Here is a 54,091-nt window from a genome sequence, read left to right as displayed (position 1 = left end):
CCTCGGCGCCGAGTGGATCGCGCCCGAAGCCGCGCTGACGACGCCCGCCGACGTGCTCGTGCCCGCCGGCCTCGGCGGCATCCTCACCGACGAGACGATCGACGCGCTGCCCGTGCGGGCCGTCGTCGGCCCCGCCAACAACCCGCTCGCCGACCGCTCCGGCGCCGAGCGGCTCGCCGCGCGAGGCATCGTCTACGCGCCCGACTTCGTCGTGAACGCCGGCGGCGTCATCCACCTCGAGGGCATGGGGCACGGCATGGAGTGGCCCGCGATCGCCGAGCGCCTCACCGGCATCGGCGACACCGTGCGCGGCGTGCTCGCGAGCGCGCGAGAGCGCGGCATCACGCCGCTCGCCGCGGCCGAGGCGCTCGCCGCCGAGCGCATCGACGCGGCGCGCGCCTCCGCCCACGCCATGCACGTCGGCGTCTGAGACGACGGGACCAGGAGGCGGCGGTGCGCGAGGCGCCCGCCGCCTCTGCCGTGGCGCGCCCGGCCACGGCGCGAGTAGCGTCGGCGCTGCGCGGCACCGTCGCCGGGCAGACAGGAGGCACGCCATGCACGACGACCGGAAGCCGGCCGACCCGCACGAGGAGGCCGTCGTCGACGAGACCGACGGCGAGCAGAGCGCGGAGCGGCACGTCGAGGAGCCCGACCCGTCGATCGGCGAGAGCGCCAAGGAGAACCCTGCCGAGGGCTACGACCCCGAGCAGCCGCACGGCGTCTGAGCGACGAGCGGCAGGGGCCGCCGTGCGTCGCGCACGGCCTCCTGTCGCTACTTCGCTAGTTGACAGATCGACTAGCGTCTGCTCCACTGAGGCCGTGATCCTCTCCCGCATCATCCTCGGGCTGCTCGACCTGGCCCCGATGACCGGCGCTGACCTCAAGCGGCACTTCGACACCACGGTCAACCACTTCTGGTCGGCCGACAAGGCGCAGATCTACCGCACCCTCGGCACGATCGTCGACGACGGGCACGCGACCGTCACCGTGGTGCCGGGCACGAACACCCCTGACCGGCTCGAGCACCACCTCACGCCCGCCGGCCGCGAGGCGCTCCACGACTGGCTGCGCTCCGACCTCGACCGGCAGCCCGAGCGCGAGGCGTTCCTCGCCCGCGTCTTCCTCGCCGACGCGCTCGACGACGACGAGCTGAGCGCCCTCATCGAGCAGCGCCGCGCCCTCGCCCTCGCGCGCCAGGGCGAGTTCGAGGCCATCCGCGACGCCATGCCCGAGCCCGCGACGCGCGCCGAGCACCTCCGCTTCGCCACGCTCGACCACGGCCTCCGGCACGTGCAGGTCGAGCTCGACTGGCTCGACGCCCTCGAGGAGCAGCTGCCGTGACCGCCTTCCCCGAGGTCCATCCGCCCGCCACGCCCAGCGAGCATCCGCCCGTCGTGCTCATCCACGGCGGCAACGTCGCCAACTGGATGTGGGAGCCGCAGCTGCCCGCCGTCGCCGACCGGCTCGCGCTCACGCCCGACCTGCCCGGCTTCGGCGCCCGCGCCGCCGAGGACTGGCCGGGCCTCGCCGGCGCCGCCGACGACGTCGCCGAGCGGATCCGCGCGCTCGCGGGCGAGCGGCGCGTCGACGTGGTCGGCCTGTCGCTCGGCGGTGCCGTCGCGCTGCACCTGGCCGCCCGGCACCCGGAGCTCGTGCGCTCGGTGCTCGTGAGCGGCGCCGCGGCCGTGCCGCTCCCCCGCCAGACCCGCCTCGCCGCGCGCGCGCAGCTCGCGCTGTGGGGCATGCGCTGGAGCTGGCGCGCCCAGGCGGCCGTCTACGGCATGCCGAAGGAGGCGCGCCGCGCGTTCGTCGAGCACGGCGTCACCCTCCGGCAGGACAACGCGCGGGCGATGCTCGACGAGGTCTTCAGCGGCACGCTGCCGCAGGACCTCCGGGACTACTCGGGGCGGATGCTCGCGGTCGTCGGCGAGAAGGATCACGCGGTCATGCGCGCCTCCCTCGACCGCATCCAGATGGCGGTCCCGCACGCGGAGACCCGCACCGCGCCCGGCGTGCACCACGTGTGGAGCATCGAGGACGTCGAGCACTTCAACGCCATGGTCGTCGCCTGGCTGCAGGGCCGGATCGACGGGTGGCTGCGCGAGCCGGAGCTCGTGCACCTCTGAGGCGGTCAGCCTCAGTCAGCGCGCGGGCGTCAGCCAGCCGCCTCCGCGGGCCAGCGCACGGCGCCGTCGACGACGACGGCCGACTCGCTCACCGGGTGCGGGCGCAATGAGCCGTCGTGCATGAGGTGCAGCGGCTCAGCGCCGTGCAGCACCGCCGCGACGTCGGCGACGACGCGCCGGTGGCACCGCCACCACACCGCCTCCGAGCACATGACCGCGACGCGGCGCTCCTCGGCCTCGGCGAGCACGTCGGCGAGGGCCGCCGCGAAGTCGTCGGAGCGCGTCCACGCCGCATAGGCGCGGAACGCGGCGACCCGCCACCACGCATCCGGTGATGCGCCGTCCTCCGCGGCGGTCAGCCGCCGGCGGCCGCCCAGCCGCTCCTCCCAGCGCCAGCCGATGCCGCCCGCGGCGAGCTCGCCCTCGATCGCGTCGCGCGACGCCGCCGGGTTGGCCCGGCTGCCCGGGAAGCGGCGGATGTCGACGACCAGCTCGACCCCGGCGCCGCCCAGCAGGGAGCGGAGCCCGTCGCCGTCGAGCCGGCCGTGGCCGACGGTGAGCAGGGTGGCGGCTATCGCTGCTCCTGGAGCCCCAGCTCGATCAGCTCGGTGATGAGGTCGCCGTAGGCGATGCCCGTCGCCTCCCAGACGACCGGGAACATCGAGATCGACGTGAAGCCGGGCATGGTGTTGATCTCGTTGACGACGATGCCGTGCTCGGGCGAGACGAAGAAGTCGACGCGGGCGAGCCCGGCGCCCTCGATCGCCTCGAACGCCCGGATCGCCGTCGTCTGCAGCGCGGCGAGCGTCTCGTCGTCGACCTCGGCAGGGCAGACGACGCGGGCGCCCTCGCCGCCGCGGTACTTGAGGTCGAAGTCGTAGAAGCGCCCCTCGTCGAGCTCGATCTCGCCCGGCAGCGACGCGCGCGGCATCGCGCCGGCGCGGGCCGCGAGCACGCCCAGCTCGATCTCGCGCCCGGAGACGCCGGCCTCGACGAGCGCGCGCGTGTCCTCGGCGAGCGCCGTCTCCATCGCGCGGTCGAACTCGAGCACCGAGGCGACGCGGCTCACGCCCACCGAGGAGCCCGCGCGGGCCGGCTTGACGAACACCGGCATCGGGAAGTCGCCGAGCCGCGCGCGCACCGCGTCGGGGTCGCGCGCCCAGTCGGCGCGCGAGATCGTCATCCACGGCGCGACGCGGATGCCCGCGTGCTCGAGCACGGTCTTGGTGAAGTGCTTGTCCATGCCGACGGCGCTCGCGAGCACCCCGTTGCCGACGTACGGCAGCCCCGCCAGCTCGAGCGCGCCCTGCACGGTGCCGTCCTCGCCGAACGGGCCATGCAGGATGGGGAAGACGATGTCGACCGGCACGGTGCGGGTGCCGGAGGCGTCCTCGACGGTGAGGGTGCGCTCCCCCGCGACCTGCGGCAGCCGCACGCGGGTGCCGTTGTCGGCGACGACGGGCATGGCCTCGAGCGTCAGCTCGGCCGGGTCGCCGTCCCACAGCGTCCAGGCGCCGTCGGGCGCGATGCCGACGACGATCGGCTCGAACCGCTCGCGGTCGAGGTGGCGCAGCACGCTGCCGGCGGTCGCGCACGAGATGCTGTGCTCGCTCGAGCGGCCGCCGAACAGCAGCGCGACGCGGGTCTTCGTGGGGGTCTCGGGCACCGTCACTCCTCGATCGGCTCGTCGTCGGTCGTCAGGTGGGGGGCGATGTCACGCGGGTCCATGGCGCCGTCGAGCACCAGGCGCACCTGCTCGAGGATCGGCATCCGCACACGCTTGGCGGCCGCGAGCTGCGCGACCGGGTCGACGGAGGCGAGGCCCTCGGCCACCTGCTCCATGCGGGCGATCACGTCGGTGCGCGAATAGCCCATGCCGAGCAGCCGCCCGGCGGTGAAGTTGCGCGACAGCGGCGAGCCGCACGTGGCGATGAGGTCGCCGAGCCCCGCAAGTCCGCTCATCGTCTGCGGCTCGGCGCCGTGCGCCACCGCGAAGTCGGTCACCTCGGCGAGGCCGCGCGTGATGATCGACGCCTTCGTGTTCTCGCCGTAGCCGACGCCGTCGACGATGCCGATCGCGAGCGCCACGAGGTTCTTCAGCACGCCGCCGAACTCGGTGCCGATCACGTCGGTGTTGATGAACGAGTGGAAGTAGTCGTTGCGCGCCCGCTTCGCCACCTCCCGCGCCGTCATCGGGCTCGACGAGGCGACGACCGCGGCGGTGGGGTGCTCCTGCGCGATCTCGAGCGCGAGGTTCGGCCCCGAGACGACCGCGATGCGGCCGGCGTCGATCTGCAGCTCCTCGGCGATGACCTCGCTCATCCGCAGCCGCGTGCCCGCCTCGACGCCCTTCATGAGGCTCACGACGGGCGCGTCGTCGCGGATCGCGCCGCCGTGCTCGCGCAGCAGCTGGCGCAGCTGCTGGCTCGGCACGGCGAGGTAGACCTGGGATGCCTCGGCGAGCGCCTCGCGCACGTCGCTCGTCGCGTGCAGGGACGCCGGCAGCGTGATGCCCGGCAGGTAGCGGGTGTTGCGGCGCGACTCGTCGATCTCGCGCGCCGCCTCGGGGCGCCGCGCCCACAGCACCGTCTCGGCGCCGCCGTCGGCGAGCGCCTTCGCGAACGTCGTGCCCCAGCTGCCGGCGCCGAGGACGGCGGCGTCAACCATCCGTGCGCCGCTCGTCGTCCGTGCCCGGGCGCTCCGGCGCATCCGGCCCCGCCTCGAAGCGCCCGATCTCGGACTGCCCGTACTGCGACGGGTCGTAGCGCACCGCCGGGGGCTGCTCGCCCCGCAGCTCGCCGAGCAGCCCGGCGATCGCGCCCATGACGCGGTCGGTCGCGGCCGTCATCGACGCCTGGTCGGTGCGGCCCTCGAAGTCGCTGAGGTCGACCGGCGGGCCGAAGAGGATGTCGATGTGCTTGCGCGGGAACGGGTGGAGGCGCTTGCCGTAGCGCGGCAGCAGGTGCTGCGTGCCCCAGTGCGCCGCGGGGATGAGCGGCACGCCGGCCTCGAGGGCCATGCGCACCGCCCCCGTCTTGCCGCGCATCGGCCAGAGGTTCGGCTCGCGCGTGAGCGAGCCCTCGGGGTAGATGATGACGCCCTGCTCCTCGCGCACGAGGGTGCGCGCCGCCTGCATCGGCTCGCCGTGCGACGAGCGGCCCGCGCGCTCGACGGGGATCTGCCCGGCCGCCCGCAGGATGCTGCCGATCACCGGGATCTCGAACAGGCTCGCTTTCGCCATGAAGCGCGGCACCCGGCCCGACTTCCACACCGCGACCGCCATGATCACCGGGTCGATCTCGCTGAAGTGGTTGGGCGAGAGCACGAACGCGCCCGTGGCGGGCAGGTGCTCGTGCCCGCGGATGCGCAGCTTCGCCATGCCTGCCACCGCGGGGAGGACGAGCGCGGCGAGCCCGAGGTAGACGGGGCTGCGCTCCGACTTCGGCGGGATGCCGGGCAGCGCCATCAGCCCTCCACGTCGAAGTCCGCGCCGAGGGTCTCCAGCTTCTCGATGAAGCGCTCGTACCCGCGGGCGATGATCCCGACGTTGGAGATGCGGCTCGTGCCCTCGGCGGTCAGCGCCGCCACGAGGTGGCTGAAGCCGCCGCGCAGGTCGGGCACCACGACGTCGGCGCCGTGCAGCTCGACGGGGCCGGCGATCACGGCGGAGTGCTGGTAGTTGCGGGCGCCGAAGCGGCACGCGTGGCTGCCGAGGCAGTCGGTGTGGATCTGGATGCGCGCACCCATCTCGACGAGCGCCTCGGTGAAGCCGAAGCGCTGCTCGTAGACGGTCTCGTGCACGATCGAGATGCCGTTCGCCTTCGTCAGCGCCACGACGAGCGGCTGCTGCCAGTCCGTCATGAAGCCGGGGTGCACATCCGTCTCGACCACGACGGGCTTCAGGTCGCCGCCCGGGTGCCGGAAGCGGATGCCGTCGTCCTCGATCTCGAACGCGCCGCCGGCCTTGCGGAACACGTTGAGGAACGTCGTCATCTCGGGCTGCCGAGCGCCCTCGAGGAAGACGTCGCCGCCGGTCGCGAGCGCCGCGCACGCCCAGGAGGCCGTCTCGTTGCGGTCGAAGAGGGCGGTGTGGCTGTAGCCGACGAGGCGGTCGACGCCCTCGATGCGGATCGTGCGGTCGGTGTCGACCTGGATCTCGGCGCCCATCTTCTGCAGGATCGCGATGAGGTCGAGGATCTCGGGCTCGACGGCCGCGTTCTTGAGCTCGGTGCGGCCGCGGGCGCGCACCGCACCCAGCAGCACCTGCTCGGTCGCGCCGACCGACGGGTAGGGCAGCTCGATCTTGGCGCCGTGCAGCCCGTTCGGGGCGGTCATGCGGATGCCGCTCGGCAGCTTCTCGACGACGGCGCCGAAGGTGCGCAGCACCTCGAGGTGGAAGTCGATCGGCCGGTCGCCGATGTGGCAGCCGCCGAGGTCGGGGATGAACGCCTCGCCCAGCTGGTGCAGGAGCGGCCCGCAGAAGAGGATCGGGATGCGGCTGGAGCCGGCGTGCGCGTTGATCGACGTCTCGTGGGCGGTGCGCACGTTCGCCGGGTCGAGGCGCAGCGTGTCGCCGTCGCGCTCGACGCTGACGCCGTGCAGCTCGAGGAGGCCCTGCACGACGCGCACGTCGCTGATCTCGGGCACGCTGCGCAGCTCGCTCGGCGACTCGCCGAGCAACGCCGCGACCATCGCCTTCGTGACGAGGTTCTTCGCGCCCTTCATCTGGATGCGACCCTGCAGGGGCTTGCCGCCGCGCACCGTGATGCGGTCGACGTTCATCCCGACGGCGGCGCCGGCGCTCTTGCTGAACTCGGTCAGGTTCACTCAGGTTCCTTCGCTCACAGGCTGGGTCGTGGGCATCCACGACGGCCGCTTGGCTTCGAACGCGGAGATCGCGTCCTCGTCTCGGAGGGTCAGGGCGATGTCGTCGAGGCCTTCGAGCAGGCGCCAGCGAGTGTAGTCGTCGATCTGGAAGTCGTGCGCGACGCCGCCGGCAGTCGCGGTGCGCGCCTCCAGGTCGACGTCGACCGTCGCGCCCGGGCTCGCCTTCGCGACGGCCCAGAGGGCCTCCATCGACTCCTCCGAGATCTGCCCGACGAGCAGCCCCTGCTTGCCGGCGTTGCCGCGGAAGATCTCGCCGAAGCGCGGGCCGAGCACGGCCGTGATGCCGAAGTCGCGCAGCGCCCACACCGCGTGCTCGCGGCTCGAGCCGGTGCCGAAGTCGTGGCCGACGACGAGGATGCCGCCGTCGCGGTAGGGCACCTGGTTGAGCACGAACGACGGGTCCTGCCGCCACGAGTGGAAGAGCGCGTCGTCGTAGCCGGTCTTCGTGACCCGCTTCAGGAAGACGGCGGGGATGATCTGGTCGGTGTCGACGTTCGACCGCTCGAGCGGGATGATCGGGCCGGTCAGCGTGCTGATCTTCTCCATCTCAGACCTCCTCCTGCTCGCGCACCAGATCCCACGGGCTCGACAGCGTGCCGCGGATCGCGGTCGCGGCGGCCACGAGCGGCGACACGAGGTGCGTGCGGCCGCCCTTGCCCTGCCGGCCCTCGAAGTTGCGGTTCGAGGTCGAGGCGCAGCGCTCCCCCGGCGCGAGCTGGTCGGGGTTCATGCCGAGGCACATCGAGCAGCCCGCGAAGCGCCACTCGGCGCCGAAGTCGGTGAAGACCTTGTCGAGCCCCGCGGCCTCGGCCTCGAGGCGCACCCGGGCCGAGCCCGGCACGACCATGACGCGCACGCCATCCGCCTTCTTGTGCCCGCGCAGGATGTCGGCGGCGGCCGTCAGGTCCTCCATGCGCGAGTTCGTGCAGGAGCCGATGAAGACGGTGTCGACCGGGATGTCCTTGAGGCGCGTGCCCGGCGCGAGGTCCATGTACTCGAGGGCGCGCTCGGCGGCGGCGCGGTCGGTCGGGTCGGCGAACGACGACGGGTCGGGCACCTCGCCCGAGAGCGAGACGCCCTGGCCGGGGTTCGTGCCCCACGTGACGAAGGGCTCGAGCTCGGATGCGTCGATGGTGATCTCGTTGTCGAAGACGGCGTCGGCGTCGGTCGGGAGGGTGCGCCAGTACTCGAGCGCCGCGTCCCAGTCGGCGCCCTTCGGCGCGTGCGGCTTGTCCTTGACGTACGCGAACGTCGTCTCGTCGGGCGCGACCATGCCCGCGCGCGCGCCGGCCTCGATCGACATGTTGCAGATCGTCATGCGGCCCTCGATCGAGAGGGCCCGGATGGCGCTGCCGCGGTACTCGAAGACGTAGCCGGCGCCGCCGCCGGTGCCGATCTTGGCGATGACCGCGAGGATGATGTCCTTCGCCGTCACGCCCGGGCGCAGCTCGCCCTCGACGTTGATCGCCATGGTCTTGAAGGGCTTGAGCGGCAGCGTCTGCGTGGCCATGACGTGCTCGACCTCGCTCGTGCCGATGCCGAACGCCATCGCGCCGAACGCGCCGTGGGTCGAGGTGTGCGAGTCGCCGCACACGACCGTCACGCCGGGCAGGGTCAGGCCCAGCTGCGGGCCGACGAGGTGCACGATGCCCTGCTCCTTGTCGCCGAGCGAGTGGATGCGCACGCCGAACTCGGCGGCGTTGTGGCGCAGCGTCTCGATCTGCTTGCGGCTCGTCGGATCCTGGATGGGCTTGTCGATGTCGAGCGTCGGGGTGTTGTGGTCCTCGGTCGCGACCGTGAGGTCGGTGCGGCGCAGGCCCCTGCCGGCCTGGCGGAGGCCGTCGAACGCCTGCGGGCTCGTGACCTCGTGCACGAGGTGGAGGTCGATGTAGATGAGGTCGGGCGCGCCGTCCTCACCGCGCACCACGACGTGGTCGTCCCACACCTTCTCTGCGAGCGTCCTGCCCATGTCCTACTCCCCCAGCACCTGCGATCCGCGATCGGCCGTCTGGCAAGTCTACGCGGGGGTGCGAGCCCGCTCCTCTGATGGCGAACAGCGCGCCGACCCGGCACGGCATGGGCTGCGCATATATTGCGAACGTGAGCGCAGCCCCCGAAGGACTCTCCGATGCCCATCGCTGATGCATCCGTATGGCCGGCGGGAGCGCGGGTCGCCGAGGACGTGCCGTTCGACCGCGTGCTGGAGACGGCGGCGGAGCGCGGCGGCTTCGCCTGGATCGACCTGGTCGATCCGACCGCCCAGGAGCTGCGCGCGGTCGCCGTGGAGCTCGACCTGCACCACCTCGTGGTCGAGGACGTCATCGCGCAGGGCCAGCGCCCCAAGGTCGAGTCGTACGGCGACCTCGACTACTGCGTGGTGCACCGCGTCGTCGACGACGGCAACGGGCTCGCGATCCGCGAGGTGCACGCCATCGTCAACGAGCGGTGCATCGTCACGGCGTCCTGGGGCGACGACGAGGGCCTGTCGGGCGTGCGCGGCCGCGTCGACGCGGGCCTCGTCTCCCTGGAGGTCACGCCCCGCGCCGTGCTCTACGCAGTGCTCGACGAGGCGGCCGATGAGCACGAGCGCCTCGCGGCCCGCGTCCACGAGCAGATCGAGGGCATCGAGGACATCTTCTTCGCCGAGGAGCACCCGCCGACGGTCGGGATCTACCGCGCGATGCGCAGGGTGCTCGCGCTGCAGCGCGCCGCCGACCCGATGAGCATCGTCGTGGAGCGGGTCGGGGCCGCGGTCGACGGGCGGCAGCTCGAGCTCCGCCGCCACCTGCGCGACGTCGACGACCACGCGCGCCGCACGGCTGCTCGCCTGACCGGAGACCGCGACCTGCTCGCGAGCATGCTGCACCTGGCATCCGCCAGGGTGGCCGAGCGGCAGAACGACGAGATCCGGGCGATGACCGAGCAGCAGATCGTGCAGAACGACCAGACGAAGAAGGTCACGTCGTGGGCCGCGATCCTCTTCGCGCCCACGCTCATCGCCGGCATCTACGGGATGAACTTCCGGCACCTGCCAGAGCTCGAGTGGCTGCTCGGCTACCCCTTCGCCCTGCTGCTGATGCTCGCGTTCGCGGGCGTGCTCTACGTCGTCTTCAAGGCGCGGCACTGGCTCTAGCCACAGGCCGCGGCGGCCGACACGATTGAGGCATGAGCGCCTCCATCGCCAACCCGCCCGTCACCGTCGCCGTGAGCGGCGGCGCCGGCCAGATCGCCTACCAGCTGCTGTTCCGGATCGCCGCGGGCGACATGCTCGGCCCCGACCAGCCGGTGCGGCTGCGCATCCTCGAGATCCCCGACGCGCTGCCGGCGCTCGAGGGCGTCGTCATGGAGCTCCAGGACGCGGCGTTCCCGCTGCTGGCCTCGGTCGACACGACGGCGGATGCGCCGGTCGCGTTCGAGGGCGCCGACCACGCGCTGCTCGTGGGCGCGAGACCGCGGAGCAAGGGCATGGAGCGCAGCGACCTGCTCGCCGCCAACGGCGCCATCTTCCAGGCGCAGGGACGCGCCATCCAGGACCGCGCGAGCGACCGCATCCGCATCACCGTCACCGGCAACCCTGCCAACACCAACGCGCTGATCGCGGCCGCGGCGGCGCCCGACATCCCGCGCGAGCGCTTCTCGGCGCTCACCCGGCTCGACCACAACCGCGCCGTCGCGCAGCTCGCGGCGAGGACGGGCGCCGCCGTCGGCGACATCCGCCGCATGATCGTCTGGGGCAACCACTCGACCACGCAGGTGCCCGACCTCACCCACGCGCTCGTCGCCGGGAAGCCCGCGACCGAGCTCGTCGAGCGCGAGTGGGTGCGCGACGAGTTCGTGCCGACCGTCGCGAACCGCGGCGCCGCGGTGATCGCGGCGCGCGGCGCCTCGTCGGCGGCCTCGGCCGCATCGGCGACCGTCGACCACGTGCGGTCGTGGGCGCTCGGCACGCCCGACGGCGACTGGACCTCGATGTCGGTCGTCTCGCGCGGCGACTACGGCGTGCCCGAGGGTCTCGTCTCGTCGTTCCCCGTCACGGCGGCCGGCGGCGACTGGTCGATCGTCGAGGGCCTCGAGCTCGACGCGGATGTCGCCGCGCAGCTGCGCGCTTCCGTCGCCGAGCTCGAGGAGGAGCGCGACCAGGTGCGGGCTCTCGGGCTGCTCGGCTGACGCTCGGCTGCCGTCACCGATCGAGGAGCATCCAGGTTCCGGTGACGGCTCGAGGAGCATCCGTCCTCGAGCCGTCGCCGATCCTCATCCCGTGACGGGCGCTGCGCCTCAGCCCAGGATGTCGCCGAGCCAGCCGCGGCTGCCGCGCTGGCGCTGGTCGCCGTAGCGGGGGTCGTAGCGCTGGTCGCCGTAGGGCTGGCGCTGCTGCTGGCCGCCGGTGCGCTGCTGCACCGTGCGGAGCACCTTGTCGGCGATCTTCCCGACGGTGTCGCTCGACCCCTGCTGGCCGTAGCCCTGGCCGTAGCCGGGCTGCTGCTGGCCGTAGGGCTGCTGCTGGGCCTGCGCCGCGTGCGGCTGCTGCTCGGCCGACCGCTCGATGAGCTTGTCGAGCTCGCCGCGGTCGAGCCAGATGCCGCGGCACTCGGGGCAGTAGTCGATCTCGATGCCGCTGCGCTCGCTCATCACCAGGGTCGTCGCGTCATTGGGGCACTGCATGTCGGTCTCCTCTCGTCGACCGGGAGAGCATGGCGGATGCGCCTGTGCGGCACCGATGGACGGCCGTCCGGTGACCGCGCCGCTCGCGTCATCCAGCCAGCCTCCGCGCGGGCCGCCCTTGCGCCAGCACGAGTGCGATCGTGTCGAGCGTGCGCGTCGGCTGGTGCACCACATCGGCGTAGCCGAACCGCAGCCACCGGCCGCCGGCCGCGGTGATCGCCGCGTTGCGCCGGCGGTCCTTCGCCGCCTGCTTCGGCTCGTCGTGCCACTGCGCACCGTCGGCCTCCACGTACAACCAGCCGTCGATCAGCAGGTCGCTGCGACCGCCGCCCGGCGCCGGCACCTGCGACTCGACCGTCCAGCCTCGATCGCGGCACGGCACGCGCAGCAGCGATTCGAGGCCCGACTCGGCCGCGGCATCGAGCCGCCGCCGCCACGGCCCGCAGCGCTGCGGGAGCATCCCGAAGAGGCGATCGAGGTCGCCGTCGTCGATGAGCCCCTGGTGCAGCGCGCTGTCGATCGACGCGATCGCGTGCTCCCGCTCGACGCGCACCGCGTGCTGCGCGAGCGCGTCGACGATGCTGACTCGCCACGGCTGCGCGTCGCGCTCGAATCGCACCCACAGCCGCGTGCCGACAGTCGCGGCCGGCACGCCGGTGGTGGGGGTCGTCGCGATCTGCAGCAGCGGGGCCTCGGTCACCCACACGCCGTAGGTCGCGAGCGCGCTCGCGCCGCCGACAGCGCCTCCGGCGGCGAGTGCCGCGCGGATCGCCGGCATCGCGTCGGGCAGCACGAGCCAGGAGCGCGTCGCCGCGTCGGCGACCCCGGCGTCGACCGCGGCGCGCAGCCCGCGGTGCGAGTGCCCGAGCGCGCGCAGCGCCGTGCGCGTCGTGGCGCCGCCTGCTGCGAGCAGATCGAGTCGGAGGTCGCGCATGGCGGGAGTCTGGCGCGACTGGCTCGCCCTCGTGCGGGCGGTCGGCCGGGTTGTGGAGACGGATGCGGCGTGCGGCCCGGTGGGCGGCGAGCGGCCGGGCGAGCCCGTCACGAGCCGAGGAGGCGGCACGAGATGAGGAGGGTCGATCCTCCGCTGGTGCGCAACTCCGAGATGCTCCTCGATCCGTCGCGCAAGCGGCCGAGGGTTGTCCCGCCGCGGCCGCCGTCGTATGCTCGTGTCAATAATCGAAGCGCGTGTTCAGATATAGAACACGAGGCGAGCAGACGATGATGTCCGTCATCCCCACACAGGAGTGAGGAAGCCCGTGCAGTTCCACCACCACGGCTACGTGTCCACCGACCCGCGCGTGCAGCCGGCCGCAGGCATCGGGCTCGACCGCCCGGCAGACCTGCCGGACGAGATCGACGTGCTGATCGTGGGCTCCGGCCCCGCGGGCATGATCGCCGCCGCGCAGCTCGCGCAGTTCCCCGACGTGAACGTGCGCATCATCGAGCGCCGGCCGGGCCGGCTCGAGATCGGCCAGGCCGACGGCATCCAGGCGCGCAGCGTCGAGACCTTCCAGGCGTTCGGCTTCGCCGAGCGCATCACCGCCGAGGCCTACCGCATCACCGAGATGGCGTTCTGGGGCCCCGACCCCGAGGACCCCTCGCGCATCGTGAAGACCTCCGCGCCCGAGGACGACCCGACCGGCATCAGCGAGTTCCCGCACCTCATCGTCAACCAGGCGCGGGTGCTCGACTACTTCGCCGAGGCGGCGCGCAACGCGCCCGGGCGCGTCACCCCCGACTACGGCTACGAGTTCCGCGGCCTCGAGGTGGCGCAGGACGGCGAGCACCCCGTGCGCGTCACCGTCGCCCGCACGGCCGGCGACCGGACGGGCGAGGAGCGCGTCATCCGCGCCAAGTACGTGATCGGCGCCGACGGCGCGCGCAGCGGCGTGCGCGCCGCGATCGGCTGCACCCTCGCCGGCCAGTCGGCGAACCACGCCTGGGGCGTCATGGACGTGCTGGCCGTGACCGACTTCCCCGACATCCGCACCAAGTGCGCGATCCAGTCGAGCACGGGCGGCAACATCCTGCTCATCCCCCGCGAGGGCGGCTACCTCTTCCGCATGTACGTCGACCTCGGCGAGGTGCCCGAGGACGACCACGGCCGCGTGCGCCAGACCCCCATGGAGGAGGTCATCCGCCGCGCGAACGCGATCATCGCCCCGTACACGCTCGACGTGCGCAACATCGCCTGGAGCAGCATCTACGAGGTCGGCCACCGCATCACCGACCGCTTCGACGATGTGAAGCCCGACGAGCGCGGCACGCGCACGCCGCGCGTCTTCATCACCGGCGACGCGTGCCACACCCACAGCGCGAAGGCCGGCCAGGGCATGAACGTCTCGATGCAGGACGGCTTCAACATCGGCTGGAAGCTCGGCCACGTGCTCGACGGCCGCGCCCCCGAGAGCCTGCTCGACACCTACTCGCTCGAGCGCCAGGTGGTCGCGCAGAACCTCATCGACTTCGACAAGGAGTGGTCGACGCTCATGGCGAAGCCCGCGAGCGAGCTCGGCAGCCCGCAGGAGGTCGCCGAGTTCTACACGCGGACGATGGAGTTCCCGGCCGGGTTCATGACGGAGTACGCGCCATCGCAGATCGTCGCCGAGGCCCGCCACCAGGAGCTCGCGACGGGCTTCCCCGTCGGCAAGCGCTTCAAGTCGGCGCGCGTCGTGAAGGTCGCCGACACCAACCCGGTGCAGCTCGGCCACTTCCACACCGCCGACGGCCGCTACCGCCTCTACGCCTTCGCCGACCGGCCGGCCGCCGGCGAGGCCTCGGCGATGACGGCGCTCGCCGAGTGGCTGGAGCAGTCGCCCGACTCCCCCATCCGCGTGCACACCCCTGAGGGCCGCGACTCGAGCGCGATCATCGACGTGAAGGCCGTCTACCAGCAGGGCCACCACGACTTCCACCTCGGCCAGGTGCCGGATGCGTTCAAGCCGGTCGTGGGACCGTTCGAGCTCGTGAACCTCGAGAACGTCTACGCGACGCTCCCCGACGAGGACATCTTCGACATCCGCGGCATCTCGCGCGACGGCGCGATCGTCGTCGTGCGGCCCGACCAGTACGTGGGCGCCGTGCTGCCCCTCACGGCGACCGACGAGCTCGCAGAGTACTTCCGCGGCGCGCTGCTGCCGGCGGTGCGCCAGCCCGCCTGAGCGGCTGCGGCTCCAGCGCCCCTCGGCCCTCGGGTCGAGGGGCGCTGCGCATCCGTGGCCGGGAACGACGAAGCGCCCCGGTCCGTGGACCGGGGCGCTTCTCACTGTGACCCCAGCGGGATTCGAACCCGCGTTACCGCCGTGAGAGGGCGGCGTACTAGGCCGCTATACGATGGGGCCGGCGCTGCTGGTCTTGCGATTGCAACCTGGATAGTGTGCCACACGATCCGGCGCCGCGCAAAATCCGCCGCCGCCGGGGCGTCGAGCGCGCCCGATCAGCGCGGCCGGAGCACCCGCAGGGCGCCCGGCATGATGCTGCAGCGCACGGGCAGCCGGCCCACGATCTCGCCGTCGGCGCACACGATCACCGTCTCGTCGCTCGCGAGCTCGGCCGTCTCGCAGTCGACGACCGTCACGCGGCGGTCGCGCGTGTGCGTGCCGCGCAGCACGCGCGCGAGCAGTCGCAGGAACGACGGGTAGGAGAGCTCGTCGGCGAAGACCGCCGTGAGGCGCCCGTCGCGCATCGACGAGTCGGGCGCGATCGGGATGCCGCCGCCGAAGGTGCGGTTGTTGGCGATCGCCGCGACCAGGGTGCGCCAGGTGCGCTCGGGACCGCCGTCGAGCCGGACGCGGAAGGTGCGGTGCCGCGGCCGCAGCACGGTCGCGAGGATCGCCGCCTGGTAGCGGATGCGGCTCGGCACGCCCGTCAGCCGGAACGAGCGCACGTTGACGTCGGCGTCGAACCCGACCGAGACGACGCCGGCGGCGAGCGCGACCCCGTCGGGGTGCTCGATGCGGATGAGGTCGACGCGGTCGGGCTCGGCCGCGAGCGCCGCCTCGAGGCTGTCGATCGCCTGCTGCGCCGACGTGATGCCCATCGCCGCCGCGAAGTCGTTGCCGCTGCCCGCGGGCACGACCAGCAGGGGCTTCGACGTGCCGCCGACGATGTTGACACCGAGGTGCACCATGCCGTCGCCGCCCACGACCACCAGCGCATCCGCCGTGATCATCGCGAAGCGCGACTGCTCGAGCTGGCCGGCGTAGTCGGCCGCGGCGATGTGGGTCACCTCGTGGCCGAGGTCGGCGATGCGGGCGGCGACGAGCGCGCCGACGGCGCCGCTGCGGCCGAAGCGGGCGGCGGGGTTGGAGGCGACCACGATGCGCACAGAGGTGAGCCTAGGGGCGCGATGGGCGGGCGGCTCGCGAGGGTGGTCTCGACTCGCGGCCTGCGGCCGCGGCTCGACCAGCGGTGGAGGTTGCGGGGTGGTCTCGACTCGCGGCCTGCGGCCGCGGCTCGACCAGCGGAGGAGAGGCCGCGGCTCGACCAGCGGAGGGGGCCGCACCTAGGGTGGTCGGCATGCGAGTGACCAAGCGAGAGCACGCCTGCATGATCCTCGACGACGAGGGGCAGCAGCTCGTCATCGACCCGGGCAACCAGAGCGGCGCCGTCACGGCGCCGGGGCTCGTGGCGATCGTGATCACCCACGAGCACGCCGACCACTGGGATGCCGAGCACCTCGAGGCGCTCCGCGCCGCGCACCCCGGCGTGCCGATCTACGGCCCCGAGGGCGTCGCGCAGGCGGCGGAGGGCTTCGACGTGTCGGTCGTCCACGCCGGCGAGCGCGTGACGGCCGGCCCGTTCCGGCTGCGCTTCTTCGGCGGCGAGCACGCCGTCATCCACCGCTCGATCCCCGTGGTCGACAACCTGGGCGTGCTCGTGAACGAGCGCTTCTACTACCCCGGCGACTCCTACGCCGTGCCCGACGTGCCGGTCGCGCTGCTGGCCGCGCCCGCCGGCGCGCCGTGGCTGAAGATCGGCGACGTGATGGACTTCGTGGTCGAGGTGGCGCCGCGCGCGACCTTCGCCGTGCACGACGCGCCGCTGTCGGAGATGGGGCTCGGCATGGCGCACGCTCGCATCGAGGGCGCCGTCAGCCAGGGCGGCGGCGAGCACCACCGCCTCGGTGTCGGCGACTCCGTCGAGATCTGAGCCCCGGCGGGCACTGCCCGCTATCTGAACGCGCTGTTCTATGCTTGCAACAGCGCGTCCGAGCGGATGCGGTGATGGGAGCGGGCGACGATGCCGACGGATGCCGCCACCACGACCCCGCGCAGCGAGACGAGCGGCTCGCAGACCCTCTCGCGCGGCCTGACCGCGCTCTCCCTGCTCGCCGACCACGGCAGGCAGTCGATCCAGTCGCTCGCCGACCGCCTCGGCGTGCACCGCTCGGTCGCCTACCGGCTCGTGCGCACCCTCGAGGAGCACCGCCTGGTCGTGCGCGACGCGGGCGGCATGCTCTCGCTCGGCCCGCAGCTCGTCGTGCTCGCCCGCGACGTCGAGCACGACCTCCAGTCGGCCTCGCTCCCCCACCTGCAGCACCTGGCCGACGAGCTCGGCATGACGGCGTTCCTCGCCGTCCGCGACGGGGACGACGCCGTCACCCTCGTGACGGCCGTGCCCCGGGGCGTCAACGCATCCGTCGCCCAGCACCCCGGGCACCGGCACCCGATCGCGCTCGGCGCGCCCGGCATCGCGCTGCAGGCGATGCTCGACGACGCCACGTGGCGCGCGCTCGGCCATGACGGCCCGATGCACCCGGAGGTCGAGCGGGTGCGCTCGCGCGGCTTCGCGGTGAGCGCCAACGAGGTGATCGAGGGCATCACGTCGGTCGGCGCACCCATCCGCAGCCGCGGCACGACGGATGCGTCCGTGGCGGTGGTCACGGTCGGCCAGCCCGACACGGAGGCGCTCGGCGCCGCGGTGCAGCGCACAGCCCGCGCGATCGAAGCCGACCTCCGCTAGCGCCCCGTGGACCTCCTGTCGTTCGTCGTCGCGCTCGCGGCCGTGCTCGTCGGCGCCGTGGGGCAGCGCATGATCGGCATGGGCTGGGGCCTCGTCGTCACGCCGGCCGTCGCGCTCGTGGCGGGCCCGCTCGCCGCCGTGCTCGTCGTGAACCTCTACGGCGCCATCGCCTGCCTCATGATCCTGCCGCGGGTATGGCGCGACATCGACTGGCGGCGGCTGCTCTGGATCGCGATCCCCGCGCTCGCCGTGATGGTGCCCGGCATGCTGCTGGCGAAGGGCCTCGACACCGACCTGCTGCGCGTGGCCGTCGGCGCCATCGCGGTGCTCGGCGTGCTCGTGGCGGTCGCGTTCACCAGCGCGACGCGCACGCACGACGGCCCGGCGCTGCGGGTGGCCTCGGGCACCGCGATCGGCCTGCTGAACGCGAGCGTCGGCATGGGGGCTCCGGCGGTCGGCGCCTACTCGCTGCTGTCCGGCTGGCAGGACCGCACCTTCGTCGCGACGATGCAGCCCTTCTGGGTGCTCATCAGCGGCGCGGTCGTCGCGGTGCGGCCGCTGGTCGCCCCCGAGGGATCGCCCGAGTGGCCGCTGTGGGCGTGGTTCGCGCTCGCGCTGCCGGTCGTCGCGGGCGTGCTGCTCGGCGACCGCCTCGCGCACCTGGTGAACCCGACCGTCGTGCGATGGACGATCATCGCGCTGTCGGTGCTCGGCGGCGGCGCGCTCATCGTGACGGGCACGCTGGGACTGCTGGGCTGAGGCGCGTCAGGGCGCGGCGATGTGCGCGACCGCGTCGCCGGCGTGCACGATCGGCGCGCGCGTCAGGCCGATGACGATCCCGTCGCGGTCGGCCCGCACGATGCGGCCGCCGGTGCCGAGCGCGTCGGCGACGCGGCCGATCCGGGCGCCCGCCGACACCGCGTCGCCGAGCTGCGCGTCGAGGTGCAGGATGCCCGAGCCCCGGGAGCGCACCCAGCCGCTCGCGCGGCACTCGACCGGCGGCGGGCTGTCGTGCGGCTGCCCGTCGAGCATGTCGAGCGCGGCGAGCACGCGCAGCACGCCCGCGACGCCGACGTCGATCGGCTCGGGCTCGAGCCGCAGCGCCTCGCCCGCCTCGTACAGCAGCGCGATGGCGCCCGCCTCGCTCGCGGCCTGCCGCAGCGAGCCGTCGCGCAGCCGCGCGTGCAGCATGACCGGGGCGCCGAACGCGGCGGCGAGCCGCCGGGTCTCGGGGTCGTCGAGGTCGGCGCGGATCTGCGGCAGGTTGTCGCGCCGGTCGGAGCCGGTGTGGAGGTCGATGCCGACGTCGCAGCGCGCCACCACCTCGGTCATGAGCAGGTGCGCGATGCGGCTCGCGAGCGAGCCGCGCGCCGAGCCGGGGAACGAGCGGTTGAGGTCGCGCCGGTCGGGCAGGTAGCGGTCGCCCGTCATGAAGCCGAGCACGTTGACGACCGGGACCGCGAGCAGCGTGCCCCGCAGCGTGCGCGGCGAGACCGCGGCGAGCACCTGGCGGATCACCTCCACGCCGACGACCTCGTCGCCGTGCACCGCCGCGTCGAGCCACACCACGGGGCCGGGCTCGCGGCCGTGCACGACGCGCACGGGCAGCGAGACGTCGCCGCCGGTCACGAGCCGAGCGATCGGCAGCTCGACGCTCTTCGACTGGCCGGCGCGCACCCGCACGCCGCCGATCGCGAACGACTCACGCACCGGCGCGCCCCCGGTTGCGCTGGCGCACGGCGCGGTCGGGGCGCCCGCCGAGGTACGAGTGCGCGGCGTCGACCACGAAGCCCTGGCGGAGCGCCTCGCGCCCCACGAGCATCCGGAACCCCATCTCGTCGCGGCGAGCGAGCGTGATCTCGGTGGTCACCGGCGTGCCGAGCAGCGCGAGGGCGGTGCGGATGACGATGCGCTCCTGCTCGTGCCCGGTCGAGGAGCGCACGAGCCGGCGATCGTGCACGGGCCACTCGACCACCCGGGCGTCGGCCTTCGACCGCTGCCACGGGTGCACCTCGAAGCGCACCCAGTCGGCGCCGTCGCGACGGAGCTCCTCGATCTCGAACGCGTGCAGCGCGCTCGTGCGCGCACCGGTGTCGAGCTTGGCCTTCACGTGCGCGATGCCGAGATCGGGCAGCCCGACCCACTCGCGCCAGCCCGCCGTCGCCGGCCTGCCAGGATGGTCTCCGCCCATGCGGCCATCCAACCAGGAAAGGCAGGTGCGTCCTGATGAGGCTCGCCATCCTCTCGCGCGCTCCGCGCTCGTACAGCACCCGGCGGCTCCGAGCCGCGGCCGTCGAGCGCGGCCACGACGTGAAGGTGCTCAACACCCTGCGCTTCGCGATCGACCTCTCGGGCGACGGGCCCGACCTGCAGTTCCGGGGCCGCCAGCTGCGCGACTACGACGCCGTGCTGCCCCGCATCGGCAACTCGATCACCTACTTCGGCACCGCGGTCGTGCGGCAGTTCGAGCAGATGGACGTCTACACGCCGAACACCGCCAACGGCATCGCCAACGCGCGCGACAAGCTGCGCGCGACGCAGATCCTGGCGCGGCACGACATCGGCATGCCCGCCACCACGTTCGTGCGCGATCGAGCCGACGTGATCCCGGCGATCGAGCGGGTCGGCGGGGCGCCGGTCGTGCTCAAGCTGCTCGAGGGCACGCAGGGCATCGGCGTGATCCTCGCGCCCACCATCAAGGTGGCGGAGGCGATCATCGAGACGCTGCAGTCGACGCGGCAGCAGGTGCTCATCCAGCACTTCGTGGCCGAGAGCAAGGGCCGCGACATCCGCGCGCTCGTCGTCGGCGACCGGGTCGTCGCGGCCATGCGGCGCAGCGCCCAGGGCGACGAGTTCCGCTCGAACGTGCACCGCGGCGGCAGCGTCGAGGCCGTCGACCTCGACCCCGAGTTCGAGCGCGTCGCGGTGCGGGCCGCGCAGATCATGGGGCTGAAGGTCGCGGGCGTCGACATGCTCGAGGGCAACGACGGACCGCTCGTCATGGAGGTCAACTCCTCCCCCGGCCTCGAGGCCATCGAGACCGCGACGCGGCTCGACGTCGCCGGCGCGATCATCGACCACATCGCCGATCAGGTGGCGTTCCCGCAGATCGACGTGCGCGAGCGGCTGAGCATCTCGACCGGCTACGGCGTGGCCGAGCTCGTCGTGCACGGCGACGCCGACCTCATCGGCAAGACCATCAGCGAGTCGGGCCTGCGCGAGCGCGACATCACGGTGCTCACGCTCCACCGCGGCACGCACGTGATCCCCAACCCGCCCGGCCGCCGGGTGCTCGAGGCCGAGGACCGCCTGCTCTGCTTCGGCCGGCTCGAGGAGATGCGCTCGATGATCCCCGCGCGGCCCAAGCGCCGCGCCCGCGTCAAGAAGCTGACGAAGCGGGCGATCGAGGAGGCCTGAGCCGCCGCGGCGGTCGCCGAGCCAGCGCAGACGGGAGGGGGCCCGCCGTGCGGCGGACCCCCTCCCGTGCGTTCGGCGCGGATCAGCGCGCGGCGGTCGCCTCGACGGTCTCGGGGTCGCCCGTGCGCCACGACTCCCACTTGCCGGAGTGCTCGAAGTCGATCGAGAGCGGGATGTCGTTGCGCTCGCGCAGCAGCACCGTGCCGATGACCGAGATGACCACCGTCACGAGCAGGTAGCCGACGATCGCCCACGTGGTGCCGGTCGCCTGCAGCAGCGCCTGCGCGATGGTCGGCGCGAAGGCGCCGCCGATGACCGCGCCGATCGCGTAGGCGATCGAGACGCCCGAGAAGCGCACCGAGGCCGGGAACGACTCGGCGTACCAGGCCGCCTGCGCGCCGTAGGTGAGACCGAGGCCCGCACCGAGCAGGATCGTGCCCATCGCGACGCCCCAGACGCCCTGCTCGACGAGGATGAAGAGCGGGATCGTCGTGATCGCGAGCACCGTCCAGCCGATGAGGTAGAGCTTCTTGCGGCCGATGCGGTCGGAGGCCCAGCCGGCGACGAACGTGAACACGAGCCACGAGAGCGAGCCGGCGAACGCCGCGAGCTGCACGCCCACCGGGTCGAAGCCGAGGCCCGGCGGGGTGCCGTCGACCGGGCGCGACGCGAGGCCCTGCACGAAGCCACCGGTCGTCATGTAGCCGATGGCGTTGTTGGCCATGAAGACCATCGCGCACAGCAGCACGACGAGGCCGTACTTCTTGAAGACCTGCACGATCGGCGCCGACTCCTGCTGCGCGGTCTCCTTGATCTCCTGGAACACCGGCGACTCGTCGACCGAGCGGCGCACCACGTAGCCGACGACGACCAGCAGGATCGAGATGAAGAACGGGATGCGCCAGCCGACCTCGAGGAACGCGTCGCCGGGGAACATGGCGCGGATCGCGGCGAGCACGCCCGTCGCGAGCAGCATGCCGAGCGGCACGCCCGCCTGCACGAAGGAGCCGAAGAGGCCGCGGCGGCCGCGCGGCGCGTGCTCGATGGCCATGAGCACCGCGCCGCCCCACTCGCCGCCCGCGGAGATGCCCTGCAGGATGCGGAGCAGGATGAGGAGGATCGGCGCGATCCAGCCGGCCTGCTCGAAGGTCGGCAGGGCGCCGACCAGGGTGGTCGCGACGCCCATGAGCAGCAGCGTCAGCACGAGCATCGGGCGCCGGCCGACCCTGTCGCCGAAGTGCCCGGCGAGGAAGGCGCCGAGCGGGCGGAAGAGGAACGAGATGCCGATGGTGATGAGCGAGAGGATCTGCATCATGCCCTCGCCGGCCGGCTGGAAGAACAGCTGCGCGAAGACGAGGTTCGCCATGAAGGCGTAGATGAAGAAGTCGTACCACTCGATGGTGGTGCCGACCACGACGGCGCCGAGGACCTTGTTGCGCTCCTTGGGCGACGTGTGCGGATGCGTCGTGCTGTGAGACACGCTGACTCCTTTGTCAGAGAGGTGGACCGCGAGGCGCGACCCGGGGGGACTGCCAGGAACATATACGATTTCATGCACGACGGTCAAGAGGGCGTCTCTCGGCCCTCCTGAGGAGCGGCTGAGCAGCCGAGCCCCGACCCTTGCACTTCAGATTCGGAATCGTATACGATGCCCGCATGGATGCATCGTCGCACCCCGCAGAGGGTGCCCCTCCCGCCGCCGCCGCCGAGGCGTGGCAGCTGCTCGGCGCCCGCCCCCACAAGGTGTTCGCGATGCACATCGGCTACCGCGCCCGCGCCGCGCAGAAGGGCCGCACGCCCGAGGCTCCCGGCTACTTCCTGAAGCCCGCGACCTCGCTCTCCACCGGCGGCGAGGCAGTGCTGCCCGCGGGTACGGAGATCTTCGGCTTCGAGGGCGAGATCGCCGTCGTCATCGGCCGCCACGCCCGCGCCGTGAGCGAGGCGGATGCGTGGGGCCACGTCGCCGCGGTCACGGCGGCGAACGACCTGGGCGTGTTCGACCTCCGGTGGGTCGACAAGGGCTCCAACCTGCGCTCGAAGGGCGGCGACGGCATGACGCCGATCGGCCCGGCGCTGCTGCCCGCCGAGCGGCTCGACCCCGCGGCGATCGAGGTGCGCACCTGGCTCGACGGCGAGCTCGTGCAGGAGGACTCCACCGCGACCCTCATCTTCTCGCTGCCGCAGATCGTCAGCGACCTCTCGCAGCTCATCACCCTCGAGCCGGGCGACGTGATCCTCACGGGCACGCCCGCGGGCGCATCCACCCTCTCCCCCGGGCAGACCGTCGAGGTCGAGGTGACCGCCGCCGCGCTCGACGGCGAGCGACTGTCGACCGGCAGGCTCGCCACGACCGTGCGGGTCGGCGACCAGGCGCTCCCGCCGTACTCGGCGCAGCCGAAGCCGACGCCCGAGCAGTGGGCCGACGCATCCGGCCGCCCGATCGACGAGTTCCAGCAGGCCGAGGCGCCCGTGCTCGACGACGAGCTGCGCGCGCAGCTGACGAGCGTCGCGCTCGCGACGCTCTCGTCGGGCCTGCGCAAGCGCGGCCTCAACAACGTCTCGATCGACGGCCTGCGCTCGACGCAGCCCGGCAGCCGCATCGTCGGCACCGCGCGCACGCTGCGCTACGTGCCCAACCGCGAGGATCTCTTCACGACACACGGCGGCGGCTACAACGCGCAGAAGCGGCTGTTCGACTCGCTGCGCCCGGGCGACGTCGTCGTCATCGAGGCGCGCGGCGACAACCGCTCGGGCACGCTCGGCGACATCCTGGCGCTGCGCGCCCGGCACCTCGGCGCGGCCGGCCTCGTCACCGACGGCGGCGTGCGCGACCTCGACGTCGTCACCGAGATCGGCGTGCCGACCTACCACGCGGGCGGCCACCCGGCCGTGCTCGGCCGGCTCCACGTGCCGTGGTCGCACGACGAGACGATCGCGTGCGGCGGCGCCACCGTGCAGCCCGGCGACATCATCGTCGGCGACGGCGACGGCGTGCTCGTCATCCCGCCCTCGCTCGCGCGCGAGCTCGCCGCCGAGGCGATCGCGCAGGAGCGCGAGGAGGAGTTCATCGCCGCGCAGGTCGACGCCGGCCACCCCGTCGACGGGCTCTTCCCGATGAACGCCGAGTGGCGCGCGAAGTACGAGGCGCACGTCGCCCGGCAGGGGGCGGCCGAGTGACCGGGCCGCGCGCCCGCGCCGCGGCGCTCGCCGAGGCGGGCGGCACCGCCGCGCCCTCGAAGTCGCAGCGCGCCTACCAGCTGCTGCACGACCGCATCGTCGACGGCACCTACTCCCCCGGCTACAGGCTCGTGCTCGACGCGATCGGCCGCGAGCTCGACATGAGCGTCGTGCCCGTGCGCGAGGCGATCCGCAGGCTCGAGGCGGAGGGGCTCGTCACCTTCGAGCGCAACATCGGCGCGCGCGTGGCCGAGATCGACGAGCTCGAGTACCACGACACGATGGAGACGCTCTCGTTCGTCGAGGGCGCCGCGATCATGCTCGCCGCCGGCCTCTACTCGAAGCGCGACGTCGACGAGGCGCGCGCCATCAACGCGCAGCTGCGCGAGTCGCTCGCCGGCTTCGACCCGGTGCAGTTCACCGCGCTCAACGAGGCCTTCCACCGCCGCCTCTCGGACGTCTGCCCCAACGAGGTGCTCGGCGACGTGATCGACACCTGCTGGAAGCGGCTCGCGCGGCTGCGCCAGTCCACCTTCTCGTTCGTGCCGAGCCGCGCCGTCTCGTCGGTCGACGAGCACGAGGCGATCCTCGCCCTCATCGAGGAGGGCGCCGATCCGCGCCGCATCGAGCTCGCCGTGCGCGCCCACCGCCTCGCCACCCCCGACGCGTACCTCCAGCGCATCCACCCGAACCAGGACTGACCGACCGCCGAGCCGCATCGCGGCACCGGCCCCACGACCCGAACGAACGGAGCCCCACCATGGCCACCCAGCCCGCAGGCATCCCCGAGCTCATCCCCCACTACATCGACGGCGCGCGGGTGCCCTCCGTCGACGGCGAGACGTTCGGCGTGCTGAACCCGGTCACCAACGAGGACTACACCGTCGCCGCGTCGGGCAAGCAGGCCGACATCGACCTGGCCGTCGCCGCCGCTACGCGCGCCTTCGAGGAGGGGCCCTGGCCGCGCATGAAGAACCGCGAGCGCGCGCGCATCCTCAGCCGCATCGCCGACATCGTCGAGTCGCGCGACCAGGAGCTCGCGCAGTTCGAGTCGTGGGACTCGGGCCTGCCCATCACGCAGGCCCGCGGCCAGGCGCAGCGCGCCGCCGAGAACTTCCGCTTCTTCGCCGACCTCATCGTCGCCGGCCGCGACGACGCCTACAAGGTGCCCGGCAGCCAGGTGAACTACGTCAACCGCAAGCCCAAGGGCGTCGCGGGGCTCATCACCCCGTGGAACACCCCGTTCATGCTCGAGTCGTGGAAGCTCGGCCCCGCGCTCGCCTCCGGCTGCACCGTGGTGCTGAAGCCCGCCGAGTTCACGCCCCTGTCGGCGTCGCTCTGGGCCGGCATCTTCGAGGAGGCCGAGCTGCCGAAGGGCGTGTTCAACCTCGTCAACGGCTTCGGCGAGACCGCCGGCGACGCGCTCGTGAAGCACCCGGGCGTGCCGCTCATCTCCTTCACGGGCGAGAGCAGCACCGGCCAGCTCATCTTCGGCAACTCGGCGCCGCACCTCAAGGCGCTCTCGATGGAGCTCGGCGGCAAGAGCCCGGCCGTCGTCTTCGCCGACGCCGACCTCGACGCCGCGATCGACTCGACCCTGTTCGGCGTCTTCTCGCTCAACGGCGAGCGCTGCACCGCCGGCAGCCGCATCCTCGTCGAGCGCTCGATCTACGACGAGTTCGTCGAGCGCTACGCGGCGCGGGCCAAGAACATCGTCGTCGGCGACCCGGGCGACCCCACGACCGAGGTCGGCGCGCTCGTGCATCCCGAGCACTTCGACAAGGTCATGTCGTACGTCGAGATCGGCAAGCAGGAGGGCCGGCTCGTCGCCGGCGGCGGCCGCCCCGAGGCCTTCCCCGAGGGCAACTTCGTCGCGCCGACGGTGTTCGTCGACGTGGCGCCGGATGCGCGCATCTTCCAGGAGGAGATCTTCGGCCCGGTCGTCGCGATCACGCCGTTCGACTCCGACGAGGAGGCGCTCGAGCTCGCGAACAACACGAAGTACGGTCTCGCCGCCTACATCTGGACGCGCGACCTGCAGCGCGCGCACCTCTTCGCGCAGGACGTCGAGGCCGGCATGGTGTGGCTCAACAGCCACAACGTGCGCGACCTCCGCAGCCCCTTCGGCGGCGTGAAGGCCTCGGGCCTCGGGCACGAGGGCGGCTACCGCTCGCTCGACTTCTACAGCGACCAGCAGGCCGTGCACATCACGCTCGGCGACGTCCACACCGCCCGCTTCGGCGCATCCGCCTGACCCCGACTGCGAAGGAGCAGCACCATGAACGAGATCCCCAAGCCCTCCGTGCCCGCGCCCGACATCATCCGCTGCGCGGCGATGGACCTGGTCGTCACCGACCTCGCCGCCAGCCGCGCCTTCTACGTCGACGTGCTTGGCCTGCACGTGACCGAGGAGGACGACGAGGCGATCTACCTGCGGTCGTTCGAGGAGTTCATCCACCACAACCTCGTGCTGCGGAAGGGCCCCGTCGCGGCCGTCGCCGCCTTCGCCTACCGCGTGCGCACCCCCGAGGACGTCGACGCCGCCGAGGCCTACTACCAGGAGCTCGGCTGCCGCACGGAGCGCCGGCGCGACGGCTTCCAGAAGGGCTTCGGCGACAGCGTGCGCGTCGAGGACCCGCTCGGCTTCCCCTACGAGTTCTTCCACGCGACCGAGCACGCCGAGCGCCTGCACCAGCGCTACGACCTCATCTCGGCGGGCGAGCTCGTGCGCCTCGACCACTTCAACCAGGTCACCCCCGACGTGCCGCGCGGCCGAAAGTACCTCGAGGACCTCGGCTTCCGCGTCACCGAGGACATCCAGGACGACCAGGGCGTCACCTACGCGGCGTGGATGCACCGCAAGGGCACCGTGCACGACACGGCGCTCACCGGCGGCAACGGCCCGCGCATGCACCACATCGCCTTCTCGACGCACGAGAAGCACAACATCATCCAGATCTGCGACAAGCTCGGCGCGCTGCGGATGTCCGACCACATCGAGCGCGGACCGGGCCGGCACGGCGTCTCGAACGCGTTCTACCTCTACATCACCGACCCCGACGGCCACCGCGTCGAGATCTACACGCAGGACTACTGGACGGGCGACCCCGACAACCCCGTCATCACGTGGGACGTGCACGACAACCAGCGCCGCGACTGGTGGGGCAACCCCGTCGTGCCCTCCTGGTACACCGAGGCGTCGCCCGTGCTCGACCTCGACGGCAACGTGGTCGAGGTCGTCGAGCGCACCGACTCCAGCGAGATGGAGGTGACGATCGGCGCCGACGGCTTCTCGTACACCCGCGAGGGCGACGACGACGGCACCTACCGCGGGCAGGCGTCGAAGGGCTTCAAGATCGGCAACCAGCTGTGACGAGCGCGCCCGGACGGGGCCTCGACGACGCGACCGTCGAGCGGATCGCAGACGAGCTCGCCGAGGCCACCCGCTCGCGCGGCACGATCGAGCGGATCTCGACGCGGTTCCCCGAGGCGACGATCGAGGACTCCTACGCGGTGCAGCGCATCTGGCGCGCGCGCCGCGAGGAGGCCGGCGCGCGGCTCGTCGGGCGCAAGATCGGCCTGACGAGCAAGGCGATGCAGTTCGCCACCGGCATCACCGAGCCCGACTACGGCGTGATCTTCGCCGACCAGGCGCTCCGCTCGGGCGAGACCGTCGAGCACGCGCAGTGGTCGAACGTGCGCGTCGAGGTCGAGCTGGCCTTCGTGCTGAAGGCGCCGCTCGAGGGCGAGGGCCTCTCGGTCGACCAGGTGCTCGACGCCACCGAGGTCGTCGTGCCGGCGCTCGAGATCCTCGACTCGCACATCGAGCTCGAGGGCCGCACGATCGTCGACACGATCAGCGACAACGCGGCGCTCGGCGCGATCGTCGTCGGCGACGTCGAGATCGGCCCGCGCGACCGCGACCTGTCGTGGGTCGGCGCGCTCTGCCTCGTGAACGACGAGATCATCGAGACCGGCGTCTCCGGCGGCGTGCTCGGCAACCCGGCGCACGGCGTCGCGTGGCTCGCGGGCAAGCTCGCGCAGCACGGCGACCGCCTCGAGGCGGGCGAGCTCATCCTCGCCGGCTCCTTCACGCGCCCCGTGTGGGTGCAGCCCGGCGACCGCGTGCGCGTCGAGTACCAGGACATGGGCACCGTGGAGGTGGCGTTCCGATGACGACCTTCCGCGACGCCCTCGCCCGGGCCGAGGCTCCGCTCGTCGGCCTGTGGAACGCATCCGGCAGCGCCGTCGCCGCCGAGATCATGGCCGGATCCGGCGCCGACCTGCTGCTCGTCGACGGCGAGCACGGCCCCATCTCGATCTCGGAGATGCTGCCCATCCTGCAGGCCGCCGCCGCCTACCCGGTGACGACGATCGTGCGCGTGCCCTGGAACGACCCGGTGATCATCAAGCAGGTGCTCGACCTCGGCGCCGAGAACGTGCTCGTGCCGATGGTCTCGACCGCCGACCACGCGCGCGCGGCCGTGCGCGCCGCCCGCTACCCGGGCGGCGACGGCGAGCGCGAGGGCGCCCGCGGCATCGGCTCGGCGCTCGCGCGCTCGTCGCGCTGGGGGCGCATCCCCGGCTACGTAGGCGCCGCCGACGACCACGTGTCGGTGACGGTGCAGATCGAGACGGCGGATGGGGTGGCGAACGCCGCCGAGATCGCCGCGGTCGACGGCGTGGACGCGGTCTTCATCGGGCCGGCCGACCTCGCAGGCTCGATGGGCCTGCCCGGCCGGGCCTCCGACTCCGCCGTGGTGGCGGCGGTCGAGGCGACGATCGACGCGGTGCGCTCGGTCGGGAAGCCCGTGGGCGTCAACACCTTCGCCGAGGCCGACGCCGACCGGTGCATCTCGCGCGGCGCCGCGTTCGTCTTCGTCGCCGCCGACGTGACGCTCATGGCGCGCGGCTCGGAGGCGGCCGTCGCGCGGCTGAAGCGCGCGGAGCGCGAGACCGACGCCTACTGAGGGGCGCGGGAGCCCGGATCTCCCAGGTGCGGCCGCCGCGGATTGGGGTACAGTTCTGGCCCATCAGCAGCGGTGCACCGCCGGCGAGAGGACTCCCCCGTGACGACCAGAGACCCCATCGACGCGACGCTCGACGCGGCCGACGCCCCCGCGCCCGACCACGACGCGAAGCCCGACGCCCCGCCCAAGCTCCAGGGCGCGAGCTGGAAGTACGCGCTGAAGCGCGCCCTCAAGGAGTTCGGCAGCGACGGCGGCACCGACCTCGCCGCGATGCTGACGTACTACATGGTGCTGTCGCTCGCGCCGGGCCTCCTCGCCGTCTTCTCGATCATCTCGCTCGTGCTCGCCAACAACGCGTCGACCGTCACGGGCATCGTCGACGACGCCGTGCGGCAGGTGCCCGAGGACTACCGGGATCTCGTCGTCAACCTCGTCGAGACGATGACGGACTCGGCGGCCGGCGGCGTGATCGCGCTCATCATCGGTATCGCGACAGCCGTGTGGTCGGCATCCGCGTACGTCAAGGCGTTCTCGCGCTGCATGAACATCGTCTACGGCATCGAGGAGGGCCGCGGCTTCATCAAGCAGACGGCGACGATGCTGCTGATCACCGTCGCGCTGCTCGTGGGCGTGGTGGTCATCCTCGTGTCGCTCGCCGTCAACGACGCGCTGGTGACGGGCGTGCTCGGCCCCATCGCCGAGCCGCTCGGGCTCGGCGGCTTCCTCGCGTTCATGACGCAGACCTTCCTGCCGATCTGGGCGTGGGTGAAGTGGCCCGTGATCCTCGCGCTCGTGATCGCGATGATCGCCCTGCTCTACTACCTGGCCCCCAACCTGCAGCAGCCGAAGTTCACGTGGGTCAGCATCGGCTCGGTCGTCGCGATCATCGGCATCGCGCTCGCCTCCGTGGCGCTCGGGCTCTACTTCACGTTCGCCTCGGGCTACAGCTCCTACGGCGCGATCGGCACCGTCATGGCGCTGCTGTTCGCCCTCTGGGTCTTCAACATCGTGCTGCTGCTCGGCGCCGAGGTCGACGCCGAGGTCGAGCGCGCCCGCCAGCTGCAGGCGGGCATCGAGGCGGAGTCGGCCATCCAGCTGCCGCCGCGCGGCGTGAAGAAGGTCGAGAAGAAGGCCGAGGCGCGCGACCGGCTCGAGGCCGAGGGCCGCGAGCTGCGCGAGCAGCACAGCGACGCGGACGTGGAGCACGACGGCGCGGGAGCCGCGGCCGACCGGCACGAGGCGGCGGATGCGTCGCGGGGGTCGGGCCAGGACGCCTCCGGCGAGCACGCGGGGGCGAGCGCAGCGGAGCGGCCAGCCGCCGCGCGCGGCGACCGCGGCCGCCGGCGCGGCAGCGGCATCGTGCGGCGGCTGCGACGCGCCCTCGGTCGCCGTCGCGGCAGCCGCGGCAGCCGCTGACGGCGGCCGTCAGCGGCGCGGCGCGCGCGTCGCCCAGAGCGCCCAGGCGATGAGCACCGGCTGGAGGAAGAGGCGGCCGAAGCGGCGCTCGTCGGTGTCGAGCCCGAAGGCGTCGCGGCGGTGGATCCACTGCGAGAGGTTGCCCGGGAAGATGGCCGTGAAGAACGCGGCGGCCACGCGGCCGACGAGCGGCCGGTGCCGCTCGGGCGCGAAGGCGATGGCGCTGCCGAGCGCGACCTCGACGACGCCGGATGCCAGCACGACGCCGTCCTCGTCGAGCGGCGACAGGTCGACGACCGTGTCGGGCACCTGCGCGCGGAAGTCGCGGCGCGCGAACGTCAGGTGGCTGACGCCGGCGAGGATGAGCGCGCCGCCGAGGGCGACGCGGGCCGCGGCGCGGACGGCGCTCATGACGCCACCTGCCCGAGCGCGATGAGGCCGGTCACGACCGCGATGGCCGGGAAGAAGCCCTGCACCACCGCCGCGCGGCCCTTCGTGCGGTCGGAGATCACGAGGTAGAGGGCGGCGGCGAGCATGATGCCCGTCGACGCCAGCAGCATCGCGAGCCCCGCGCCTCGGGCGCCGGCCACGAGCGTGATGATGCCCGCGAGGGCGGCGATGCCGAGCAGCAGGTTGTAGACGCCCTGGTTGGCGGCGAGCTGCTTCGTGGCCGCCGCCTGCTCGGGGCTCGTGCCGAACACTCGCCGCGTGCCCGGCTCCTCCCAGCGCAGCGTCTCGAGCACGAAGATGTAGCCGTGCACGGCGGCCGCCAATGCGGCGGCGATGCAGGCGATGACGGCGAGGTCCATGGGCCGCAGTCTAGGCGCGGGAGCCGCTCGCGGGCCGAGCGCGACGGGCCGGGAATGCGCCCGGACAAGCGAGAAGCCCCCGCGTCGCGGGGGCTTCGAAGTGCTGGGGTACCTGGACTCGAACCAAGAACAAAGGTACCAGAAACCTCCGTGTTGCCAATTACACCATACCCCAATGGCCGCATGCCGAGGCGGGCGAGCCAAGAGACGAGCATAGCAACTCGGCGCCCTCCGCGCGAATCGTGGCGCCCGCCGGCCGCCTCAGTCAGCGGTGCGGGAGACGTCGATCGCGTAGCTGAGCACGCACATCCCGTCGCCCGAGCAGGACACCAGCCCGCTCACCGGCATGCCCATCGCGTCGCCCGCGGGGATCGCCCACTCGGTGGCCTGCCCGGTGCGCACGGCGTCGGCGACCTCCTCGGTGAAGGCGGTGATCTCGGCGTCGTCGACCGGCCAGCCGAAGGCTGCCGCGCCCGACTCGACCGCGCGCATCGCCGACGGGAACTCGGCCCAGCCGACCGGCGAGCGTGCCATGTCGAAGCGCACGACCTCGCCGCCGGACGTGGTGGCCGTCACCGACGACATCATCTCGGTGAAGTAGCCCTGCCCCTCGATGCCGCCGCCCTGGCCGCGGTAGAAGGTGGTGTCGAGGAAGCCGTACCCGGGCGCGATGACCGCTTGCGCGTCGGGCCCCATCGAGAGCTCCTCGGCCGCGATCGGCAGGCTCGCGAGGTTGAGCGTGACGACCTGGTACTGCACGGCGTACGACGTGCCGGCCTCGCCGAACTGCGTGGTGTTGTTGGCCGAGACCTCCTCGGCCGTCGCCTCGCGGGGCTCGCCGAGGCCGCCTGCGAGCAGCTGCTGCGTGAACCAGAAGAGCCCGCCGATGAGCAGCACGCCGACGATCGGCAGCAGCCAGGTGAGCACGCGCTTGCGGCGCGCCTTGCGCTCGGGCGCCGAGAGCGTGCGCTGCGTCTTCGGCCGGTCGTCGATGAGCGTCATGGCTGTGCCTCCTCCGCGGGGTGACCGCGTGCGCAGACCAGGCTACAGCGGGGGGCTGACATCTCGATACGGCCCTTCGGGCCTACTCGATGAGCGGGGAGGGGACGGCCCTTCGGGCCTGCTCGATGAGCGGGGAGGGGACGGCCCCTCGGGCCTGCTCGATGAGCGGGGGCTGACATCTCGATACGGCCCTTCGGGCCTACTCGATGAGCGGGAGGGGGGCTACTCGATGAGCGAGGGGGCGGGGAGGGTCAGCGGTCGCGCGCGATGAGGTCGCGGTTGATGACCGAGGCCGCGATGGTGCCGGCACCGGCCGCGACCGCGAGCTGCCGGAAGCCGGGCGTGATGTCGCCCGCCGCGTAGACGCCCTCGACCGAGGCGCGCTGCGCGCGGTCGACGAGCACGAGCCCGTCCTCGTCCGTCTCGAGGCCGAGCGGCTCGGCGAACTCGAGCTGCGGGTGCCACCACGGGCGCACGAAGCCGCCCGTGCGCTCGCTCCGCGCGCCGTCCTCGAGCACGATCGCGCGCATCCCGTCGCGGTCGCCCTCGATCGCGGCGATCGGCGTGCGCACGAGGGCGACCCCGTGCGCGGCCAGGCGCTCCTCGCCCGCCGCGTCGACCGCATCCGACCCGTTCGTGAAGACGGCGAGGTCGTCGGTGTGGCGGCGGATGACCATGGCGCGGTCGACGAGGTCGTCGGTCTCGCCGATGAGGGCGAGCGCCTGCCCGCGCTTGTCGTAGCCGTCGCAGTCCATGCAGGAGTGGAGGCTCGTGCCGTACCAGGGGCGCACGTGGTGCGAGGCGGGCAGCGTCTCGCTCAGGCCCGTCGCGATGAGCACCGCGGCGGCTCGCGTCTCGCTCTCGGCCCGCGAGCCTGCCTGCTCGGCCTGCACCGCGAATCCGTCGTCGACCGCGACGACCTGCCGCACGAGCGTGCGCTCGTAGGCGACCGTCGGGTAGCGCAGCACCTCGTCGCGGCCGAGCGTGCGCAGCTCGAGCGGCGAGACGCCGTCGCGGGTGACGAAGCCGTGCGACTGCAGCGTCGCCGCGTGCCGGGGCCGGTTGGAGTCGAGCAGGGCCACCGAGCGCTGCTGGCGCGCCAGGTTGAGCGACGCCGCGAGCCCCGCGGGGCCGGCGCCGATGACGACGACGTCGACGTCCATCAGACCCTCGCGGCCAGCCGCTCGATGCGGGCGAGCGACGCCTCGCGGCCGAGCAGCTCGAGCGACTCGAACAGCGGCGGCGAGATGCGGCGGCCGGTGACGGCGACGCGCAGCGGCGTGAAGGCGAAGCGCGGCTTGATGCCGAGGCCCTCGACGAGCACCTCGCGCAGCACCCGCTCGATGCTCGCGGCGTCGAACGACTCGAGCTCCTCGAGCGCACGGCGCGAGGCCTCGAGCACGGCGTGCGCGTCGTCGCCGAGGCTCGCGACCGCGTCGGAGTCGTGGTGGATGTCTTCGGTGTCGAGGAAGAGGAAGCCCAGCATGTCCTCGGCCTGGCCGATGAGCTGCATGCGCTCCTGCACGAGCGGCGCCGCCTGCGCGAGCACCGCGCGCTGCTCGTCGCTCGGCGGGCCGTCGAAGATGCGGCCGAGGTAGGGCTCGAGGCGCGCCGCGAAGTCGTCGGCGGCGAGCATGCGCACGTGGTCGCCGTTGATCGACTCGGCCTTCTTCGGGTCGAAGCGCGACGGGTTGGGGTTGACGTCCTCGACGTCGAACGCGGCGATCAGCTCGTCGCGCGTGAAGACGTCGCGGTCGGGCGCGATCGACCAGCCGAGCAGCGCGAGGTAGTTGAGCAGCCCCTCGGGGATGAAGCCGGCCTCGCGCAGCAGGAAGAGGTTGGACTGCGGGTCGCGCTTCGAGAGCTTCTTGCTGCCCTCGCCCATGACGTACGGCAGGTGGCCGAAGCGCGGGATGGCGGATGCGACGCCGATCTCGGCGAGGGCGCGGTACAGCGCGATCTGCCGCGGCGTCGACGAGAGCAGGTCCTCGCCGCGCAGCACGTGCGTGACGCCCATGAGCGCGTCGTCGACGGGGTTGACGAACGTGTAGAGCGGCGCGCCGTTCGGACGCACCACGACGAAGTCGGAGAAGGAGCCGGCGGGGAACGTGATCTCGCCGCGCACGAGGTCGTCGAACGAGAGGTCCTCGTCGGGCACCCGCAGGCGCAGGCTCGGCTGGCGGCCGGCGTCGCGGTGCGCCTGGCGCTCCTCGCTCGTCAGGTCGCGCTCGAAGTTGTCGTAGCCCTGCCGCGGGTCGCGGCCGAGGTCGATGTTGCGCGCCTCGATCTCCTCGGCGGTCGCGAACGACTCGTAGAGGTGCCCCGACTCCTTCAGGCGCTCGATGAGCTCGGCGTAGATCTCGCCGCGCTGCGACTGCCGGTAGGGCGCGTTCGGGCCGCCGGTCTCGACGCCCTCGTCCCAGTCGATGCCGAGCCAGCGCATCGCCTCGAGCAGCTGCTCGTACGACTCCTGGCTGTCGCGCGCCGCGTCGGTGTCCTCGATGCGGAACACCATCTTGCCGCCGTGGTGGCGCGCGTACGCCCAGTTGAACAGCGCTGTGCGGATGAGCCCGACGTGCGGGGTGCCGGTGGGCGAGGGGCAGAAGCGGACGACGACATCGCCGCCCGTCGCCGTCGAGAAGGGGACGCTCATGATGGCTCCATCCTAGGCGTGGGAGACTGGAGGGCGATGCCCAGCCCCGACCCTGTCGCCGACCTCGTCGGCCGTCTCGAGCGCGCCGTGGTCGCGTCCGGCAGGCGGCGCCGCGAGGTCGCGCGCGAGATCGAGGGCGACCTGCGGGAAGCCGTCGCCGCGCGCGTCGAGGCGGGCGCGCCCGAGCCGCTCGCCGCATCCGCCGTGGTCGCCGAGTTCGGCGACCCGCGCGCCATCGCCGTCGAGCTCTCGACCGAGCTGCTCGCCGACCGCGGCCGCCGCTTCGCCCCGCGTGCGGCGCTCGCCGCCGCGACGCTGCTCGTGGTGTGGTTCGTCGGCATGACCGCCCTCGCGGCGGTGCCCGGGTTCCGGGTGCCGGTCGAGGACGGCTGGATGCTCCAGGTCTCGCGGGCGCTCGACGCCGCGGGACCGATCGTGGCGGCAGCCGCCGCCGCCGGCTGGCTCGCGATCCGGCGCTCGGGCTCGCTCGCCGCGCTCGTGGCCGTGGCCGGCCTGCAGCTCGCGTTCGCCGTCGCGCTCGTCGCGGGCGCGGTCGCGATGGCGGCGACGATCGCCGTGCCGGCCGCCGGTGCCGGCATCCTCGCGGCCCTGCTGGTCACGACGCTCGTGCTCGGCTCGGCGCTCGCGGTCGCCGCGGCCGCGCTGCTCGTGCGCTGGGGCGCCGTCAGGCTCGCGCCGCGCCGAGCACGCTCGTGATGATCGAGGCCGTCGCGGTCCACTCGGTGCGCTGCGCCTCGAGCTCGCTCGTGCCCGCAGGCGTCAGCCGGTAGACCCGCTTCGAGCGCCCGCTCGACTCCCACTCCCCCTCGATGAGGCCGCGGCGCTCGAGCCGCTTCAGCGCCGGGTAGACGGTGCCGCTCGGGAAGTCGAGCGCGCCGCCGGAGCGGTCGCGGATGCGCTCGATCGCGCCGTAGCCGTGCACCGGCCCGTCGGCGAGCACCGACAGCAGCATCGCGTCGACGTGGCCGCGGAGCGCGTCAGGGGAAGCCATGCGTGCAGTCTAGCCGTTGCCTGCCTGCATATGCAGACAGCCTGCACCCCGTCGAGCTTCCCTCAAGCGCGGGTCTCGCCGCGGAGGAAGGGGAAGCTCGACGGAGCCGGCCTGGCGCGGGCAGGGTCAGCCGCGGCGACCGCCGCCGAGCAGGCCGCCGAGGATGTCGCCGAGCGGGCCGAGCGGGCCGCCGCTCGAGCCGCCCTCCCGGCTGGAGCCGCCGCCCAGGATGCCGCCGAGCAGGTCGTCGAGGCCGAGGCCGCCGCCCTGGCCCTGCTGGCCCGGCTGCTGGCCGGGCGCGGGCGCCGGGGTCTGCGTCTGCGGCACCTGCACCTTCTGCTCGGCGCCCGCCGAGCCCCGGTCGAAGGGCGAGTCGAAGCCGCCGCCCGGCGCCTCGGCGCGCTCGGGCGCCTGCGGCGCCGCCCCGCCCCGCTGGCCGAGGAACCGGTTCGCGATCCACGCGAGCACGATGGGCGCGACGATCGGCAGGATCTTCTGGATGATGCCGCCGAGCGCACCGCCGCCGCCGGCCGCGCGCGCGATCTGGTCGGTGTTGTCGCCGAAGACGTTGTGGACGATCTTCTCGCCGTCGGCGGTGTCGATGTCGCCCGCGAGGCGCTCGTCGAGGTGGCCGGCGTGCGCGCCGAGCGCGCCCGCGAGCGACTGGGCACCTGCCGGGTCGTGCGCGTTCGCCTGCATCCCGCCCACCAGGGTCGGCACGATGGCCTCGACCGCCTGCCTCGCCTCGGCCTCGCTGACGCCCGCGCGCTGCGCGATCTGCTGGATCGGCATCTGGCCGAGCAGCTGCTGGATCTCCGACATGGCTCCTCCTCGAGTCGATCGGCGGCTCGCACCGCCGGTGCGACTGATGCTAGGCGACCCGGCCGAGGATGAGCCGGGAGGGATCAGCCGGCGGTGGCCTGCGCGACCACCGGGTTGCGCAGCGAGCCGACGCCCGGCACCTCCACCTCGACCGTCTGGCCCGCGCGCAGCGGGCCCACGCCCTCCGGCGTGCCCATCAGCACGACGTCGCCGGGCAGCAGGGTCATGGATGCGGTGATCCACTCGAGCACGGTGGGCGCGTCGAAGATCCAGTCGCTCGAGACGCCGTCCTGCCGCACCTCGCCGTCGACGCGCGTGATGACCTGCAGCGCGTCGTAGTCGGGCTCGGTCTCGATCGCGGGCCCGAGCGGGCAGAACGTGTCGAAGCCCTTCGCGCGCGCCCACTGCTTCTCGCGGTGCTGCAGGTCGCGCGCGGTCACGTCGTTGGCGACCGTGACGCCGAAGACGGCGTGCAGCGCGTTCGCCCGCGTGAGGCGCCGCGCGACCTTGCCGATCACGAGCGCGATCTCGCCCTCGAAGTGCACGTCCTGCGACTCCGGCGGCAGCACGATCGCGTCGCCGGGGCCGATCACCGACGTGTTGGGCTTCAGGAAGACCAGCGGCTCAGTGGGCACCTCGTTGCCGAGCTCGGCCGCGTGCTTCGCGTAGTTGCGGCCGACCGCCACGACCTTCGAGCGCGGGATGACGGGCGCGAGCAGCCGTGCCTCGGCGATCGGGATGCGGGTGCCGGTCGTGTCGAAGCCGGCGACGATCGGGTCGCCGACCAGCTCGACCAGCGCATCCCCGTCGACGACGCCGTAGCCGATGCGCTCGCCGTGCGCGAACCGCGCGACGCGCATCAGCGGGCCTCCGTCAGCTGCACCATCCAGCCGTGCGGGTCCTCCGCGCGGCCGTACTGGATGTCGGTGAGCCGCTGGCGGAGCGCCATCGCGACCGGGCCGGCGGGCGCGCCGGGGTCGCCGATCGTCTCATCGGGGCTCTTGAGCGCCGCGATGGGCGTCAGCACGGCGGCGGTGCCGCACGCGAAGACCTCGGTGATCGAGCCGTCGGCGATGCCGTCGCGCCACTCCGCGAGCGTCACCGGCCGCCGCTCGACCCGGTGGCCCGCATCCGCCGCGAGCTCGAGCAGCGAGTTGCGCGTGATGCCGTCGAGGATGGAGTCGGAGTCGGGGGTGATGAGGGTGCCGTCGGCCCGGACGAGCACGACGTTCATGCCGCCGAGCTCCTCGAGCTCGGTGCCCGCCTCGTTCAGGAAGAGCACCTGCGCGCAGCCGTTCGCGGCCGCCTGCTGCGTGGGCAGGAGGCTCGCGGCGTAGTTGCCGCCGCACTTGGCGGCGCCGGTGCCGCCCTTGCCGGCGCGGTTGTACTCGCGCGAGAGCCAGATCGAGACCGGCTTCACGCCGCCCGCGAAGTAGGGCCCGGCGGGGCTCGCGATGACCATGAACCGCACGGTCTGCGCCGCGCGCACCCCGAGGAACACCTCGTTGGCGATCATGAAGGGCCGCAGGTAGAGCGAGTTCTCGCCACCGGCCGGCACCCACGCCTCGTCGATCCGCACGAGCTGCCGCACCGACTCGACGAAGTCGTCGACCGACAGCTCGGGCAGCGCCAGCCGCGCCGCCGAGCGCTGCATGCGCTTGGCGTTCTCCTCGGGCCGGAAGGTCCAGACCGAGCCGTCGGCGCGGCGGTAGGCCTTCATGCCCTCGAAGATCTCCTGGCCGTAGTGGAGCACGGCGGAGGCCGGGTCCATCTGCAGCGGGCCGTACGGCTCGACGCGGTGGCCGTGCCAGCCCTCGTCGACCGTCCAGTCGATCGAGACCATGTGGTCGGTGAAGTGCTTGCCGAAGCCGGGCTCGGCGAGCACGCCCTCGCGGACGCTGTCCGCGGCGGGCCGCTCGTTGCGGGTGATCGCGAAGTCGGTCATGCCTGCTCCTTGCGGGTGGATGCGCTGATGCGGTCGGCGATCGCGTCGCCGACCTCGCTGGTGCTGCGTGCGGTGCCGTCGCGCCCGTCGATGTCGGCGTCAACGGCGTCGCGGATGCGCCGGCCGGCGTCGGGGTGGCCCGAGTGCTCGAGCAGGAGTGCGGCCGAGAGGATCGCCGCCGTCGGGTCGGCGATGCCCTTCCCCGCGATGTCGGGGGCCGAGCCGTGCACGGGCTCGAACATGCTCGGGAAGGCGCCCGAGGGGTTGAGGTTGCCGGAGGCCGCGAGGCCGATCCCGCCGCCGACGGCGCCGGCGAGGTCGGTCAGGATGTCGCCGAACAGGTTGTCGGTGACGATCACGTCGAAGCGGCTGGGCCGGTCGACGAGGAAGATCGTGGCGGCGTCGACGTGGAGGTAGTCGACCTCGACCTCGGGGTGGTCGACCGCCACCTCGTCGACGATGCGCTGCCAGAGCGCGCCGGCGTGGACGAGGACGTTCTTCTTGTGCACGAGCGTGAGCCGGCGACGGCGCTGCTCGGCGAGCTCGAAGGCGAAGCGCACGACCCGCTCGACGCCGAAGGCGGTGTTGACGCTCGTCTCGTTCGCGATCTCGTGGGGCGTGCCCTGGCGGAGCGCGCCGCCGTTGCCGACGTACGGCCCCTCCGTGCCCTCGCGCACGACGACGAAGTCGATCTCGCCCGGGTCGCGCAGGGGGCTGCCGATCCTCGGGTGGAGCACGGTCGGGCGCAGGTTCACGTGGTGGTCGAAGGCGAAGCGCAGGCGCAGCAGGAGCCCGCGCTCGATGACGCCGCCGGCGAGGCGCGGGTCGGCGGGGTCGCCGCCGACGGCGCCCAGCAGGATCGCGTCGTGCTCGGCGAGGCTCGCGAGCGTGGCGTCGTCGAGCACCTCGCCGGTCTCGAGGTAGTGGGCGGCACCCAGCGCGTACTCGGTCTCGACGAGCTCGACGTCGGCGAGCGCGGCGCGCATGGCCTTCCTCGCCTCGAGCGTGACCTCCTGCCCGATGCCGTCTCCTGCGATGACCGCGAGGCGCAGCTGCTCCACGCTTCCTCCCCTGGCGCACCCGTGTGCGCGTCGTCGAACCGCCTCCGCAGCCGTGCGGACGGCGATTCCCAGCCTAGTCGGCGGGCGCGTTCACCCGGGTGCCAGGGAGCGGCGGGTACATTCCCTGCAAGCGGCCTGGTCCCGGGCTGCACCAACGAACGGAGTGCACCTTGAGCATCGGCTTCGGCATCTTCCTCATGGCAGTCGGCGCGATCGTCGCCTGGGCGGTCCCCGCCCTGTGGCAGGTCGACGGCGCCAACTGGACCCTCATCGGCTACATCCTCCTCGGCGCCGGTGCTCTCGTCACGCTGATCGGCATCGTCATGGCCGCGCGCTCCGGCCGCACCAGCCAGGTGTCGCGCACGGCGGTCGACCCGGAGACCGGCACGCGCGTCGAGCGCACCGAGCGCCGCGACGACCTGATCTGAGCATCCCCCGCACCGCAGCGGCGCCGTCCCTCCCGGGGCGGCGCCGCTGCGTCGTCCCGGCGGCCTACGCGCGACGCAGTGCTCGCAGCGCGACGACGACGGCCGCCGCCATGAGCGCCGCCCCGGTGAGCGCGGTCCACAGCGCCCCCTGGTCGAAGGCCGCGCGCGCGGCCTCGGCGACGCCGGCGCCGAGCTCGCCCTGCACGCGCTCGGCCACGTCGAGCGCGCCGGCGAGCGTCTCGCGCACGGCGTCGGCGTCGGCGGATGCGACGCCGTCGGGCAGCGTGATCGACGCGCGGTAGACGGCGCTCACGATGCCGCCGAGCACCGCGGTGCCGAGCACGGCGCCGAGCTCGTACGCGGTCTCGGAGACGGCGCTCGCCGCGCCCGCCTTGGCGGGCGGCGCGGTCGAGACGACGATCTCGTTCGAGAGCGTCTCGGCGGCGCCGACGCCCGCGCCGAGCAGCACGTAGGCGATCGCGACGTGCAGCGGCGAGAGCGCGTCGCCCGCGAGCGCGACGAGCAGGTAGCCGGCCATCGAGCTCGCGAGGCCCACCGCCACCACCCGGTGCGCGGGCACGTGCCGCACGATGCGCACGACGCCCAGGCCCGCCAGCACCATCGCGATCGTGCCGGGCACGAGCAGCAGCGCCGCGTCGAGCGTCGAGAGCCCCTCGACGAGCTGCAGGTGCTGGGTGAGGAAGAACAGCGCGCCGACGAGCGCGACGACGCTCAGCAGGTTGATCGCGATCGCCCCCGAGAAGGCGGGCACGCGCAGCAGGTCGAGGTCGAGCATGGGCTCGTCGACCGAGCGCATGCGGCGCGCGAAGCCGAGGCCCGCCACGACCGCGACCGCGAGCAGCGCGACGGCGAGGAGGTCGGGGCCCTCCACCGCGACGTGCTTGATCGTCGCGGCGAGGGCGCCGAGCGCTGCGATCGAGAGCGCGATGCCGAGCGGGTCGATGGGGCCGGGCGCTGGGTCGCGGCTCTCGCGCACGAGCAGCGGCGCGAGCACGAGCAGCGGCAGCAGCACGGGCACGGCCATGAGGAAGACCGAGCCCCAGGCGAAGTGCTCGAGCAGCACCCCGCCCACCGTCGGGCCGAGCGCCGAGCCGACCGAGAACGCCGTCGCCCAGACGGCGATCGCGACGCGGCGCTGGTCGCGGTGCGGGAAGGTCGAGCGCAGCAGCGAGAGCGTCGACGGCATGAGCATCGCGCCGAAGAGGCCGAGCGCAGCCCGGGCGGCGATGAGGGCGGATGCCGTGGGCGCGAAGGCGGCGAGCACCGAGACCACGGCGAAGCCGGTGGCGCCGATGAGCAGCATGCGGCGGCGGCCGAAGCGGTCGCCGAGGCTCCCCATCGCCACGAGGAGCCCGGCGAGCACGAGCGCGTAGGCATCCACCATCCACAGCTGCTGCGCGGCGTCGGGCTCGAGCGCGAGCGAGATCTGCGGCAGCGCGAACGCCAGCACCGTGTTGTCGATCGAGACGAGCAGCACCGGGAGCATGAGCACCGCGAGCGCGACCCACTCGCGCGCGCCGGCGCGCGGCGCGGTCGCCTCGTCGATGGCGAGGGTCTGCTGGCGGATGTCCATGGTCGGGCTCCTGGTCGGGTGACGGCCGGCGCGGGCGGCGCGCGGCCCCGTTACTGTACCGTCTGGACGGTTGGCTAGCAACGCTATGCTCATGCCGTGCCCCGTGACTCCCCCGCCAGAGCGCAGCTGCTCGACGCGTACATCACGCTGCTCATCGAGGGCGGCGAGCGCGCCGCGACCGTGCAGGCGGTCGCCGAGCGCGCGGGCGTCTCCAAGGGCGGGCTGCTCTACCACTTCGGCTCGAAGGCCGCGCTCGAGGCCGGGCTCATCGAGCGCTTCGAGCTGCTCGGGGCCGAGGACCTCGAGTCGCTCCGCGCCGCCGACGACCTCGTGGGCCGGTTCCTGCGCACCTCGGTCGCCGAGGGCAGCGACCTCGACCGCGCGACGGTCGCCCTCGTGCGCCTCGCGCAGTCCCCCGCCGGCGCCGGTGCGCGCGCGGCGCTGCAGCGGCTCGACGACGAGTACGTCGCGGCGCTGGCTGCGCGGCTCGGCGACGAGGAGCTCGCGCTCGCGATCGTGCTGATGTCCGACGGCGTCTACCTGCGCTCGGCGCTCGGCGCGCTCGAGCCCGGCCGCGCCGAGGTCGAGATCGAGCGGCTCATCGCCGTCGCGCGCCGGCTGGGCGCCTGAGCCGGAGCGCGCCGTGGCCGCAGGGCGCCAGCGCCAGCCCTAGAGTGTGTCGCGCCGGAGGATCGGAGCACGACGGAGCGCGGAGGGCGCGATGAGCACGACCCAGGACATCGCTCGGCGCGATGCCATCCACGAGTACCGGGTGCTCAGCACGCCCGCGGGCAGCGACCTCGAAGCCCTCGTCGAGCTCGCCGCGACCATCTGCGGCGTGCCGACCGCGGTGATCAACATCATCGACGAGGAGCACCAGCACCAGATCGCCTCGATCGGCTTCGAGCCGGGGGTGTGCGCGCGCGAGGACTCGATGTGCAACGCCGTCCTCGAGCACCCGGAGCCCGTCGTCGTGCGAGACGCCCGCGAGGACGCGCGGTTCCGCGAGAACCCGTTCGTCACCGGAGACATCGCGAGCGTGCGCTTCTACGCGTCGAGCCCGCTGCGCACCCCCGACGGCGTCGCGATCGGCACGCTGTGCATCTTCGACGAGGCGCCGGGCGAGCTGGGAGCGAGAGAGCGCCGAGCGCTCGAGCTGCTCTCCCACCAGGTCGTCGAGGTGCTCGAGCTGCGGCGGCTCACGCGCGAGCTGGACCGGTCGAACGAGCAGCTCACGCACTTCGCGGCACAGGTCAGCCACGACCTCCGCAACCCGCTGTCGGCGCTGGTCGGCTTCCTCGAGCTCGCCTCGTCGAGCGAGGACATCGGCTCTGCCGCGGCCGCGATCGCGCGCGCCGAGGGCGCCGCCGCGCGGATGGGCGCCATGGTCGACGGCCTGCTCGACCACGCGCGGGCCGGCGGGGCCGCGCGCCGCGAGGACGTGCACCTCGACCGGATCCTGGCGGACACGCTCGACGACCTCGACGCGCTGATCGTGACGACCGGAGCCCGGGTCGACGCCGGGCCGCTGCCCGTCGTCTCGGGCGACCCCGTGCTGCTGCGGCTCCTGCTCCAGAACCTCCTGTCGAACGCTCTGCAGCACGGCGGAGCGGCGGGGCGCGGCGCGCGCGTCGAAGTGGGCGCCCACGCGCTGACCTCGGGCTGGCGCATCACCGTCGACGACGACGGGCCGGGTGTGCCGGAGCACGATCGCGAGCGGGTGTTCGACGCGATGGAGCGCGGCGACGCGGTGCACGCCGACGGCCTCGGCCTCGGCCTGTCGACGTGCCGGCGCATCGTCCGCGCGCACGGGGGCCGGATCGGGATCGACGACGCCCGCTCGGGCGGTGCGAGCGTGTGGGTCGTGCTGCCCGCGACGGCCTGAGTCAGGCGGATCGGCGAGCGGCCTCGCCGATCACCTGCGCGAGCTCGACCGGCCTCGACCACATCGGCCAGTGGCCCGTGGGCAGGTCGACGAGCGTCATCGCCCGGTGCTCGAGGAGCCCCGCGAGGAACGGCACGCCCTGCTCGGCGTACGAGCGGTAGTCGGCGGCCGAGTACGCGGTGCACACGACCGTCGCCGGCACGTCGAGCCGACGCTCGTCGGTCAGGCGCACCGCGTCGCGCACCGTGCGGCCCGGCTGGGGCACGGCGCGCTCGCGGAACTCGGCGAGCTGCGCGTCGGTCAGGTCGCGCATCGAGCCGTCGGCGAGCTCGTCGTCCCACCGCTCGTCGAGCGTGAGCACGTCGGCCGTGGACGACGCATCCATCGCCGCCCCGTCGACGACGGGCGCCGTGTCGACCCAGACCGTGCGCGCCACCCGGTCGACGGCTCGGTCGAGCGCGAGCGTCGCCGGCAGCGCGCCGCCCGAGTGCGCGACGAGCACCGCCGGCCCGTCGCCGAGCGCCGCGACGATCGCGTCGGCCTGCTCGTCGAGCGTCACCTCGCCGCGCGCGGGGTGGTCGGGCTCGAGGCCCGGCAGGGTGAGCGCGACGACGTCGTGGCCCTGCTCGCGCAGCAGCGGCGCGACGTCGTCCCACGCCCAGGCGCCCAGCCAGAAGCCGGGCACGAGCGCGATGCGGGCGGATGCGGTGGTGTCCATGCGCGCGACGCTACCGCCGGGCGCCGACACGGGCCAGGGTCGCGACGCGACTCAGAGCGGGCGGATCTCGATCTGCCGGATCGTCGTCGCCTCGATCGCCGCGCCGAGCTGCTCGACGAGCGCGTCGGGCGCCGCCTGGTCGATCGTGATGATCGACAGCGCGTCGCCGCCCGCCTCCGTGCGCGCGATCTGCATGCCGGCGATGTTGATCGACGCCTCGCCGAAGGCCGCGCCGTAGGCGGCCACGATGCCCGGGCGGTCGACGTACTCCATCACGACGAAGTGCTCGGCCATCGGCACCTCGACCGACTGGCCGTTCACGCCGACGATCTTCTCGACCTGCTTCGGCCCCGTCAGCGTGCCCTCGACGCTCACCCGGCGGCCGTCGCTGCACGCGACGACGACCTCGACGACGTTGCGGTACTCGTCGCTGCGCTCGTCGGCCGACAGGTCGCTCGTGACGCCGCGCGACTCGGCGATGACCGGCGCGTTGACGAAGGTCACCTGCTCGCTCACGATCGACGAGAAGAAGCCCTTGAGCGCCGCCAGCCGCAGCACCTTCACGTCGTAGCCGGCGAGCTCGCCGTGCACCGCGACATCCACCGCCTCCACCGGACCGGCCGCGAGGCCCGCCGCGAACTGGCCGAGCCGCTCGGCGAGCGGGATCCCGGGGCGCACGTACTCGTCGATGACGCCGCCCGCGACGTTCACGGCATCCGGCACGAGGTCGCCCGAGAGCGCGAGCCGCACCGAGCGGGCCACGGCGATGCCGGCCTTCTCCTGCGCCTCGTCGGTCGACGCGCCGAGGTGCGGCGTGACCTGGATGTTCGGGGCCGAGGTGAGCGCGTCGTCCTTCGGCGGCTCGGAGACGAACACGTCGATGCCGGCGCCGGCGATGCGGCCGGAGCGCAGCGCCTCGGCGAGCGCGGCCTCGTCGATGATGCCGCCGCGCGAGGCGTTCACGATGCGCAGCGTCGGCTTCGCGAGCGCGAACTGTGCCTCGCCGATGAGGCCGACGGTCTCGGGCGTGCGCGGGATGTGGATGGTGATGAAGTCGCTCTCGGCCATCAGCTCGTCGAGGCTGCGCAGCTCGACGCCGAGCTGTGCGGCGCGCGCGGGGCTGACGAACGGGTCGTAGGCGACGAGCTTCGTGCCGAAGGCGGCGAGCCGCTCGGCGACGAGCACGCCGATGCGGCCGAGGCCGACGATGCCGACGGTCTTCTCGTACAGCTCGACGCCGGTGTAGGCGGAGCGCTTCCACTCGCCGCGCTTCAGCGACGCGTCGGCGGCGGGGATGTGGCGGGCGAGGCCGAGGATGTGCGCGATCGCGAGCTCGGCGGCCGAGACGATGTTGGAGGTCGGCGCGTTGACGACCATGACGCCCGCGGCGGTCGCGGCGGGGATCTCGACGTTGTCGAGTCCGACGCCGGCGCGCGCGATCACCTTGAGCTGCGGCGCGTGCGAGAGCGCCTCGGCGTCGATGCGGGTGGCGCTGCGGACGAGCACGGCGGATGCGTCGGCGAGCGCCGCGAAGAGCGCCTCGCGGTCGGTGCCGTCGACCGAGCGGATCTCGAAGTCGGGGCCGAGGGCATCGACGGTCGCGGCCGAGAGCTCCTCGGCGATCAGGACGACGGGCTTGGACATGCGGGACTCCCTTGACGGTGATGACCGCGCGTGGGGTGCGCGGCCCGGGCGCAGCACGTCGTCGTGCCGCAGCCAGCCTACCGAGCGGCACGTGCGCCGGCGGCGCCCGATCGTCATGCGACGCAACCGGAGTGCGGGAGGATGGGGGGCGATGGACGCCTTCGCTCTCGTGCAGCTCGTGCTGCGGATCCTGCTCGCCGTGATCTTCATCGGCATGGGCGCCGCCCACTTCGTGCCGCGCGTGCGCCGCACGATGGGGGCGATGATCCCCGCGGGGCTCGCCGGCCCCGACCGGCGCTGGGCGCCGACGCTCGTGACCGTCTCCGGCGTCGCCGAGATCCTCGGCGGCCTCGGCCTGCTCGCGCCGTGGTGGGGCGTGCGGTTCGCGGCGGGGCTCGCGCTCATCGCGCTGCTGATCCTCGTGTTCCCCGCGAACGCGCAGGCGGCGAAGGAGCCGGAGCGCTTCGGCGCCGTCGCGGTGCCGCTCGTGCCGCGCGCGATCGGGCAGCTCGTGCTCGGGCTGCTGATCCTCGTCAGCGTGATCTGACGCGGCCCGCGCGCGCGGGCTACGCGCCGAGCGCGGTGATCGCGATCTGCCGCGCCAGCTGCTCGGCGAGCAGGCTCAGCTGCGCGCTCACGCCGAGCGCGACCAGCAGGATGCCCGCCTTGCCGACCAGGCGCATCCGCCGCGCGACGAAGAGCGCCACGACGAAGAGGATGCCCGGCAGCGCCACCTGCACCACGAGCAGCCACCACGGGATGGCGCCCTCGATGCCCGCGCCGACGTAGAGCAGCGGCAGCTGCTCGGCGTTGGCGATCGCCTCGACGGTGTCGTAGCCGAACGCGAGCGCGAAGAGCAGCGCGACGATCCAGCTGTCGCTCGGGCGCTCCTCGCGCGGCTCGCGGGCGCTCATGCGAGCACTCCGACCGCGAGCGGCCACGGCGCGGTGACGACGAGGCCAGCGAGCCACCACGGCGCGCGGCGGCCGACGGGCGCGAGGCGGTCGACGCAGAACCACCACAGCAGCGGCGCGATCACCGCGAGCAGCTCGCCCAGCTGGTACATCGCGAGCCCGAGCAGGCTCGGCTGCTGCACGGGGTTGAGCACCATGATCGCGATCCAGCCGACGGTCGAGGCCGCGGCGAGCGCGAGCATGAGCCAGCCGAGCGGGCCGCGGCGACGCTCGTCGCGCGGGGCGTCGGAGGCGGATGTGCCGTCGGGCCCGGGCGCGGCGCCCGCGTCGGTGTCGCCGTCGTCGGCGGTCGCGCGATCGAGCTCGTCGTCGCCCTCCCAGCGGAGGGCATCCTCGTCGCGGCTCATCCGCACCAGCCTACCGGCGGCCGACGCCGGCATCCGGCGCGAGTTAGGCTACCCTTACCTCATCGCCGCGGCGCCGGATGCCGCCGGCCCACCACCTCTCCAGGAGTCCTCCTTGCAGCGTTCCGCCCTGCGCGCCATCGCGCCCGCCGCCCTCGCCGCCGCAGCCCTCGTGCTCGCCGGCTGCACCGCATCCGACCCTGAGCCCTCGGCGAGCACCGGCTCGACCGAGGCCGCAGCCGAGGCCGACGGCGCCTTCACGCTCTACGCCGGCCGCAGCGAGGACCTCGTCGACCCGCTCATCGAGCAGTTCGAGGAGTCGAGCGGCATCGACGTCGACGTGCGCTACGCCTCGTCGACGGAGCTCGAGGCGCTCCTGCTCGAGGAGGGCGACCGCTCCCCCGCCGATGTCTTCTGGTCGCAGGACGCCGGCTCGCTCGGCGCCGTCGCCGAGGCGGGCATGCTCGCGACGCTGCCAGAGGAGATCACCGGCGCCGTGCCGCCCGAGTTCACCTCGACCGACGGCAGCTGGGTGGGCGTCACGGGCCGCGCGCGCGTCATCGCCTACGACAGCGAGGACGTCGCCGAGGCCGAGGTGCCCTCCGCGATCGCCGACCTCACCGGCGAGGAGTACCGCGGCCGCGTGGCGTTCGCGCCCGGCAACGCCTCGTTCCAGTCGTTCGTGACCGCGATGCGCGTGCTCGAGGGCGAGGAGGCGGCCGCCGCGTGGGTCGAGGCGATCGCCGCGAACGAGCCGATCCTCACCGAGTCGAACGGCCAGACGCTCGACCTCGTGCAGTCGGGCGAGGCCGACTTCGGGCTCATCAACCACTACTACTGGTTCGAGGACGCCAACGAGCTCGGCGCCGACCAGATGCGCGCGCAGCTCGCGTTCCTGCCGGGCGACCCCGGCGGCATCGTGAACGTGACGGGCGCGGGCCTGCTCGCGAGCGCCGAGGGCGACCCCGACGCGCTCGCCTTCATCGAGCACCTCGTCTCGGCCGAGGCGCAGGAGTACTTCGTCACCGAGACCTTCGAGTACCCGCTCGTCGACGGCGTCGAGGCGGCCCCCGAGCTGCCGGCGATCGAGTCGCTCGCGGTCGAGGGCCTCGACCTCGCCGACCTCGCGTCGCTCGCCGACACCCAGGCGCTGCTCGCCGAGCACGGCCTGCTGTAGGTGCTGGCAGCGCCGCCGCGCGTGCGCCGTCCCGAGCGGGGCGGCGCACGCGCGCTCGCGCTCGCGGGCGCGGTGTCGGTGGCGCTGCTCGCCGCGCCCGTCGTCTACCTCGTCGTGCGCGCGGTCGGCGCCGACCCGGCCGCCGCGCTCCCGCTCGTGCTGCGGCCGCGCACGGGCGAGCTGCTCGTCACGAGCCTCGCCCTCGCGCTCGCCGTCGCGCTCGCCGTCGGCGCGCTCGGCACGCTCCAGGCCGCGCTGCTCGCGCGGCTGCGGCTCCCGGGCGCCCGCACGCTGCTGACGCTCGCCGCGCTGCCGCTCGCGATGCCGTCGTACGTCGCCGCCTTCGGCTGGCTCGGGATCCTGCCGTCGATGCAGGGCTTCTGGGGCGCGTGGCTGCAGCTCACGATCGTCTCGACCCCGTACGTGACGCTCCCCGTCTACGCGGCGCTGCGCTCGACGCCCGCCGGGCTCGAGATCGCCGCGCGCTCCCTCGGCCGCACGCAGCTGTCGGCGATGCTGCAGGTGACGTGGCCGATCGTGCGCCCGGCGGCGACGGCCGGCGCGCTCCTGGCGGGCCTGTACGCGCTCGCCGACTTCGGCGTCGTCTCGCTCATGCGCGTCGAGACCCTCTCGACCGGCATCGCGCGGGCGATGGGCGCGGGCTTCGACCGCTCCTACGCGGCGCTGCTCGGCCTCGTGCTGGTGGTGGCGGCCGTCGCGCTCGTGCTGCTCGAGCAGCGCGTGCGGCGGGCCGCCGTGCCCGCGCGCCTGCGATCGGCGGCGCCGCTGCGGCTGGAGGCGGGCGGATGGGCACCGCTCGCGATGGCCGCGGTGGTCGTCACGCCGGTGCTCGCGATCGGCGTGCCGGTGGCGGTGCTGCTGGCGCGCGCCGCCTCGGCCGATGCGGTCGCGGCGCTCGACTGGCCCGAGCTGCTCGGCGCCGCGGGCACCTCGGTCGCGCTCGCGATCGCCGCGGGCCTGCTCGCGATCGCGCTCGCCGCGCCCGTCGCGCTGCTCGCCGCCCGCCACCCGTCGCCCCTCAGCCGCGCCCTCGAGGGCGCCGCCACGATCGCCCACTCGCTGCCCGGCATCGTCGTGGGCCTGTCGCTCGTGTTCCTCTCGCTCTCGCTCGTGCCGTGGGCGTACCAGAGCGTCGGCGTGCTCATCGCCGCCTACGCCCTGCTCGCCACGCCGCGCGCGGTCGGCGGCGTGCGGGCGGCGCTCGAGCGGGTGCCCGCGCGCTACGAGCTGCTCGCCCGTGCGCTCGGGCGTCCCCGGCTGCGGGCCCTCGCCGCCACCACCGCACCGCTCGCCGCGCCCGGCATCGCCGTGGCGGCGCTGCTCGCCGCCGTCGCCGCCCTCAAGGAGCTGCCCGCGACGCTGCTGCTGCGCCCGACCGGCGTCGACACGCTCGCGACAGCGCTGTGGGCGCGCACCGACATCTCCGAGTACGCCGCCGCCGCCCCCTACGCCCTCGCGCTCGTCGCATGCGCGGCGGTGCCTGCCATGCTGGTGCTCGCCGCGACCGGCGAGCGCGACCCGGCGCACGCCGCCGAGATCACCGAGCGGAGCGCGCCATGACCCCCGAGCGGAGCACCGCATGAGCGAGCTGCGGATCACCGCCGCCACCGTCGGCCACCCCGGCGGCGGCGACGTGGTGCACGAGCTCGACCTGCACGTGCCCTCCGGCGGCGTCGACGCCGTGCTCGGCGCATCCGGCTCCGGCAAGTCCACGCTGCTGCTCGCGATCGCGGGCCTCCTGCCGCTGCGGGCCGGCGAGATCGCCGTCGGCGACCGCGTGCTGTCGACGGCGCGCCGCACGGTGCCGCCCGAGCGGCGCGGCGTCGGCTGGGTGCCGCAGGACGCATCCCTCTTCCCCCACCTGACCGTCGCGGAGAACATCGCCTTCGGGCTGCCGCGCAGCGAGCGCGACCCCCGCGGCGAGCGCGTGCGGGCCATGCTCGAGCTCGTCGAGCTCGGCGGCTTCGGCGACCGCTCGCCGGCCGACCTGTCTGGCGGCCAGGCGCAGCGCGTCGCGCTCGCGCGCGCCCTCGCACCGGCGCCGTCGATCGTGCTGCTCGACGAGCCGTTCTCGGCGCTCGACGCGACGCTGCGGGTGGGCCTGCGCCGCGAGATCGGCCGCATCCTGCGCGATGCGGGCGCGACCGCGCTGCTCGTCACCCACGACCAGGAGGAGGCGTTCGCGCTCGCCGACCGGGTCTCGGTGCTGCGCAGCGGCCGGGTCGAGCAGCACGGCACCGCCGAGGAGCTCTTCGCCCGGCCGCGCTCGGCGTGGCTCGCGACCTTCCTCGGCGAGTCGACGCTCGTGCCCGCGAGGCGCGACGGTGATGCCTGGCGCACGCCGCTCGGCCCCGTCCCGGTCGCGGCCGGCGCGATCGACGACGCCGAGGCGTTGCTCGTGGTGCGGCCCGAGCAGCTGAAGCCCTTCGCCGCCGGAGTGCCGATCACCGTGCGCGACGTCGAGTACTCGGGCCACGACCGCCTGCTGCTCGCCGAGGCGGAGGGCGTGCCCGGCACGGTGCTCATGCGGATGCCGTCGGCGATCGGCATCGAGCTCGGCACCCGCATGCCGGTGCGCATCCACGGCACGCCGCACGCGGTGCCGCTCGCCGGCGCCTAGCTGCCGGGCGCTCGCGCGGGCGCGGGCTAGCGGGCGATGTCGTCGAGCCAGGTGATCGCCGCCCCGTGCGGGTCGGTGATCGCGATCGGCTCGGCGTCGCGCCGCAGCACGAAGTCGCCGGGCGACGCCCACGGCGCGGGCGGGCCGATCTCGAGCGACGCGCCCTCGTTGGCGACCCACGTCACCGGCAGCTCGCCCATCAGGTCGGCGAGGGCGGCGCGCTCGTAGGCCGAGACGTACGCGAGCACGGCCGAGTGCCAGACGACGACCGTCGGCGCGTGCCTCGCGGCCTCCTCGACGAGCGCGCGGGTGTCGGCGGTGAGGTCGCCGCGGCGCAGCTCGGCGCCCTCGCGCCGAGCGATCGCGATGCCCGTGCGCAGCCGGTCGACGCGCGCACCGTCGACGCCGCCCGTCGCATCCGGCCACACGAGCGCCTCGAGCCACGCGCGCGTGTCGGGGTCGGCGGGGTCGAGCGGCTGCAGGTCGAGGCCGCCGCGCCAGGCGACCAGCGGCGGCTCGGCGGGCAGGGGCGTCGACGGCGAGGCCTCGGTCTCGAGCAGCGGCAGGCTCGCGTCGCCCACGTACCTGCCGGGCCCGAAGCGGTAGCGCCAGCGGTCGGGGTAGAGGCACAGGCCCGCCGCCGCGCCCACCTCGACGAGCGCGATCGGCCCCGTCAGGTGCGCGATGGCGGGCAGCAGCGTGGCCATCCGGCGGGCCTCGTTGGTCTGCGTCATGCGCGCGAGCATGGTCGAGCGGATGCGGTCCCAGGCGCCCGCGACCATGTCGCGCACGTCGGCCCACGGCTGCAGCGGCACGCCCTCGAAGCGAGCGGCGGCGAAGAGCAGGTTGGGCTGCCGCTTCACGGGCTCCAGCTCGGCGATCGCCGCGCAGAGCGCGGGGTCGGCGGCCACGCCGCGCGCCCACTCGGCGTAGCGCGGCGAGCGCTCCTCGGCCTCGACCGCGGCCCACTTCAGGTAGGAGCGCGCGACGGACTGGTCCTCGGTCACGTCCTGCACGCATCCACCCTGCCACGCCGGGCGCGGCCGCCCGTGTGCGCCGAGCCGCGGCTCGCGCGGGCGGGCGTCAGCCGGCGCCGCGCAGGCGGCGCAAGCCGCAGGCGGCGGGGCCCTCGAGCCGCGCGCCGTCAGGGGCGAAGCGCGAGCCGTGCGCCGTGCAGTCCCAGCTGCGCTCCTCTGGGTTCCAGCGCACGAGGGCGCCCACGTGCGGGCAGAACGCGGACACCTGGCGCGTGGCGCCGTCGACCGTGGAGGTGCCGACGAGCCGCAGCCCGTCGCGGCCGAGCGCGCCCTCGCCCTCGAGCGGCACCGTCGCCGGCGCGAGCGCGTCGCGCAGCGCACCCGCCTCCGCTCCGGCAGTGGCGGCGAGCGTGCCCACGAGCCGGCCCGCCGCAGCCGGGGTCGTGCCACGCCGCCGCAGCGTGCGCGCCCAGTCGGGCTCGTGCCCGACGATGCGGCCGGCGATCGCGACCGCGCTCATCGCGCCCCCGGTCATCCCCCACTTGTCGAAGCCGGTCGCGAGCAGCACCCGTCCCCGTGAGCCGAGGCGCTCGCCGATCCACGGGAGCCGGTCGGGCGTGCGGTAGTCCTGCGCGCCCCACGCGTGCGTGCGCCGCGCGTCGGGCCAATGCGCGAGCACCCACCGGTCGAGCTCGGCGAGCAGGCGGCGCGGGTCGTGCTCGCGGCCCACGAGGTGGCCGGGGCCGCCCGCGACGAGCAGCTCGCCGGCCTCGTCGTGCGCGGTGCGCAGCGAGCGGCTCGGCGAGTCGACGCTGAGCGCCATCACCTCGGGCAGCCGCGCGCTGGTGCGGTACGACGCGGCGTAGGAGCGGTGCGCCTCGAGGAGCGCCGCGGTGCCGCGCGCGGGCACGGGGGCCCCGGTGGCGAGCACCGCCTGCCCTGCGCGCCACTCGCCCGCGTCGGTCTCGACGACCACCCCGCGGCCGCTCGCGCGCACGCGCCGCACCCGAGCGCGCACGATGCGGCCGCCGCGGTCCTGCAGCTCGGCCGCGAGGGCGGCGAGCACCGCCATGGGCTGCAGCTGCGCCTGGTCGGCGAGCCGGATCGCCCCGGCCGTCGGGAACGGCAGGGCCTCGGCGCCGCCCTCCTCGGCGGGCAGGCCGAGCGAGCGCATCGCCTCGAGCTCGTGCGCGAGCGCGTCGGCGCCGTCGGCGGTGGAGGCGTAGGAGACGGCGGGCCGCCGCTCGGGGTGCTCGCCCTGCTCGGCGAGCAGCTCGAGCAGCCGGCGCTGGCCGGCGAGCGAGCCGGCCACGAAGGCCTCGACCGCCTCGCGGCGCGCGAGGCCGAGGATCCGGTGCATGCGGTCGCCCTGGAGGAGGCTCAGCTTGGCGGTCGAGCCGCCGGTCGCGGCGGCGCCCGGCTCGCGCGCCTCGAGCACGACGACGCTCGCGCCGCGGCGGGTGAGCAGGGCGGCGGTCATGAGCCCGGTGATGCCGGCGCCGACGACGACGACGCCCGTGCGCCGCGAGCCGGGCTCGTCGAGGGCGACGGTCGGCGCGGTCGCCCGCCAGAGGGAGGTCATGTCCCCCACTCAACGCGGGGCGCGGGATGTGCGCAAGGGGCGGGGATCCAGATATGGATCCCCGCCCCTGGTGGTCTCGATACGCCGCCTGCGGCGGCTACTCGACATTGAGAATGGGCGCGGCGGCCTCGCGGGCGCCTGACTTGCTACTCGACAGGCTCCTCGGATGCCTTGCGCTGGATCTGTCGGTGGCTGTCGTGG

General features: G+C 73.7%; 57 protein-coding genes and 2 tRNA genes (1 of these 59 cut by a window edge). 27 read left to right on the top strand and 32 right to left on the bottom strand.

The genetic code is table 11. The features are described from left to right. From J2X49_RS06630 to J2X49_RS06615, 4 genes are all read left to right on the top strand, one after another. Window positions 1-430 carry the end of a Glu/Leu/Phe/Val dehydrogenase dimerization domain-containing protein gene (locus J2X49_RS06630; protein ID WP_310124136.1) on the top strand. Its footprint begins 644 nt before the window's first position, so the window shows 430 of its 1,074 coding nt (coding positions 645-1,074); its start codon lies beyond the left edge, outside the window; it ends in the stop codon at window positions 428-430. Window positions 431-554: 124 nt separating this feature from the next. Next, window positions 555-725, top strand: coding sequence for a hypothetical protein (locus J2X49_RS06625; protein ID WP_246991826.1), 171 nt, complete (start codon window positions 555-557; stop codon window positions 723-725). Window positions 726-819: 94 nt separating this feature from the next. Next, the gene (locus J2X49_RS06620) at window positions 820-1,341 is read left to right on the top strand and encodes a PadR family transcriptional regulator (RefSeq protein ID WP_128188846.1); all 522 of its coding nucleotides are present in this window, start codon (window positions 820-822) and stop codon (window positions 1,339-1,341) included. Further along, entirely contained in the window at window positions 1,338-2,126 is a 789-nt protein-coding gene (locus J2X49_RS06615) for an alpha/beta fold hydrolase (RefSeq protein WP_128188845.1), read from the top strand. The genes J2X49_RS06620 and J2X49_RS06615 overlap by 4 nt, the downstream gene beginning before the upstream one ends. Before the next feature lie 29 nt (window positions 2,127-2,155). Here the strand turns inward: J2X49_RS06615 and J2X49_RS06610 are convergent, their stop codons facing one another. The 7 genes from J2X49_RS06610 to leuC are packed head-to-tail and all read right to left on the bottom strand — an operon-like array spanning window position 2,156 to window position 8,982. Next, on the bottom strand, window positions 2,156-2,638 hold the full coding sequence (locus J2X49_RS06610; protein WP_310125963.1) for a DUF488 domain-containing protein: 483 nt from the start codon (window positions 2,636-2,638) through the stop codon (window positions 2,156-2,158). A gap of 59 nt (window positions 2,639-2,697) precedes the next feature. After that, a complete protein-coding gene (locus J2X49_RS06605; protein ID WP_310124129.1) occupies window positions 2,698-3,792 on the bottom strand; it encodes a D-alanine--D-alanine ligase family protein in 1,095 nt (364 codons plus the stop codon). A 2-nt stretch (window positions 3,793-3,794) separates the two neighbouring features. Further along, a complete protein-coding gene (locus J2X49_RS06600) occupies window positions 3,795-4,793 on the bottom strand; it encodes an NAD(P)H-dependent glycerol-3-phosphate dehydrogenase (protein WP_310124125.1) in 999 nt (332 codons plus the stop codon). Then, the gene (locus J2X49_RS06595; RefSeq protein ID WP_310124122.1) at window positions 4,786-5,592 is read right to left on the bottom strand and encodes a lysophospholipid acyltransferase family protein; all 807 of its coding nucleotides are present in this window, start codon (window positions 5,590-5,592) and stop codon (window positions 4,786-4,788) included. Before J2X49_RS06595 ends, J2X49_RS06600 begins: the two co-directional genes overlap by 8 nt. Further along, window positions 5,592-6,908, bottom strand: coding sequence for a UDP-N-acetylglucosamine 1-carboxyvinyltransferase (murA, locus tag J2X49_RS06590; protein ID WP_310125959.1), 1,317 nt, complete (start codon window positions 6,906-6,908; stop codon window positions 5,592-5,594). Before murA ends, J2X49_RS06595 begins: the two co-directional genes overlap by 1 nt. Before the next feature lie 45 nt (window positions 6,909-6,953). Next, a complete protein-coding gene (gene leuD, locus J2X49_RS06585) occupies window positions 6,954-7,559 on the bottom strand; it encodes a 3-isopropylmalate dehydratase small subunit (protein WP_146356563.1) in 606 nt (201 codons plus the stop codon). Between the two features lies 1 nt (window position 7,560). After that, complete coding sequence (leuC, locus tag J2X49_RS06580) at window positions 7,561-8,982, bottom strand: 3-isopropylmalate dehydratase large subunit (RefSeq protein WP_310124117.1); 1,422 nt, start codon at window positions 8,980-8,982, stop codon at window positions 7,561-7,563. Window positions 8,983-9,141: 159 nt separating this feature from the next. Between leuC and J2X49_RS06575 the strand changes: the two genes are divergently transcribed. Both J2X49_RS06575 and J2X49_RS06570 read left to right on the top strand, forming a co-directional pair. Further along, window positions 9,142-10,146, top strand: a complete 1,005-nt coding sequence (locus J2X49_RS06575; RefSeq protein WP_310124114.1) for a magnesium and cobalt transport protein CorA — start codon at window positions 9,142-9,144, stop codon at window positions 10,144-10,146. A 32-nt stretch (window positions 10,147-10,178) separates the two neighbouring features. Beyond that, entirely contained in the window at window positions 10,179-11,180 is a 1,002-nt protein-coding gene (locus tag J2X49_RS06570; protein WP_310124110.1) for a malate dehydrogenase, read from the top strand. A gap of 108 nt (window positions 11,181-11,288) precedes the next feature. Here J2X49_RS06570 and J2X49_RS06565 read toward each other — a convergent pair whose 3' ends face one another. Both J2X49_RS06565 and J2X49_RS06560 read right to left on the bottom strand, forming a co-directional pair. Further along, a complete protein-coding gene (locus J2X49_RS06565) occupies window positions 11,289-11,675 on the bottom strand; it encodes a zf-TFIIB domain-containing protein (RefSeq protein WP_310124108.1) in 387 nt (128 codons plus the stop codon). Between the two features lie 88 nt (window positions 11,676-11,763). Beyond that, window positions 11,764-12,609: a DUF559 domain-containing protein gene (locus J2X49_RS06560; RefSeq protein WP_310124105.1), complete on the bottom strand. Its 846-nt coding sequence runs from the start codon at window positions 12,607-12,609 to the stop codon at window positions 11,764-11,766. Here J2X49_RS06560 and J2X49_RS06555 point away from each other — a divergent pair. Further along, window positions 12,608-12,745 (top strand): hypothetical protein, encoded by a 138-nt coding sequence (locus J2X49_RS06555; protein ID WP_310124102.1) that lies wholly within the window; start codon window positions 12,608-12,610, stop codon window positions 12,743-12,745. The two genes, J2X49_RS06560 and J2X49_RS06555, sit on opposite strands and share 2 nt — an antisense overlap. A 189-nt stretch (window positions 12,746-12,934) precedes the next feature. Then, window positions 12,935-14,839, top strand: a complete 1,905-nt coding sequence (locus J2X49_RS06550; RefSeq protein WP_310124100.1) for an FAD-binding monooxygenase — start codon at window positions 12,935-12,937, stop codon at window positions 14,837-14,839. A 107-nt stretch (window positions 14,840-14,946) separates the two neighbouring features. On the opposite strand, the gene J2X49_RS06545 is transcribed toward J2X49_RS06550, so the two are convergent. Both J2X49_RS06545 and J2X49_RS06540 read right to left on the bottom strand, forming a co-directional pair. Beyond that, window positions 14,947-15,019: transfer RNA gene (locus tag J2X49_RS06545), tRNA-Glu, on the bottom strand. Window positions 15,020-15,114: 95 nt separating this feature from the next. Further along, the gene (locus tag J2X49_RS06540) at window positions 15,115-16,005 is read right to left on the bottom strand and encodes a diacylglycerol kinase family protein (RefSeq protein ID WP_310124097.1); all 891 of its coding nucleotides are present in this window, start codon (window positions 16,003-16,005) and stop codon (window positions 15,115-15,117) included. Between the two features lie 191 nt (window positions 16,006-16,196). Here J2X49_RS06540 and J2X49_RS06535 point away from each other — a divergent pair, with 191 nt between their 5' ends. From J2X49_RS06535 to J2X49_RS06525, 3 genes are all read left to right on the top strand, one after another. Continuing rightward, window positions 16,197-16,829 carry an MBL fold metallo-hydrolase gene (locus J2X49_RS06535; RefSeq protein WP_310124096.1) on the top strand — a complete coding sequence of 211 codons (633 nt, stop codon included), beginning with the start codon at window positions 16,197-16,199 and terminating at the stop codon, window positions 16,827-16,829. Window positions 16,830-16,919: 90 nt separating this feature from the next. Then, window positions 16,920-17,642: a helix-turn-helix domain-containing protein gene (locus J2X49_RS06530; protein WP_310124094.1), complete on the top strand. Its 723-nt coding sequence runs from the start codon at window positions 16,920-16,922 to the stop codon at window positions 17,640-17,642. Window positions 17,643-17,648: 6 nt separating this feature from the next. After that, window positions 17,649-18,401 carry a sulfite exporter TauE/SafE family protein gene (locus J2X49_RS06525; RefSeq protein ID WP_310124092.1) on the top strand — a complete coding sequence of 251 codons (753 nt, stop codon included), beginning with the start codon at window positions 17,649-17,651 and terminating at the stop codon, window positions 18,399-18,401. A 6-nt stretch (window positions 18,402-18,407) separates the two neighbouring features. Here the strand turns inward: J2X49_RS06525 and J2X49_RS06520 are convergent, their stop codons facing one another. Together J2X49_RS06520 and J2X49_RS06515 are read right to left on the bottom strand one after the other, a co-directional pair. Beyond that, entirely contained in the window at window positions 18,408-19,352 is a 945-nt protein-coding gene (locus J2X49_RS06520) for a succinylglutamate desuccinylase/aspartoacylase family protein (protein ID WP_310124090.1), read from the bottom strand. Next, window positions 19,345-19,833: a RimK/LysX family protein gene (locus J2X49_RS06515; RefSeq protein ID WP_246991859.1), complete on the bottom strand. Its 489-nt coding sequence runs from the start codon at window positions 19,831-19,833 to the stop codon at window positions 19,345-19,347. Before J2X49_RS06515 ends, J2X49_RS06520 begins: the two co-directional genes overlap by 8 nt. Window positions 19,834-19,868: 35 nt before the next feature. Between J2X49_RS06515 and J2X49_RS06510 the strand changes: the two genes are divergently transcribed. Next, window positions 19,869-21,059, top strand: coding sequence for a RimK family alpha-L-glutamate ligase (locus tag J2X49_RS06510; RefSeq protein WP_310124087.1), 1,191 nt, complete (start codon window positions 19,869-19,871; stop codon window positions 21,057-21,059). Window positions 21,060-21,141: 82 nt separating this feature from the next. On the opposite strand, the gene J2X49_RS06505 is transcribed toward J2X49_RS06510, so the two are convergent. After that, on the bottom strand, window positions 21,142-22,539 hold the full coding sequence (locus tag J2X49_RS06505; protein WP_128189583.1) for an MFS transporter: 1,398 nt from the start codon (window positions 22,537-22,539) through the stop codon (window positions 21,142-21,144). Between the two features lie 176 nt (window positions 22,540-22,715). On the opposite strand from J2X49_RS06505, the gene J2X49_RS06500 reads away from it, so the two are divergent. The 7 genes from J2X49_RS06500 to J2X49_RS06470 all read left to right on the top strand — a co-directional run bounded on the left by J2X49_RS06500 (window position 22,716) and on the right by J2X49_RS06470 (window position 30,622). Beyond that, a complete protein-coding gene (locus J2X49_RS06500) occupies window positions 22,716-24,236 on the top strand; it encodes a fumarylacetoacetate hydrolase family protein (RefSeq protein ID WP_310124084.1) in 1,521 nt (506 codons plus the stop codon). Then, window positions 24,233-24,937 (top strand): GntR family transcriptional regulator, encoded by a 705-nt coding sequence (locus J2X49_RS06495; RefSeq protein WP_128189585.1) that lies wholly within the window; start codon window positions 24,233-24,235, stop codon window positions 24,935-24,937. The genes J2X49_RS06500 and J2X49_RS06495 overlap by 4 nt, the downstream gene beginning before the upstream one ends. Before the next feature lie 59 nt (window positions 24,938-24,996). Beyond that, window positions 24,997-26,490, top strand: coding sequence for a 5-carboxymethyl-2-hydroxymuconate semialdehyde dehydrogenase (gene hpaE / locus J2X49_RS06490; protein WP_310124081.1), 1,494 nt, complete (start codon window positions 24,997-24,999; stop codon window positions 26,488-26,490). A gap of 24 nt (window positions 26,491-26,514) precedes the next feature. Beyond that, entirely contained in the window at window positions 26,515-27,609 is a 1,095-nt protein-coding gene (gene hpaD / locus J2X49_RS06485; protein ID WP_146356538.1) for a 3,4-dihydroxyphenylacetate 2,3-dioxygenase, read from the top strand. Then, on the top strand, window positions 27,606-28,412 hold the full coding sequence (locus J2X49_RS06480) for a fumarylacetoacetate hydrolase family protein (protein WP_310124078.1): 807 nt from the start codon (window positions 27,606-27,608) through the stop codon (window positions 28,410-28,412). Before hpaD ends, J2X49_RS06480 begins: the two co-directional genes overlap by 4 nt. After that, a complete protein-coding gene (locus J2X49_RS06475; RefSeq protein ID WP_310124076.1) occupies window positions 28,409-29,206 on the top strand; it encodes an aldolase/citrate lyase family protein in 798 nt (265 codons plus the stop codon). Before J2X49_RS06480 ends, J2X49_RS06475 begins: the two co-directional genes overlap by 4 nt. 99 nt (window positions 29,207-29,305) lie before the next feature. Next, the gene (locus J2X49_RS06470) at window positions 29,306-30,622 is read left to right on the top strand and encodes a YihY/virulence factor BrkB family protein (RefSeq protein ID WP_310124074.1); all 1,317 of its coding nucleotides are present in this window, start codon (window positions 29,306-29,308) and stop codon (window positions 30,620-30,622) included. Window positions 30,623-30,631: 9 nt separating this feature from the next. Here J2X49_RS06470 and J2X49_RS06465 read toward each other — a convergent pair whose 3' ends face one another. The 6 genes from J2X49_RS06465 to gltX form a co-directional block, all read right to left on the bottom strand. Then, complete coding sequence (locus J2X49_RS06465; protein ID WP_146356520.1) at window positions 30,632-31,033, bottom strand: hypothetical protein; 402 nt, start codon at window positions 31,031-31,033, stop codon at window positions 30,632-30,634. Then, the gene (locus tag J2X49_RS06460; protein ID WP_310124073.1) at window positions 31,030-31,431 is read right to left on the bottom strand and encodes a DUF1304 domain-containing protein; all 402 of its coding nucleotides are present in this window, start codon (window positions 31,429-31,431) and stop codon (window positions 31,030-31,032) included. Before J2X49_RS06460 ends, J2X49_RS06465 begins: the two co-directional genes overlap by 4 nt. A gap of 103 nt (window positions 31,432-31,534) precedes the next feature. Next, a tRNA-Gln gene (locus tag J2X49_RS06455) sits at window positions 31,535-31,606 on the bottom strand. Between the two features lie 86 nt (window positions 31,607-31,692). Further along, window positions 31,693-32,433 carry a hypothetical protein gene (locus J2X49_RS06450; protein WP_146356518.1) on the bottom strand — a complete coding sequence of 247 codons (741 nt, stop codon included), beginning with the start codon at window positions 32,431-32,433 and terminating at the stop codon, window positions 31,693-31,695. 251 nt (window positions 32,434-32,684) lie between these two features. Then, the gene (locus J2X49_RS06445) at window positions 32,685-33,596 is read right to left on the bottom strand and encodes an NAD(P)/FAD-dependent oxidoreductase (protein ID WP_128189600.1); all 912 of its coding nucleotides are present in this window, start codon (window positions 33,594-33,596) and stop codon (window positions 32,685-32,687) included. Beyond that, window positions 33,596-35,086: a glutamate--tRNA ligase gene (gltX, locus tag J2X49_RS06440; protein ID WP_310124071.1), complete on the bottom strand. Its 1,491-nt coding sequence runs from the start codon at window positions 35,084-35,086 to the stop codon at window positions 33,596-33,598. Before gltX ends, J2X49_RS06445 begins: the two co-directional genes overlap by 1 nt. A gap of 36 nt (window positions 35,087-35,122) precedes the next feature. Between gltX and J2X49_RS06435 the strand changes: the two genes are divergently transcribed. Continuing rightward, a complete protein-coding gene (locus tag J2X49_RS06435) occupies window positions 35,123-35,803 on the top strand; it encodes a permease prefix domain 1-containing protein (RefSeq protein ID WP_310124069.1) in 681 nt (226 codons plus the stop codon). Here the strand turns inward: J2X49_RS06435 and J2X49_RS06430 are convergent. The 5 genes from J2X49_RS06430 to J2X49_RS06410 all read right to left on the bottom strand — a co-directional run bounded on the left by J2X49_RS06430 (window position 35,772) and on the right by J2X49_RS06410 (window position 39,926). Continuing rightward, window positions 35,772-36,098, bottom strand: coding sequence for a PadR family transcriptional regulator (locus J2X49_RS06430; RefSeq protein WP_128190269.1), 327 nt, complete (start codon window positions 36,096-36,098; stop codon window positions 35,772-35,774). The two genes, J2X49_RS06435 and J2X49_RS06430, sit on opposite strands and share 32 nt — an antisense overlap. Before the next feature lie 126 nt (window positions 36,099-36,224). After that, on the bottom strand, window positions 36,225-36,920 hold the full coding sequence (locus J2X49_RS06425) for a DUF937 domain-containing protein (RefSeq protein ID WP_310124066.1): 696 nt from the start codon (window positions 36,918-36,920) through the stop codon (window positions 36,225-36,227). An 83-nt stretch (window positions 36,921-37,003) separates the two neighbouring features. Continuing rightward, a complete protein-coding gene (locus J2X49_RS06420; RefSeq protein WP_310124064.1) occupies window positions 37,004-37,780 on the bottom strand; it encodes a fumarylacetoacetate hydrolase family protein in 777 nt (258 codons plus the stop codon). After that, window positions 37,780-38,865, bottom strand: a complete 1,086-nt coding sequence (locus J2X49_RS06415; protein ID WP_128190272.1) for a branched-chain amino acid aminotransferase — start codon at window positions 38,863-38,865, stop codon at window positions 37,780-37,782. The genes J2X49_RS06420 and J2X49_RS06415 overlap by 1 nt, the downstream gene beginning before the upstream one ends. Beyond that, window positions 38,862-39,926 carry a 3-isopropylmalate dehydrogenase gene (locus tag J2X49_RS06410; protein ID WP_310124062.1) on the bottom strand — a complete coding sequence of 355 codons (1,065 nt, stop codon included), beginning with the start codon at window positions 39,924-39,926 and terminating at the stop codon, window positions 38,862-38,864. The genes J2X49_RS06415 and J2X49_RS06410 overlap by 4 nt, the downstream gene beginning before the upstream one ends. A 170-nt stretch (window positions 39,927-40,096) precedes the next feature. Between J2X49_RS06410 and J2X49_RS06405 the strand changes: the two genes are divergently transcribed. Further along, window positions 40,097-40,354, top strand: coding sequence for a DUF6458 family protein (locus J2X49_RS06405; protein WP_128190274.1), 258 nt, complete (start codon window positions 40,097-40,099; stop codon window positions 40,352-40,354). A 64-nt stretch (window positions 40,355-40,418) separates the two neighbouring features. On the opposite strand, the gene J2X49_RS06400 is transcribed toward J2X49_RS06405, so the two are convergent. Beyond that, window positions 40,419-41,948, bottom strand: a complete 1,530-nt coding sequence (locus J2X49_RS06400; protein WP_310124061.1) for an MFS transporter — start codon at window positions 41,946-41,948, stop codon at window positions 40,419-40,421. Window positions 41,949-42,044: 96 nt separating this feature from the next. On the opposite strand from J2X49_RS06400, the gene J2X49_RS06395 reads away from it, so the two are divergent. Next, window positions 42,045-42,578, top strand: a complete 534-nt coding sequence (locus tag J2X49_RS06395) for a TetR/AcrR family transcriptional regulator (RefSeq protein WP_146356506.1) — start codon at window positions 42,045-42,047, stop codon at window positions 42,576-42,578. Window positions 42,579-42,669: 91 nt separating this feature from the next. After that, on the top strand, window positions 42,670-43,833 hold the full coding sequence (locus tag J2X49_RS06390; RefSeq protein ID WP_310124056.1) for a GAF domain-containing sensor histidine kinase: 1,164 nt from the start codon (window positions 42,670-42,672) through the stop codon (window positions 43,831-43,833). A gap of 1 nt (window position 43,834) precedes the next feature. Here the strand turns inward: J2X49_RS06390 and J2X49_RS06385 are convergent, their stop codons facing one another. Both J2X49_RS06385 and serA read right to left on the bottom strand, forming a co-directional pair. Continuing rightward, window positions 43,835-44,551: an alpha/beta fold hydrolase gene (locus J2X49_RS06385; RefSeq protein ID WP_310124055.1), complete on the bottom strand. Its 717-nt coding sequence runs from the start codon at window positions 44,549-44,551 to the stop codon at window positions 43,835-43,837. A gap of 51 nt (window positions 44,552-44,602) precedes the next feature. After that, complete coding sequence (gene serA / locus J2X49_RS06380; RefSeq protein ID WP_128190279.1) at window positions 44,603-46,195, bottom strand: phosphoglycerate dehydrogenase; 1,593 nt, start codon at window positions 46,193-46,195, stop codon at window positions 44,603-44,605. Between the two features lie 151 nt (window positions 46,196-46,346). On the opposite strand from serA, the gene J2X49_RS06375 reads away from it, so the two are divergent. Beyond that, entirely contained in the window at window positions 46,347-46,742 is a 396-nt protein-coding gene (locus J2X49_RS06375) for a DoxX family membrane protein (protein WP_310124051.1), read from the top strand. Between the two features lie 19 nt (window positions 46,743-46,761). Here the strand turns inward: J2X49_RS06375 and J2X49_RS06370 are convergent, their stop codons facing one another. After that, complete coding sequence (locus tag J2X49_RS06370) at window positions 46,762-47,109, bottom strand: hypothetical protein (protein ID WP_310124048.1); 348 nt, start codon at window positions 47,107-47,109, stop codon at window positions 46,762-46,764. Further along, the gene (locus tag J2X49_RS06365) at window positions 47,106-47,516 is read right to left on the bottom strand and encodes a hypothetical protein (protein WP_310124045.1); all 411 of its coding nucleotides are present in this window, start codon (window positions 47,514-47,516) and stop codon (window positions 47,106-47,108) included. Before J2X49_RS06365 ends, J2X49_RS06370 begins: the two co-directional genes overlap by 4 nt. Before the next feature lie 112 nt (window positions 47,517-47,628). Here J2X49_RS06365 and J2X49_RS06360 point away from each other — a divergent pair, with 112 nt between their 5' ends. Genes J2X49_RS06360 through J2X49_RS06350 form a run of 3 tightly spaced genes read left to right on the top strand, consistent with a single transcriptional unit; the run spans window position 47,629 to window position 51,331 of the window. Then, complete coding sequence (locus J2X49_RS06360; RefSeq protein WP_310124042.1) at window positions 47,629-48,690, top strand: extracellular solute-binding protein; 1,062 nt, start codon at window positions 47,629-47,631, stop codon at window positions 48,688-48,690. Further along, a complete protein-coding gene (locus J2X49_RS06355) occupies window positions 48,691-50,271 on the top strand; it encodes an ABC transporter permease subunit (RefSeq protein ID WP_310124039.1) in 1,581 nt (526 codons plus the stop codon). A 19-nt stretch (window positions 50,272-50,290) separates the two neighbouring features. After that, entirely contained in the window at window positions 50,291-51,331 is a 1,041-nt protein-coding gene (locus tag J2X49_RS06350) for an ABC transporter ATP-binding protein (RefSeq protein WP_310124036.1), read from the top strand. A gap of 26 nt (window positions 51,332-51,357) precedes the next feature. Here the strand turns inward: J2X49_RS06350 and J2X49_RS06345 are convergent, their stop codons facing one another. Both J2X49_RS06345 and J2X49_RS06340 read right to left on the bottom strand, forming a co-directional pair. Continuing rightward, complete coding sequence (locus tag J2X49_RS06345; protein ID WP_310124034.1) at window positions 51,358-52,347, bottom strand: DUF2332 domain-containing protein; 990 nt, start codon at window positions 52,345-52,347, stop codon at window positions 51,358-51,360. Between the two features lie 67 nt (window positions 52,348-52,414). Beyond that, the gene (locus J2X49_RS06340; RefSeq protein WP_310124032.1) at window positions 52,415-53,890 is read right to left on the bottom strand and encodes an FAD-dependent oxidoreductase; all 1,476 of its coding nucleotides are present in this window, start codon (window positions 53,888-53,890) and stop codon (window positions 52,415-52,417) included. Window positions 53,891-54,091 lie beyond the last annotated feature (201 nt).

Source organism: Agrococcus sp. BE272 (assembly GCF_031457935.1).
In the GTDB taxonomy this organism is placed as follows: Bacteria; Actinomycetota; Actinomycetes; order Actinomycetales; family Microbacteriaceae; genus Agrococcus; species Agrococcus sediminis.
The sequence above is the reverse complement of the archived record's forward strand: the minus strand, read 5'-3'. Positions and strand labels throughout refer to the sequence as shown.

What these genes read in the sequence shown, in the direction of transcription:
- J2X49_RS06570 (WP_310124110.1), top strand. Translation starts at nt 10,179, where the DNA reads ATGAGCGCCTCCATCGCCAACCCGCCCGTCACCGTCGCCGTGAGCGGC.
- gltX (WP_310124071.1), bottom strand. Translation starts at nt 35,086, where the DNA reads ATGAGCGTCCCCTTCTCGACGGCGACGGGCGGCGATGTCGTCGTCCGC.
- J2X49_RS06500 (WP_310124084.1), top strand. Translation starts at nt 22,716, where the DNA reads ATGGATGCATCGTCGCACCCCGCAGAGGGTGCCCCTCCCGCCGCCGCC.
- J2X49_RS06365 (WP_310124045.1), bottom strand. Translation starts at nt 47,516, where the DNA reads ATGAGCCGCGACGAGGATGCCCTCCGCTGGGAGGGCGACGACGAGCTC.
- J2X49_RS06430 (WP_128190269.1), bottom strand. Translation starts at nt 36,098, where the DNA reads ATGGCTTCCCCTGACGCGCTCCGCGGCCACGTCGACGCGATGCTGCTG.
- leuD (WP_146356563.1), bottom strand. Translation starts at nt 7,559, where the DNA reads ATGGAGAAGATCAGCACGCTGACCGGCCCGATCATCCCGCTCGAGCGG.
- J2X49_RS06515 (WP_246991859.1), bottom strand. Translation starts at nt 19,833, where the DNA reads ATGGGCGGAGACCATCCTGGCAGGCCGGCGACGGCGGGCTGGCGCGAG.
- J2X49_RS06475 (WP_310124076.1), top strand. Translation starts at nt 28,409, where the DNA reads ATGACGACCTTCCGCGACGCCCTCGCCCGGGCCGAGGCTCCGCTCGTC.
- J2X49_RS06600 (WP_310124125.1), bottom strand. Translation starts at nt 4,793, where the DNA reads ATGGTTGACGCCGCCGTCCTCGGCGCCGGCAGCTGGGGCACGACGTTC.
- J2X49_RS06390 (WP_310124056.1), top strand. Translation starts at nt 42,670, where the DNA reads ATGAGCACGACCCAGGACATCGCTCGGCGCGATGCCATCCACGAGTAC.
- J2X49_RS06450 (WP_146356518.1), bottom strand. Translation starts at nt 32,433, where the DNA reads ATGACGCTCATCGACGACCGGCCGAAGACGCAGCGCACGCTCTCGGCG.
- J2X49_RS06350 (WP_310124036.1), top strand. Translation starts at nt 50,291, where the DNA reads ATGAGCGAGCTGCGGATCACCGCCGCCACCGTCGGCCACCCCGGCGGC.
- J2X49_RS06460 (WP_310124073.1), bottom strand. Translation starts at nt 31,431, where the DNA reads ATGGACCTCGCCGTCATCGCCTGCATCGCCGCCGCATTGGCGGCCGCC.
- J2X49_RS06375 (WP_310124051.1), top strand. Translation starts at nt 46,347, where the DNA reads ATGGACGCCTTCGCTCTCGTGCAGCTCGTGCTGCGGATCCTGCTCGCC.
- J2X49_RS06425 (WP_310124066.1), bottom strand. Translation starts at nt 36,920, where the DNA reads ATGTCGGAGATCCAGCAGCTGCTCGGCCAGATGCCGATCCAGCAGATC.
- J2X49_RS06420 (WP_310124064.1), bottom strand. Translation starts at nt 37,780, where the DNA reads ATGCGCGTCGCGCGGTTCGCGCACGGCGAGCGCATCGGCTACGGCGTC.
- J2X49_RS06625 (WP_246991826.1), top strand. Translation starts at nt 555, where the DNA reads ATGCACGACGACCGGAAGCCGGCCGACCCGCACGAGGAGGCCGTCGTC.
- J2X49_RS06465 (WP_146356520.1), bottom strand. Translation starts at nt 31,033, where the DNA reads ATGAGCGCCGTCCGCGCCGCGGCCCGCGTCGCCCTCGGCGGCGCGCTC.
- J2X49_RS06595 (WP_310124122.1), bottom strand. Translation starts at nt 5,592, where the DNA reads ATGGCGCTGCCCGGCATCCCGCCGAAGTCGGAGCGCAGCCCCGTCTAC.
- J2X49_RS06445 (WP_128189600.1), bottom strand. Translation starts at nt 33,596, where the DNA reads ATGGACGTCGACGTCGTCGTCATCGGCGCCGGCCCCGCGGGGCTCGCG.
- J2X49_RS06340 (WP_310124032.1), bottom strand. Translation starts at nt 53,890, where the DNA reads ATGACCTCCCTCTGGCGGGCGACCGCGCCGACCGTCGCCCTCGACGAG.
- J2X49_RS06385 (WP_310124055.1), bottom strand. Translation starts at nt 44,551, where the DNA reads ATGGACACCACCGCATCCGCCCGCATCGCGCTCGTGCCCGGCTTCTGG.
- murA (WP_310125959.1), bottom strand. Translation starts at nt 6,908, where the DNA reads ATGAACGTCGACCGCATCACGGTGCGCGGCGGCAAGCCCCTGCAGGGT.
- leuC (WP_310124117.1), bottom strand. Translation starts at nt 8,982, where the DNA reads ATGGGCAGGACGCTCGCAGAGAAGGTGTGGGACGACCACGTCGTGGTG.
- J2X49_RS06560 (WP_310124105.1), bottom strand. Translation starts at nt 12,609, where the DNA reads ATGCGCGACCTCCGACTCGATCTGCTCGCAGCAGGCGGCGCCACGACG.
- J2X49_RS06400 (WP_310124061.1), bottom strand. Translation starts at nt 41,948, where the DNA reads ATGGACATCCGCCAGCAGACCCTCGCCATCGACGAGGCGACCGCGCCG.
- hpaE (WP_310124081.1), top strand. Translation starts at nt 24,997, where the DNA reads ATGGCCACCCAGCCCGCAGGCATCCCCGAGCTCATCCCCCACTACATC.
- J2X49_RS06565 (WP_310124108.1), bottom strand. Translation starts at nt 11,675, where the DNA reads ATGCAGTGCCCCAATGACGCGACGACCCTGGTGATGAGCGAGCGCAGC.
- serA (WP_128190279.1), bottom strand. Translation starts at nt 46,195, where the DNA reads ATGTCCAAGCCCGTCGTCCTGATCGCCGAGGAGCTCTCGGCCGCGACC.
- J2X49_RS06435 (WP_310124069.1), top strand. Translation starts at nt 35,123, where the DNA reads ATGCCCAGCCCCGACCCTGTCGCCGACCTCGTCGGCCGTCTCGAGCGC.
- J2X49_RS06575 (WP_310124114.1), top strand. Translation starts at nt 9,142, where the DNA reads ATGCCCATCGCTGATGCATCCGTATGGCCGGCGGGAGCGCGGGTCGCC.
- J2X49_RS06415 (WP_128190272.1), bottom strand. Translation starts at nt 38,865, where the DNA reads ATGACCGACTTCGCGATCACCCGCAACGAGCGGCCCGCCGCGGACAGC.
- J2X49_RS06370 (WP_310124048.1), bottom strand. Translation starts at nt 47,109, where the DNA reads ATGAGCGCCCGCGAGCCGCGCGAGGAGCGCCCGAGCGACAGCTGGATC.
- J2X49_RS06510 (WP_310124087.1), top strand. Translation starts at nt 19,869, where the DNA reads ATGAGGCTCGCCATCCTCTCGCGCGCTCCGCGCTCGTACAGCACCCGG.
- J2X49_RS06535 (WP_310124096.1), top strand. Translation starts at nt 16,197, where the DNA reads ATGCGAGTGACCAAGCGAGAGCACGCCTGCATGATCCTCGACGACGAG.
- J2X49_RS06555 (WP_310124102.1), top strand. Translation starts at nt 12,608, where the DNA reads ATGGCGGGAGTCTGGCGCGACTGGCTCGCCCTCGTGCGGGCGGTCGGC.
- J2X49_RS06530 (WP_310124094.1), top strand. Translation starts at nt 16,920, where the DNA reads ATGCCGACGGATGCCGCCACCACGACCCCGCGCAGCGAGACGAGCGGC.
- hpaD (WP_146356538.1), top strand. Translation starts at nt 26,515, where the DNA reads ATGAACGAGATCCCCAAGCCCTCCGTGCCCGCGCCCGACATCATCCGC.